We start from the raw sequence: 57671 nt of genomic DNA on the forward strand, positions 1-57671 counted from the left end.
ATTTGCGCCATGCGAGCGAGATGGTCGTCACCGGTCGATGGTAGTTCCAGCGTCGAGCGATCTGTGCCGGACAGTACGAAGCGGATATGCGGGAAAGCAATCGCCATGCGCTTGACGATCTCGGTGATGGCCGCAGCTTCCGCCTTCTCGGTCTTGAGGAATTTCAAACGCGCGGGCGTAGCGAAGAAAAGTTCGCGCACCTCGACAATCGTGCCGCTATTGGCGGCGGCAGGACGCACCGGCGAGACCTTGCCGCCGGTAACGGAAATGATCGCCCCCTCAGTCGCGCCTTGCGCACGGCTGGTGATCGTCAACTTGGCAACAGAACCGATAGAGGGCAGAGCTTCGCCTCGAAATCCCAGCGTGCGAATATCGTCGAGCGTCGCGGAAATCTTCGAGGTGCAGTGCCTGCGGATGGCAAGCTCAAGATCGGGGGCGGACATGCCGCAACCATTGTCGGTAATGCGGACCAAGCCTTTGCCGCCGCCCGCAGTGGCGATCTCGATCCGCGTCGCTCCAGCATCGATTGCGTTTTCGATTAGTTCTTTGGCGGCGCTTGACGGGCGCTCGATCACTTCACCGGCGGCGATCTGGTTGATCAGGGTTTCTGAAAGCTGCTTGATGGACATGGTGCCATTCTCGCGGATTCTTGGCTTCTGCGAAAGAGAAATTGCATCTCTCCACCGAAAGCAGATTGCATGTCTCTCCAATCCAGGATTGTTGTTTTTTCAAATTTAAGAGGTCCTTAATCCGGAAAAGATATCACTGACGCTGCTTGAATGAGTGATCTATTTGCCTTTTCAGGGTGGTTGACATGGGCATGACGGAAGCGCTGGGGCCGTCTTGTTTGATCCTGAAGGGCTTTCGAGCATCTTGCCCGCATGTTCCCGTTATATCCAAAGCCTATTTCTATTGCAGGTTTTCAAGATGAATTGAGCGCGTTCCCGAAACGCGCATAGGGAATTGTCATGAATGATTTAGCGCCAGATGGCGTGGCCATTCAAGCAACGATGCTAGACGCTATCAGCGATGCAATGTCTGCTGCGATTCTCATTTATGATCGTGATGATAACCTTGTGTTCGCCAGTCAGCGGGTTTTCACGCTTCTGCCGCTTGAGAAGACGGATTTGGCACCCGGCGCTAGACTAAAGGATGTTCTAGGCGCCATTTACGATCGGGCCGGATTTGGCGAGACATCTGTGCGTGCCAGCCGCGTCGATCGCGAGGAGTGGATCGCAAAGAGCCTGGCGGCCCATTGGGCAGAGCGCTCCGAAACGGTGGAACAGCGCCCGGGCGACAGATGGCTGCGTTTTACCAAGCGTCGCGTCCCCTCCGGCTTCTGCATTTGTGCAATCGTCGATATCACCGAACAGAAGAGACGTGAGGATCACTGGCGCGCCGATATTGAACGTGTTCAGATCACCGAAGAGATTCTCGACAACCTGCCGCTCTCGATCTTCGTCAAGGATCGCAACCGCATCTATTCGGCCGTCAACAAGGCAGGTTGCTCTCTCATCGAGACGTCGCCGGACCTGATCCTGGGCCGCAACGTCTTTGATATCCACTCGCATGCTTTGGCAAGCTCCATCGATGCGATGGACAGGCAGGTACTTGAGACCGGTGTCCCGGCCATCCTGCCGGAAATGGTGACGCTTCTGACGGGCGACGAGATCCTGGTCATCACCAGGAAGCACAGGGTAGGCAAGCCCGGCCATTACTTCATCGTGACGACGATGGATGATGTCACGGCCTTTGCCGTAACCAAACCAGATGGCAGGCGCATCATCCCTGGGCTGGAGCATCTGGCCTTCCTGCGCAGTTCCTACATGGATGACGAGAACCATCAGGCATCACTGGTCATGAAGGGCCGCCGCGTCCTTCTTGTCATGCCGGATGCCGAGGCAGGAAAGGCCGCTTGCAAGCGACTGTCGGCGATCGGCGTGGATTGCGCGGTGGCCGTCGGTCTCCTGGAGCAGGAGGCTTTCTTGCACGTGTCTGCATCCATGGGCGTCAAAATCGACCTCGTCGTCGTCGATGTTCAAATGCCGCTCGAATGCCTCGACTTGCCGACGACGTTCGGCATTGGCGCGATGACGGTGGATGAGTTCGAGATCGGCAGTTCGCTTGTGAATATGTTGACGCGTCACTTCCGCTCGCTCGAAAACCTGCAGCCAGGCAGGGGCAAGGACGATGACTGGGTCGTCATCAACAGCGATGACGAATCGCTCAACCGGCCAAGGCTCGATGTTCTCGTCGTCGAGGACAACAAGATCAATCAGATCGTCTTCTCGCAAATTCTGGAAGGTCTTCAGATCGAATACCGGCTGGCGCAGTCGGGCAATGAAGCGCTGGCGCTCTTCCAGTCGGAAAAACCTTCGGTCGTCCTTCTGGATACGACGCTGCCGGATATCAGCGGATTCGACGTGGCGCGGCAAATCCGAGGCCTAGAATCTCTCACTGGCGAACGAACACCTCTGATCGGCGTCGTTCCGCTGGCTTACGAAGGAGATCAGCGCGCATGCTTCGATGCTGGCATGGATGAAATGTTGCTCAAACCAATTAGTCCGGATATAATCGATATATTGCTGAAGCGTTTTCTGCCGCGTTACTCCCACAGCCTTCATGGATGACCGCACACATGTTCGTGGTGGTGGGAGTTCGTATTTGCGCCGATATCCTTTATTAACTGCGGGCCGCGAATAATGCCGATTACAACAGGCCCACAGGATATGTGAATGAACTCGTCCGCGCCGACTCTCCCGCTCATCAGCCAGCACGAATTGCAGGCGATGGCGTATAGCGATCCGCTGACGGGTCTCGGCAACAAGTATCGCCTGCGTGACAAGATAAAACTGCTGGCGGCTGAACGCGCTGAAGATCCTGCCCCTTTTGCGGTCGGCATCGTCAATATTGATGGCTTCAAGCCAATCAACGATCTGTTCGGCGCACACGCCGGAGACGAGATCCTCTGCCAGGTGGCGCATCGCTTAAAGGCCTGCATGATGGATGGCTCGATCGTTACGCGCCATGATGGCGATGAGTTCGCCTTCATCCTGCCACTGATTTTCGAGCGCAGCGGTGCTGAGCGCCTTGGCCAGATGATCAAGGATGTGCTGTCGGCACCTTATGATCTTGGCGATCGTAATGTCCGTCTGTCTTCTTCTTTCGGCTTTGCCATCTACCCCTTCGCAGGCGAAGAATTCGACGATTTGATGAAGAGTGCCGAGACGGCGCTTTATCGGTCGAAGCGTCGCGGACGCGGACAGATTACGGTTTATTCCCGCGAGATCGCTCAGGAGATGAAGCGCGCCACGCAACTGGAACAGGCGCTTCGAAACGCGATCATCAACGACACGATCGACGTGCATTTTCAGCCGATCGTTCGACTGGCCGATAGTTCCGCCGTTGGCTTCGAGGCCTTGGCACGCTGGCACGATGCGGATCTTGGCTTTGTGCCGCCGGATGTTTTCGTGCCGCTGGCGGAAGAGCGCGGGTTCATCGACGCTTTATCGGAGGCGCTTCTGCGAAAGGCAGCCGAGACCGCGCTATCATGGCCGCGGGAGCTTTTTCTCTCCTTCAACCTTTCATCCGCTCAGTTGATGGACCCATCGACTGCAGCCAACATTCTCTCCATCCTGCGCCGCGTTGGGCTGGATCCGCGGCGACTGGAGCTCGAAATTACCGAGACGGCGGTGATGAGTTCGGCCGATACCGCGCAACGCATCATCACCGAACTTCAGCACGCGGGCGTCCGTATCTCGCTCGATGACTTCGGGACCGGGCAGTCGAGCCTCGGTCGCCTGCGCGACTTTACCTTTGACAAGGTTAAAATCGACCGCGCCTTCGTTTCCCGCATCAGCACCGACCGTCCCTCGGAGCACATCATCAAGGCGATCGTTGCCATGTGCGATGGGCTTGATCTTGAAGTCGTTGCCGAGGGGATCGAGGATGGCAGCGAAGCCGACAAGTTGCGTGGTCTGGGCTGCGCGATGGGGCAGGGCTATTTTTATGGGCGCCCGGCAGATGCCGCCTCCACCCGCCGCTATCTGCACGAAAGCTATCGGATTTCAAGTTCCGATCTGAACTGAGGCTCAGCATAAGCTCGAAAATTAGATGCATTTTTCAGAAAGCAAGATGCGTAAAGTGAGGACGCTCTGAAGCTTCGCGCGGATTGCGTGAGAGAGCGCCTTCTAGGACTTGGCGCCCTCCCATGTTGGGGTCTTACAGCTTGTAGATTCCGTCCAGCCTACCCTTGACCGTAATGCCCAGATCGAAGGTTACACCGTGCATTGGGTTCGCCTTGATCTCGTCATCTTCCAGGCCTTCGCATGCCGAAGTAACCAGCAGGCGGTCTGCGTCGGTGGCGAAGAAGGCCGGGCATGTCGTGCGAGATGCGGGAAGCTCGTAGTGGTCGGTGTGCCGGCCGGTTGGATCGTAGCGATCTACCGCACCTTCGCCCCAACGCGCATTCCAGATGTTGCCGTCGGCATCGCAGACCGCACCATCGATACCGCCTTCGTCCTCGGATCGATCAAGGAAAATACTCGCAGTGCCGTTCGGAAGTCCCGTTGCGGGATCGAGCGTCACCTTCATCAATTGGTTCACATTGGTGTCGACGAAGTAGGCCGCTTCGCCATCGGGTGAGAAGCAGATGGCGTTCGGAATGCTGATCGCGTCGATAATCTTCGTCACGGCACCTTTAGCGACGTGATAAATCGCTCCAGCGCCCTCTTCCGCCTTCTTACCCATGGTGCCGATCCAGAGCGCGCCGCTTTGATGCACCCTGCCATCATTCGATCGGTTGCCGGGCTTGTTCGGCTCGAAATCGACATGCAGCGACAGTTCGCCGGTGGAGCGATTACGGATGAAAAGACCCTCTTCCGTTCCCAACAATTGCCGCTCTGCATCGATGGCAGCAACCACGCTTGCCATGAACGGCAAGGCGGTCACCGTCTTCTGACCGGATGTCGGGTCGAGTTCATGCAACTCTTTGCCTATGATGTTCAGCCATCCGACTCGCTTGGAGATCGGATCGAAGCTTGGGCCTTCACCCAGCATCAATTGTGTGCCGTCGAGAACCCTTCCCTGAAAAGGGTGATTGGTTGCCATCTATCTTATCCTCCCACTGCCGCGTCGTATGCCTGGATGGTGATTTCAGCCCGCTCACGAGCCTCGCCAGCACTCATACCCGGCTTGTAGAGACTTGTTCCCAGTCCGAACGCTTTGATGCCGATACTTGTGTAATCAGAAAAGTTTTTGTCCGAGACGCCGCCGACCGCAGCGACCAGCGCATCCTTTGGCAAGATGGAGCGGATGGCATTGATGCCTGACGGGCCAAGTACACTGGCCGGAAAGAACTTAAGGCCGGTCGCACCGGCCTTCAGTGCGAGTAGAGCTTCGGTTGGGGTAAGGACGCCGGGCATGGTCACCATGCCTTTTTCGCGCGCCGCGGTAATGACGTCCGTATCGACATTCGGACTGACCATCAGTTTGCCGCCGACGCCATCGAGCCGTGCAACGTCATCGACGGTCAGAACGGTGCCAGCGCCGATCAGCGCATCTGCAGGCGCAAGCTTGGCTGCTATTTCGATGGAGCGGAACGGCTCCGGTGAATTGAGCGGGATCTCGATAGCGCCAAATCCACTCTCCAGCAGCGCTTCAACGACGCCCTGTGTCTCCTCAGGGCGGATGCCGCGCAAAATCGCAACCAGCGGGTATTTCATGTCGGGGAAGGGAACGTACACGGGTTTGAACTCCTCAGTGCCAGATGGATGTCGCAGCGGCAATCAGCCCCCGGCGAACCGCATCATCGGCGTCTATGGTGATAAAGTCGATGGAGAGAGCGTTGAACGCTGCCTTGTAAAGCTCGCCCAGACCGCCCGAAGCGATCAGGATGACGGAAGAATCGCGCGGAGCACTGGCATGCGCGCCGGCAATTTCCAGACCGATCAGCGTTCCGGAGAGTTTGGCTTTCGCGTCCGTGGCAGAAAGGCCATGCAGCAATTGTCCGGAGCGCAGGGTGAAGAAGCGGTTCGTCGCCATCTGCGGATGGTTGTAGACGTCGATCACCGCATTGCCGAACGCCGGAAGATCGCCGGTAAAGGTTTCGGCTTCGGCAATCGCGTGGGACAGGATCGTGCGTTTCGATACGACGTCGAAAATCTCGCCGGTCATGAAGGTCGAAAATTGCGTGACGTTCAAATCTTTGACGCGGACCCATTTGGAATGGGTGCCAGGCATACAGACAAGTTGCGAGCCGGTGCGATAATTACTTGAGAGAGCGCCCAGAAGCTGCGTTTCCTCGCCGCGCATCACGTCCGGCATGTCTTGAGCTCTTTGCGCGAGACCAGGAAGAATACGGATATCGCTCTTCTGCTCCGGAACACGTGTCGCGCGATCCATGACTTCCGAGAGGTTGGCAGGAACGTTTACATAGCCTGCCTCGATCCACCCTTGCCTTGCTCCTGCCATGCCGCAGACGATGACGGGCAGGCCGTCTGGCGCGGAGATCGCTGCAAGATGGGATGCCAGAACGTCGGCAAAGCCCGTCCGCATTGCGGTGGTCATCCCCTCAGAACTGCGGCGCTCCGCAAGAACGTCACCCGAACGGCTCATCAGCCACAGGCGAAAGCTGGTCGTGCCCCAGTCTACGGCAACGAATGCAGCATCTGACATTATAGAAGACCTCCATCGATAATCATTGTTTGCGCAGTCATGGCGGACGAGGCATCCGAGGCCAGGAAAAGGCAAGGACCCACAAGGTCTTGACCGGTCAAGGTCCGTTTGAGGCACTGGCTGTTGACGGTGTGGGTGATCGACTCGTCGGTCAGCCAGAGGTCCTTCTGCCGCTCGGTCACGATCATACCGGGCAGGATTGCGTTGACGCGGATGTTTTCAGGCCCAAGCCGCCCCGCCAGGCTCTTCGTCAGGCCGATGATGCCGGCCTTAGCCGCCGTGTAGGCCGGCAGATCGCCCATGTTGAGCAGGTACGAAATCGAAGAGAAATTGATGATCGATCCGCCCTGTTCTTTTCTGAGATAGGGGAGGGCCGCCTGCGTGACGAAGAACACCTGCTTCAGATTGACAGCCTGGTTTGCGTCCCAATAGTCGCTGGTTACGGTGTCGATGTCGTGCCTGTCATCCCAGGCGGCGTTATTGATGAGAGCCTTGATCCCGCCAAGCGCTTCTCCTGCCGCTTTCACCGCCTCTGCGAGCTCGGTCTGGTTTCTTAAATCCGCCCGAAAAAAGCGTGGAGCAATGCCATCTTCCGAAGAGAGCTTCTCGACAAGGGCTTCGCTTGTACGCGCATCGATGTCGATAAAGGCGACCCTTGCTCCCATCCGGACAAAGGCTTCCACCAGCGACGCACCGATCCCAGAACCGCCTCCCGTAATGAGGACGCCTCTATTGGAAAATTCTTCTGATCTGCTGAAATGGTTGCTCATGACAAAAACAACTTGACGGTTGATAGTTCCAATATTTGGAACTAAGTTTTATTAAATGGAATAATCGCCTCGTGTAGCTCATTATGTCAAGCGCGGTCATGCAACCTTCGGAGATAATCACGATGCCAGCGTCTCGTGACAATGGAAGCAAAGACAACTCGACTGGTACCCTCGGCAAAGCCATCTCCTTGCTTGAAATGGTGGTGATGGCGCCTCAACCGCCGCGCTTCACCGAAATCCTCAAAAAAACGGGGCGGCCACGCGGCACCTTGCACAGGCAATTGTTCCACCTGGTTGAAGAAGGGCTCCTCGAGCAGAACAGCGATCAGTCGTATAGCGCCGGGATAAGGCTGCTCAAATTCGCGGCCAAAGCCTGGAGCGGAAGCGATCTGCGCTCGGTGGCAGCACCTCACCTGCGTGATCTGCATGATCAGACAGGCGAATCCGTGCATCTTGGCGTGGTCCGCGGCTCGGAGATCATCTATCTCGATAAAATCGACGGCAAACATGCCGTGCGGATGTATTCGCAGATCGGGCGCACCTCGCCGCTCTATTGCACCGGCGTCGGCAAGGCGGCTCTTTCGCTGTTTGCGCAGGATGAATTGCTCGAAATTGTCGAGAGCCTGTCGCTGAAGTCCTTCACGCCAAACACGATCACGAGCGTGTCGGCGCTGCTGGAGAACATCCACGCAATACGTGAGCGTGGCTATGGCTTCGATCTTGAAGAGCATGAGCAAGGCATCCAGTGCATCGCGGTGCCAATTGAAACGAACAGGTCGGGGCTCTATGCCGCGATCTCTGTGACCGGTCCTGCGTACAGATTGACGCGGGAGACACTGGAAGCCTGGGCTCCACTGATTATCGCGATTGCCAGGCGTATTTCGGACGATGCAGCACTTCGGCTTGCGCCGAGGTAAAAATTTGCGCATTTCTGTGGCGTCTTACAACCTAGTTCAAGTCATGTATGAACCTGTACCAACTTTCATTTGCGTTGGACTTGTATTTTGCTAATTATAGCAATCATCTTCCCATTCTTGGCTTCCTATTAATTTAGTTCTTTATAAAGATCTTGCGAATGCCGGTCGCCGAACCAGAAAAAAATTCTCCTATGGGGGCGGATAGTGTCTCTGAATTGGTGAGCCTGGAAAGTCAGTACGACGTCTTCCGTTTCATGAAGCGCGTGACGGAAAGCTGGGGCATGAAGGCGTTCATGGTGATGAACCTGCCAATGCAGATGTCGCTGACGCTGTCGCAATGTACCGTCATCACCAGTTGGCCGGCAGATCTTCTTCAGCAATATGACAACGACGGACTTCTCGTCGACAGCAACGTCTACAGCGCCTTGAAGAAGGCGAGCGCACCGTTCGTGGTCAATCAGGACTTCATCGGCCATGGTTTGCGTCCAGCCGTCGCGGACAAGTTCAAGGACCTGTTTGCCCGCTTCAACATGGTGAATTCCGTCTGGTGTCCCGTCCAGGATATGACGGGCATGCGCGGCGCGGTATCGCTCTCCGGGAGCAGGTCATCCTTCGCCCCCTCGGAGATCGCGGAGATTTTTTACCTGGCTGCCCACATTTACGGTCATCTCGCCCATGTGCGCAGTCTGGATTCACGAATCAGCGAAGCATTGACCGATCGCGAGATCGACTGCCTCAACTGGACCGCCGCCGGAAAGACCAGTGCCGAAATCGCCGAAATTCTCACGCTTTCCGAGCATACCGTCAATCATTACCTCAATCGCGCGACAAAAAAGCTCGACACTGTCAACCGAACTCAAGCCGTGGCCAAGGCGCTGCGCGTGGGCCTGATAAAATAGAGGTATTCTCTTTTTCCTGTTGTTATCCGCCGCGGCGTGGGTGATCCTACATCTCTCGGCAAAGAGGAGAGTGATTTGGCAGGAACACGGCGCTTCAGGGCAGCGTTTTCTCCTACCGTAGACTGCGCTGTTCTCGTCGCAGCGTTTGAAAAAGGTTTTGCCGCCGACGAAGGCGTCTTCCTTGAATTGATCAAACTGAATGGGCCAAGCGATATTTTAAACGCATGGTCGACTCATGATCTTGATGGCGCACACCTATCTGCATCGTTGCCCGTTGCTCTCTCTCTGCCCACAGCTGAGACAGAAGTCGATCTTATCGTTCCCTTCATTGTCGCCACTGGCGGTTCCACGCTCGTGGTCAGCTCTCTCCTGTATGATGATCTGGTCGAGCAGGGTATGAAGATCCCGGATCCGGGCTCGGTTGCCCGGGCGCTCTCGCGTGTTGCCATGGCGCGTCAAAAAGCGGATCTGCCGCAACTGAACTTCGCCACGGAACACTCGTCTTCGACCTCTACTTACGAACTTCTTTATCTCATCGCCAGCACCCGTCTGATTGGCAAAGATGATGTGACGATCCTGGAAGCGTCACCCGCAGATATGCCCGCTCTGCTGCAAGATGGCAGCATTGACGGTTTCTATGTGGGGGAGCCCTATGGAAGTTCTGTGGCGATGAAAGGGGAAGGTCGGATCGTCACGACGAAATCCCACATCTGGCAAAACGGGCCTGAAAAGGGGCTTGCCGTTTCGACGGCGTGGGCGGAAACAAATGAGCAGACGCTGCACGCGATCCTGCGGGCCTTTTACAGGGCAGGGGAATGGTGCGCCTCTGCTGCAAACCGCGAAGAGCTGGCCGACCTCTTGGCCTCCCCAACCTACCTTGCTTGTGAGATTGAGCACGTTCTGGCTTCGCTGTCAGGCTTCATACCGCACTCACCAGCCCGATTGCTGGAGTGCCAGGACTTCCTTTGCGTAAGTGCAAATGCCGCAAACTTTCCATGGCAAAGTCAGGCTCTCTGGTTCTTCAACCAGATGATCCGCTGGAACGAATGCCCGCCTCAGGTCGCTGCCGTTGAAAGCGTTCGAGAGGCTGCGGCTGAAGTCTTTCGGCCAGACATTTTTCGCAAGGCTGTGCGGCCGATCTTCGCGCCAGTTCCGGCGGCGAACATGAAGCTTGAAGGAACGCTCAACAAACGTGTCTATGTCGGGGCCGATCGCGCGCCTATTCTTCTTGGCCCGGATACGTTTTTCGATGGAGAGGTCTTCGATCCGGAGAGCTTCGCTCCCAGTCACGACAGCTGACAGCAACCAGGCTCTTTCCCATGCCTGTCAATTTGCACGGCGCAACGTTTCTCTGTTAAACCCGACGCTCTGATATTGGCGAATGGCGCGGGCTCTCCTATCTAACCCTTGCTGAAGCGGATGGGGTTGGGCATGTCACAGGCAGATAAAAGACAGATCGAACAGGTTCTCGAGCGGGTGATCTATCCAGGCAGCGACAAGAGCATTGTCGCGCTCGGCATGGTCTCGGAGATTTTGCTAAGCGATTCAAAAGCCTACTTCTCCCTCACAGTGCCTGCGGAACGTGCCAACGAGTTGGAGCCTCTGCGGCTTGCGGCCGAGAAGGCAACGCTTGGCGTTCCCGGCGTCACGGCAGCCGTGGTCGCTCTGACGGCCAATAGCAGGCCGGGCGGCAGTTCCCATGCCGCGGCGTCCAAGGCTCCGCCAGCAGCGCCACGACCTGCGCCACAGCAGCAGACAAAGGCGGGCGTTCCAGGCATCGGCTCAATCATTGCCGTCGCATCCGGTAAGGGTGGAGTCGGGAAATCCACCACAGCCGTCAACCTCGCCTTGGGTTTGCAGTCGCTGGGCCTACGTGTCGGTGTTCTCGACGCCGATATTTATGGCCCCTCCGTTCCACGGCTCCTCGGCATTTCGGGCCGACCCAAACAGGGCGAAGGCCGCACCATCATGCCAATGGAAAATTATGGCCTGAAGGTCATGTCCATGGGTTTCCTGGTGGATGAGGAAGCGGCCATGATCTGGCGTGGTCCCATGGTGCAATCGGCACTGATGCAGATGCTGCGCGAAGTCGTCTGGGGCGAGCTGGACGTCCTTGTTCTTGACATGCCGCCCGGAACCGGCGACGTGCAGTTGACCATAGCCCAACAGGTTCCGCTCGCAGGCGCAGTGATCGTTTCCACGCCGCAGGATCTGGCGCTGATCGATGCGCGCAAAGGCATCACCATGTTCCGCAAGGTCGAGGTGCCGCTTCTCGGCATCATCGAAAATATGAGCTACTTCATCGCACCGGATACCGGCACGCGCTATGATATTTTTGGACATGGTGGCGCACAGGCCGAGGCTGCTCGTATTGGCGTACCTTTCCTGGGAGCTGTACCGTTGACCATGTCGATCCGTGAAACGTCTGATGCCGGGACGCCGATCGTCGTCGCTGAGCCGAATGGACCACAGGCGCAATCCTATCAGGAGATTGCACAAAAGGTGCGGACGGCGATTGGAAGGGGTAACAGCCGCACGGCACCTAAGATCGTATTTGAATAGAAGACTTTGAAAAACTTACGGAAAATCTGCCAAGATCGATGCGTTGACTGCATATCTATCGAGCATTCGAAGCAGACCGGCAAGATTTCAAACGGGCAAGAAAGCTCGCAGTCGCTTGTATTTCATACCTTTTTCTTAGGTGTCATCAGTTTAGGGGCTGCGTGGCCTAAACCCTTAGACGAAAATACCGCTTGATTCTTTACTTTGTTGGGAGCATAGCCCGGCGCCGTTTGAACCGCAGTCTTGCTCGTGCGTTTGCGAACGCTACGCATGATGTGTTAGATCGACCAGCCGATGACAGTCGGCGCCGCGGACCGGAGAAACTGATTGATAAAAGCCTATCGCTCGAATTGCGAGGCGATCAGCCTGTCTGCTGACGGGGAGCTCACGCATTTATCGGACGACATCGTCTGGATCGATCTCATCAATCCCCACCGCGACGAGGAAAAACGTATCGAGGCCCTTCTCGGCACTGAGCTTCCCACGCGTGAGGATCTGAAAGACATCGAGCCCTCGAGTCGTCTCTATACGGAAGACAATAATGTCTTCATGACGGCATCGCTTGTCTGGAAGGCAGATTCGTCCGATCCGCAATTGACCGACGTCGCTTTCATCCTTGTCGGCAGTCGGCTGGTAACGATCCGCTATGCGGAGCCTAAATCGTTCAATCTCTTCATCGCAGCTATCACGCGCACGCCGCATGAAATCCGTAGTGGCGCCGCGCTTCTTTTGAAGCTGCTCGAGACCATCGTCGACCGCACGGCCGAAATCATCGAAAACACCGTGGTCGGGATCGACCATGTAGCGAAAGGTATCTTCGGCGGCGAGGCGCGTAGCAAGCGCAAGGCGCCGCGTTATCTCGAAGACAAGATTGCCGAGATTGCCTCCTTTCACCGTCTTGTTTCCAAGGTGCGTGACAGCCTGACGTCGCTCGCGCGCGTTCAATCCTTCCTGCAGGCCACGGCGCTTGTCCAGGAAGACAAGGATGCAAAGGAAATGGGAGCCTCGATTGCGCGAGACATCCATTCTTTGTCCGAGCACGTGTCCTACATTTCCGGCAACCTGACCTTTTTGCTGGATGCCTCGCTTGGCATCATCAATGTCGAGCAGAACGCGATCATCAAGATTTTCTCCATCGCATCTGTGGTCTTTCTGCCGCCGACATTGGTGGCCTCCATCTACGGAATGAACTTTGCGCACATGCCGGAATTGCAGTGGTCCTATGGCTATCCACTTGCAATCTTCGTCATGCTGATATCGGCGATCATCCCGTTTATCGTTTTTCGCTGGAAGGGCTGGCTCTAAAGGGTCAGGATTCATATGCCTAATGCGTTTGAAAAAGACATGCTCGACAAGCCTGAAGTGGAAGAACGCCACCACCAGGGGCTGTTTGCAGCCATGCTTGGCTCGATCGGCGTCGTCTACGGCGATATCGGCACGAGCCCACTCTATGCGTTTAGAGAAGCGCTGAAGCCCATCTCGCAGGATGGGCTTACAGAAGCCGAAGTCATCGGCCTTATCTCGTTGATGATCTGGTCCCTGACGATCATCGTCACGATCAAATACATCTGTTTCCTGCTGCGCGCCGACAATGATGGCGAAGGCGGCACACTCTCTCTTCTCGCACTGCTGATGAAGAGGGCTGGCGCACGCCGCAATTTTCTCATCATGCTCGGCCTGATTGGTGCGGCTCTCTTCCTGGGCGACGCGATGATTACGCCGGCGCTTTCGGTTCTGTCCGCCGTGGAAGGCTTGAAACTCGTGACGCCGGAAATGGATGAATTCATCATTCCGATCTCGCTTGTCATCCTGGTCGGTCTCTTTGCCATCCAGTCGCATGGCACGGAGATCGTCGCCAAGTTTTTTGGTCCAATCACCGCCGTCTGGTTCATCGTGATGGGCCTTGTCGGGCTCCTGCACATCTCAGACGACTTCAGGATCCTCTACTCCTTCAATCCGATCCATGCCGTCGAGTTTTTGATGAATGAGGGCTTTTACGGCCTCGTCGTGCTGGGTGCAGTGTTCCTGACGATCACTGGTGCCGAAGCGCTTTATGCAGATCTGGGTCATTTTGGACGCAAGCCCATTCAATGGGCTTGGTTCGCGCTGGTGTTTCCCGCACTTACCCTCAATTATCTCGGCCAAGGCGCACTGGTTCTGAAGGACCAGTCGACCATGTCCAACCCCTTCTATCTGATGTTCCCGCAATGGGCGTTGCTGCCGGCGGTTATCCTTGCGACGGCTGCCACGATCATCGCCAGCCAGGCGGTGATCACGGGCGCCTTCTCGATGGTGCGCCAGGCGATCAACCTCGGCTATCTGCCGCGTATGGAAATTCTCTTCACGTCTGAAACCAACACCGGACAAATTTATCTACCGTCGGTCAACACGGTGCTGCTCTTCGGTGTTGTGGCGCTGGTTCTCACCTTCAAGAGCTCCGATGCGCTGGCCACCGCCTATGGTATCTCCGTGACCGGCGCGATGGTCGTCACCAGCCTGTTGTTCTTCCAGTTCGCGCGCAGCCAATGGAAGTGGTCGTTGCCGCTGACACTGATGGTCGTTCTTCCCTTCATCACGCTTGAGCTGATCTTCCTCGGCGCCAACTTGCTGAAGATCCATGACGGCGGATATGTGCCGGTCCTGCTGGCGATTGCCTTCACCGTCATCATGATGACTTGGCAGCGCGGCTCCAAAATCCTTTTTGCCAAGACCCGCAGAACCGACGTGCCGCTAAAGGCTTTTGTTGCATCCGTGGAGAAAGAAAGTGCCCATGCGCCCGTTCGCATTCCCGGCACGGCGATCTTTCTGACCGGCGATCCCGAGACGGCACCGGCCGCGTTGCTGCACAATCTTAAGCATAACCACGTTCTGCACGATAAGAATGTCATCCTGACGATCCGCACCGAAGATACGCCGCGTGTGCATCCTGACAAGCGCTACACCATGACCAAGGTCAGCGAGCGTTTCGTCGTTGTGGAACTACATTTCGGTTTCATGGAAACCCAAAACGTGACCCAGGCGCTCGGCTATCTGCGGCGTACGGGTTACAAGTTCGACATCATGTCGACGTCCTTCTATCTAGGACGTCGGAAACTGGTCCCGGATTCGAAGTCGGCCATGCCCGGCTGGCAGAACCGGTTGTTCATCGCCCTGGCGGAAAACGCCGCTGATCCATCCGACTACTTCCGCTTGCCGACAAACCGCGTCGTCGAACTCGGCTCGCACGTGGTCATCTGAGCCATCGGTCCAAAAGCTGCTGAGCGCGTCGCTATCCCGTTGGAGAGCGGCGCGTTTTAGTATCTGGTCACACATTAATGTGAGCGGCCTTTCAGGGACGCTTCGTTAACCAAGCATCAAGGTTAATGAGAGATTATCCGGCTGTGTAGCAAGTTTGCGTGTGTCCGGAGTCATGGTTTTGCGTTCAAGAAGAGTATCGCGTCGCGGTCCCCTCATCGCCTATGAGAAGTGGACCTCACCTTTTGTTTTTGGCCTCGTGGCCTGGCTTGCCTTTCCCTCCCTTGCAGCGCGTGCCGATCTCGCTTCGCTTCTTGCCGGTCTCGATGCCGGCGGTGAACAATGGCGCATGGTGCTGACCAATTCTCCGGCAGGCTCCGTCCACAGCGCGTCGCTGGCTTTTAACGATGCAAGCGATACTGCAGCGATAACCGGCGCCGGGATGACGCTTCCCAATGGCCGCAAGGTTGCCTTCGTCACCAAAAAGGGTGGCCATGAGACGACCCCCGACAGCGAGCGCGTCAATCGCGCCGCCAAGAAGGGCAGGGTGATGGCGACCGAAGTGATGCAACCGCCGAAAGCCTTTACCGCAGGCTCGGTCCTCCAGCGCACCAGCATGATCGATATCGAACCGCTGAAGCGTAAAGATCGCACCGCCTTCGTCAAGCCGAAGAAAAGCAAGGAGATCGAACTGGCCTCCTTCTATTTCCGCCGCGACGAGCAGAAAGCCGACAAAACACTACCGCCGATGCTGGCAGATCTCGTTACCAACCGCACTCCGGATATTTTGGCCACCGCCTACGCGCCGCCTGAGCCCGACTTTGCCCGTGAGTCACCCTTCGACGCCATCCTGAAGAAGCCCGATACGGGTCGCTTCATCCCGCCGATCTCTCCGGATGATCACGCCTGGGCTGCAACACCGTTGCCTGCGGAAGCCTTTTCGGCGGCCGAGCAGCAGTGCCTGGCATCCGGCATATATTTCGAAGCACGCGGAGAGTCGATCAAAGGCCAGGCGGCTGTCGCACAAGTCATTCTCAACCGCGTTCGCAACCCCGCCTATCCAAAAACGATCTGTGGCGTGGTCTATCAGAACAAGGATTGGCGTAACCGCTGCCAGTTCTCGTTTGCCTGCGACAACATCAAGGACCGTGTCAATTCAGAGCGGCACTGGAAGATGGCCCGCGAAGTCGCGATGGCAACGACGGCCGGTAAGATCTGGCTAAGCGAAGTCGGCTCTGCAACCCATTATCACGCCGTCTATGTTCGTCCCGCTTGGGGTAAATCCATGAAGAAGGTCGGCAGGATCGGGTTGCACGTCTTCTACCGTACCTACGGCGGCGGCTGGAGTTAAAGCGTTACCGTTTAACAAGGACGCGCTCCCGCGATCACGCGGAATTTCCTGCAAAACCCGTGTCAAAAATGCCGATTCCATCGCCAAACGCCGCCAAGATTCCACGGTTACCGGTTAAGCATATGATTTAGCTCGGTAAATTTGTGCGGAAACAAGCGCCGACGGTGCCTTGACTAGAGAAGTCCCTAAAACTATGTTGCGCGCGACTTCAGAGCGGGCTGGAACAGGCTAAAAGCCCTGCCGTTTACAACTCCAAAGGGTTCTGGCATCGCTGGAACGGAGATAAAGGGCAGGATTTGAAAATGACCGGCAACCGTAACGATAGTCTGGATGAGCGCCGCAAGCGCCTTGCCGAGGGATTGGCCAAGGTTCATGCGGAGGACGAGGCGGAGAGGCGGACGGAGCAGAACGCGCAGGAGAGCCGGAAGGGCTTTGCACTCGCGATCAAGCTTTCTTCTGAATTCATCTCAGCGGTAATCGTCGGGGCGATGCTGGGTTATCTTCTGGACCATTTTGCTGGCACGTCGCCGTGGGGGATGATCGTTCTTCTTCTTCTCGGTTTCTGCGCGGGCGTATTGAATGTTCTGCGGTCCGCAGGGGTAGTGGCCAAGCCGCCGCTTCTTGAGGACGGGCTGGGGAAAGATCAGGGTGGGGAGAAAAACGGCTGAACGCCGTTCTTTCCATGAAATGTAGATGCGAGGTGCCGCGTTTTGCGGCAACAGGTAAAGAGGGCAGCCGGTGGCAAACGATCCGACCCATCAGTTCTTGGTGCAGCCGATCATCCCGATCAACATCGGTGGCGTCGATTTTTCGTTCACCAATGCGTCGCTTTTCATGGTTGCTACCGTCGCTGCGGCGTCCGGCTTCCTCTATTTTGCAACGTCGAACCGCGGTCTTATCCCAGGTCGCATGCAGTCCGTTGCAGAAATGTCCTACGAATTCATCGCATCGATGCTGCGTGAAGGTGCGGGCAAGAAGGGAATGGTCTTCTTCCCCTTCGTTTTCTCTCTCTTCATGTTCGTTCTGACGGCTAACCTTCTCGGCATGTTCCCGTACTTCTTTACGGTCACGAGCCAGATCATCGTCACGTTCGCTCTGTCGTGCCTCGTCATCGGAACGGTCGTCGTCTACGGTTTCTACAAGCATGGTCTCCACTTCCTCGGCATTTTTGCGCCGACGGGTGTTCCTGCTGTCCTCCTGCCTCTGGTTTCGGCCATTGAGGTGATCTCCTTCCTTTCGCGTCCGATCAGCCTCTCCGTTCGTCTCTTCGCGAACATGCTGGCCGGTCACATCACGCTGAAGGTTTTCGCAGGGTTCGTCGCTTCCATGAGCGCGCTTGGCGCGATCGGTGTCGGCGGAGCGATCCTGCCTCTTCTCATGACGGTCGCCATGACCGCTCTCGAATTTCTCGTAGCCTTCCTGCAGGCATATGTCTTCGCGGTACTGACGTGCATGTACCTGAACGACGCCGTGCATGGTGGCCACTGAGAAGTAAAGTCGCTGGCCCCGGAACCGGGTGTCAAAAAACAGCCGCAACAACCATTTCAAGGAGCTTAATATGGAAGCGGAAGCAGCAAAGTACATCGGCGCAGGTCTCGCATGCCTCGGCATGGCTGGTACGTCCCTCGCTCTCGGTCGCATTTTCGGCGACTTCCTCTCCGGCGCACTGCGCAACCCGTCTGCCGCTGACAGCCAGTTCGGCCGTCTGGTATTCGGCTTCGCCGTTACGGAAGCTCTGGGCATCTTCTCGCTGCTCGTTGCTCTCCTTCTCCTGTTCGCTGTCTAATAGCGGCATCAGGTTTGGATCACGGCTCGCAAACGGCGTGCCGTGATCCTTCGCATTTGCAGTACCCCTGGAGGTGAGCATGTTCGTGACCGAGGCTCTTGCCCAGTCAGCAGCGCCGTCAACCGGAACGACGACGGAAACACCCGCTGTCGGCCAGACGGCCCCGGAAGCAACGCATACGGAAACCGGAGTGGCGCATGACGCTGGTCACGGATCCGGCGTATTTCCGCCATTCGATTCGTCTACCTACGCATCGCAGCTTCTGTGGCTGGCGATCTCGTTCGGCCTTTTCTACGTGCTCATGAAGAAAGTCATCGTGCCCCGCGTTGGCGGCATCCTTGAGGATCGTCATGGCCGTATCGCTCAGGATCTCGATGAAGCCTCACGGCTGAAGTCCGAGGCTGACGCCGCGATTGAAACCTATGAAAAAGAACTTGCCGCAGCACGCGCCAAGGCTGGATCCATCGCATCCGCCGCTCGCGACGCTGCAAAGGCGAAGGCTGATGCGGATCGCGCCGCAGTCGAAGCGGAACTGGCTGAAAAGCTAGCGGCTGCTGAAGCGCGTATTGCGTCGATCAAACAGCAGGCTCTGGCCGATGTCGGCACGATTGCCGAAGAAACCGCGACTGCCGTCGTCGATCAGCTGATTGGCACGAAGGTCAAGGACACTGATGCCAAGGCAGCAGTCGCCGCAGTATCTGACGTGAAGGGGGCTTGAGATGGCGTTTGATGCAACATTCTACGCACTAGTCGGTCTCATCCTTTTCTTCGTGTTAATTGCTTATCTCAAGGTTCCTGGCATGTTGGCTGGCTCGCTCGACGAGCGCGCCAAGAACATCACCGAGGAACTGGCGGAAGCCAAGCGCCTGCGCGAAGAGGCTCAGCATCTGCTGGCTGAATATCAGCGTAAGCGCAAGGAAGCGGAAGCGGATGCAGCCAACATCGTTGCAGCGGCTGAACGCGAAGCTGCAGCGCTTACCGCAGAAGCGAAGGCGAAGACGGAAGAGTTTGTCGCTCGCCGTACAGCGCTTTCCGAGCAGAAGATCAAGCAGGCTGAAACAGACGCCATCGGTGCCGTTCGCTCCGCCGCAGTCGACATTGCCATTGCAGCGTCGGAAAAGCTGATTGCCGAAAAGACGACGGCTGCTGCCAAGGGCAAGCTGTTCCAGTCTGCTGTGGGTGAAGTCAAGTCGCGGCTGAACTAAGCCCGCCTAAAGCTTGGTCCAAGCAAAAGTGTGCAGCGGTTTTGCGATAGCGACATGCGGCGGAAGAAAGAGCTAAAGCGTAAGGAGCGAATCTGAAAGATCGCAACACGCTGCAGTATCTGGTCCCATCGAAAATTTGAAACCCTTCCGGTCAACCACCGGGAGGGTTTTTGCCGTTATGCGCTCGATTGCCGCGGCCAAGCCGCCGCCTCTCACCTCCGGATGCCGCCGTTACGTAAAATGCTTGGCTCAAGACGAGGTAAGGCAACTATTCGCGAGTGCGCGGGCCAAGGCGTATCGAGAACCTCGCGCAGACGTTCGTTAGTTTCCAATGCATAGGCCCGACTGGACCCATGCGAGTGGTAATGCATTGATGTAGAAGTATCCAGCCAATGCTCACCTTATTTAGGGGCTTTCTCATAGGGAACTTACGGCTAAGTGAACGATCTTGTGAGGAAGGTACAAGAGATCAAGTTGATCTGCCGCGTAATAGCTATGATGGCACACCATCATAAGATGTAGCTTAATTAAATCTAAACCTTATTTGATAATCTTTGGTCTAAAGTGTTCTAGCGGTCCTAGCGACTGAAGCGGCCGACTCCGCTGAAATGAATTGTGGCGAGCTTCGAACAAAGAAGAATACGTCCATGACTATATCCGGATAGTTATTTGAGGAAGATGCTATGAAACTATCGATTGGCAAAGTACTGGCTGCGCTGTCCGGGGTTATGATCCTTGTTGCGGGCGTACAAGGCATCTCCTCGATTATATCCATGGCTCAAATCGAAGATGGAATAGACGTCATCGTTCGCGAGCGCGTTCCTGGTTTCATCGTGATTGGCGCGATCAATGCTGACATCGGCACCATCAGAAACGCCCAGGCCGCTATTGTCATAGCGGATCCAGACGCACGTGCCGATTTCAAGGCAGAACTTTCCAAGGCTGACACTGCACTCACCGAGAAGCTGAAGGAATATCGCGAATACCTCGTAGACGATGCGGACAAGCAGCACTTCGAGAGCTTCAACGCGCGCTGGGCAGCTGCCCAAAGCAAGTGGGACCAAGTGCAGGCGCTCGTCGATTCAAACAAGATGGACGAGGCGAGGTGGTTGTTCGCCGGTGGCGCGCTGAACGCCTACAACCAGGCAAAGGTGACACTTCAGGAAGCAGTTGACGACATCGAGATGGATGTGCGCAATGAAGGCGATGTCACTGTCGCGACGGCCGGTGGCGCCATAACGCTTAACTATATCGCGCTGGGCGTTGCGCTGACGATTGGTCTTGGCGCCGCAGTCTTCGGCAATCGTTATATTGCAAGACCGCTGGTGCAGATGACGGCGGTGATGCGTCGATTGTCTTCGGGCGATACGCAAATCGATATCCCTGGCCGTCGCCGCAAGGATGAGATCGGCTCGATGGCGGATGCTGTTGAGATCTTCCGTCAGAGCGCGATCGAAAACCGGCGGCTTGAGGGCGAAGCGGACGAGAACCGCAAACGCGCCGAAGCAGAACGGCTCGAAGCGCAGCGAAAGGCCGAAGCTGACGCCGAGGAACGGTTGCGTGTGGCAACATCCGGCCTTGCAGCGGGGCTTCGTCGGCTTGCCTCTGGTGACTTGGCGTTCCGTCTAAACGAGAGCTTTGCCCCAGACTTCGAACCACTCAGAACTGATTTCAACCACTCCATTCACCAGCTCGGCAACACGCTCATGGAAATTTCGAGAGCGATCGAAACGATGAACAGCGGGACGCGGGAAATTGCCGAAGGTTCGGCGGACCTGTCTCGCCGTACCGAGCAGCAAGCGGCAACCCTGGAAGAGACAGCCGCGGCGCTTGATGAAATCACCGTTAACGTGGCCAACTCCACCAAGCGCGCTCAGGAGGCGACGGGCGCTGCCAGCGAAGCCAATCAGGCGGCCAAGGTCTCAGGCAACGTCGTTGCAGCAGCCGTCGACGCCATGCAGCGTATTGAACAGTCCTCGGGCCAGATCTCCAATATTATCGTCGTTATCGATGAGATCGCCTTCCAGACCAATCTGTTGGCCCTGAATGCCGGTGTTGAAGCAGCGCGCGCTGGCGAAGCGGGCAAGGGTTTTGCTGTCGTCGCCCAGGAGGTGCGGGAACTCGCACAGCGCTCCGCTCAGGCTGCCAAGGAGATCAAGGAGCTGATTGGCAAATCGTCGCACGAAGTAGAGAACGGTGTGAAGCTGGTTCAGCAGACCGGCGAGGCGCTCAAGACGATCAGCCATCATGTCGAAGCCGTCAATGTTCACATGGGCGCCATTGCCACCTCGTCTCAGGAACAGGCAACCGGCCTTTCGGAAGTCAATACGGCTGTCAACCAGATGGACCAGACGACCCAGCAGAACGCGGCACTGGTGGAGGAGACAACCACCGCTACCTCTGCGCTGGCGTCGGAAAGCGACCGGCTGCGTGCGCTGCTGGAGCAATTCAAGCTAGCCGAGCAGGGGCAGCGTGGCGCAGGTCGCGACGACCATATGCGTATGGCAGGGTGAAGTATGGGCGCCCTACATCTGTCCCGAAGGACGCTCCAACGCTAAGCCACATCCGCTTCGGCAACGTCCTGCCGGAGCGGGCGAAAACTCATTCGATGAAGCGAGCAAGCGCCATGCGCTTCGATGGCGCGAAGATGTACGGGCGTCCCGTAACCGGCATGGTGCTCGAAGCCATAAGCACTGTGGACGGTTCCGGCGCGCTCCATCATTCGATCTCTCGTGACCTTGGCGATGATCGAGGCAGCTGCAATCGACACCGATCGCGCATCCCCCTTGATCACAGCCCTGGCCTCACAAGACATGCCGGGCGGCTGGTCGCGCCCATCGGCCAGCACCAGTCGAGGTGCGAGTTCAAGTCCGAGTACGGCGCGGCGCATGGCATCGAGACTGGCGCGCAGGATATTGATTCGGTCGATCAGTACAGGACCGGATGACGCCACGGACACGATCGATGTCTCCACGATCTTCGTGAACAGTGCTTCCCGTTTGGCCTTGGTCAGCTTCTTGGAGTCATCGAGACCGTCGGGGATATTGTCGGGATCGAGAATGACGGCGGCGGCGACGACCGGACCAGCCAAAGGTCCGCGGCCAGCCTCGTCCGTGCCGGCAACAGGCCATAGCCCGCGCTGGCGTGCCTCAAGCTCCATGCTGAAGTCCGGGCTTGCCGGAGCAAGATCGAACAGGGCAGGAGAATCGGATGCTGTGCGTCGCTTCATGCGGCGGAAACTTGCACAGACACCCGATCTCCCGCAAGCCCCCGGTGCGGCGATAGACAACCCGTAGGGCGTGGTTGTCGTCCGTGGCGCAAGAGGCCAAGGTTGTTTCCCTATAGGGCGGCGGGAAACGATAATCGCACGCAAGGCGGCGGAACCGGGGGCAATGCCGGTACGTCAGGGACGCGCACCGAACATTTCTTCAAAAATTGGCTTCGGCGCGGCTACATGCAGACACGTCGAAAACCGGTTTGGTGGAGCAAGTTTGGCATGGGCGCGATGCTCCACCCTCAAAGCAAGGAGAGTTGCACGCCAGCACCGCCGGGTGGCGCAAAGAGATCATCGCGCAGCTGAATGCCTCTTCGAATGAGACCGAGCCTTTTGGTGGCCATCTCAAAGCGGCGGCTGATCTGCCAGGCATAAGGTCCAGCACCCTTCATGCGCTTGCCAAACTCCGCATCGTAATCCTTGCCGTCGCGCATCGAGCGCACCAGCGACATCACATGGCGGTAGCGATCGGGGTAATTGCGGAGCAACCAGTCGCGAAAGAGCGGACTAACCTCAAGAGGTAGCCGAAGCAGCACATAGGAGGCTTCAGTGGCCCCAGCGGCTTTGCCAGCCTCCAACACGCGCTCGATCTCGTGATCGTTCAATGCTGGGATGACGGGAGCCATCATCACAGCCACAGGTATGCCCGCCTCCGTCAGCGTCTTGATTGCTTCCAGGCGCCTGGACGGTGTCGAAGCGCGTGGCTCCATGCTGCGGGCCAGTTTGCGATCAAGCGTCGTCACCGAGATGCCGACCTTGACGAGACCCTTCTTTGCCATGGGCGCTAGAATATCGATATCCCGCGTGATCAGCGAGGACTTGGTAACGATCGCGACCGGGTGTTCCGCCTGGGCCAGCACCTCGAGGACCTGGCGCATGATGCGCCATTCCTTTTCGATCGGCTGGTAAGGATCGGTGTTGGTCCCAATGGCAATGACGCGCGCTTTATAGCCGGGCTTTGAAAGCTCCCGCTCCAGAAGTTTGGCTGCGTCCGGTTTGGCGAAGAGCTTGGCTTCAAAATCAAGGCCTGCCGACAGTCCCATATAGCTGTGCGTGGGCCGGGCAAAGCAATAGATGCAGCCATGCTCGCAACCGCGATAGGGGTTGATCGAGCGGTCGAAGGGAATATCGGGGGATTCGTTGCGGGTGATGATGCTGCGCGGCTTTTCCACCTGCACATCCGTTTTGAACTCGGGCAGGTCCTCGATGATATCCCAGCCATCGTTAAACGCTTCATGTTGCAGGGTTTCAAAACGACCACCAGGATTGATGCCCGCACCTCTGCCGCGACGACGATCGATCTCGATCCGCAGACCAGACTCATCTGCCAGAGCATTGGCAATATCCGGCGTATGGCCCGGCTGATAGGCAGCCTGCCCCGAAAGCACTTGGTGTCTCATCTGATGCTCCTGGCCGGCCATCGCCGGCAAATTGGATAAGAGATATCTAATCCAAACAGGAGAACAATACAAGAACAAAAATGGAGACGCGCTGCCGCGATGTGTGGTTCCCGAAAGCGGGCTTTGCTGACCAAGCATGCCGCGCGACGTCTACGGCGGTTTTGCAACAACGACATGCGTTAGAAGAAAGAGGTAGAGCGTAAGGAGCAGGTCTGAAAGATCGCGCCACGCCTTGAGGAAAATCGATTTGGGTTTGTCCGAGCGATGCTATAGGGATTTCATCGATCGGAACGCACTGCAAGTGACAGAGACATGCTGACAGTCATCATGGAATGCCGCAACAACGAAGCCCAACTTGCGCATACGCTTTCGGCGCTGGTGACGGGCGCGGTGAAGGGTCTGATCAGTGATGTCGTCATTCTCGACCACGCCTCACAGGATGGCTCTGCTCGCGTCGCGGAGGCAGCCGGTTGCCGCTTCCATCAGACTTGGGATATTGGCGACGTCATTCAGTCGATCCGCGGCGAGTGGATCTTGCTGATCGAGCCGGGCAGTCGTCCGCAAGGTGGCTGGATCGAGGATATTCTCGAATATATGGCGTTGAGCGAGCGACCGGCGCAGTTCTCTCCATCGCGCTATTATAGAAAGCCGTTTTGGGCGCGATTGCTGAGACGCGGTCCGCCTCTTGAATGTGGTCTCTTGCTCCGCAAACAGGACGCCACGCACCTGGCGAAGTCCGGACTTTCACTGAGCGAGTTTTCGAAATCCCAGAAGCCGCGCCGACTGACGGCGGAACTAGTCCCGGCCTGGGCGCTCAGTCCTACTCGATAATGATTAGCCCTTCGAGCGGCGCAGGTGTTCGTCTAGCCGGGGCATGATTTCCACGAAGTTGCAGGGCATGTGTCGGTAATCCAGCTGCGCTTTCAAGATGCCGTCCCACGCGTCCTTGCAGGCACCGGGTGAGCCCGGCAGAACGAAGATGAAAGTGGTATTGGCAAGCCCAGCGGTGGCACGCGACTGGATGGTGGAGGTGCCGATCTTATCGTAGGAGATGCGGTGAAACACTTCGGAGAAGCCATCCATGCGCTTGTCGAAAAGCGGTTCCAGCGCTTCCGGGGTCACGTCGCGCCCGGTAAAGCCCGTGCCGCCAGTGGTGATGACGACATCGATCTCGTCCGATAGCGTCCAGCCGCGGACCTTCTCGCGAATGGCGGCGACGTCGTCCGCCACAATCGCGCGATCTACCAGACGGTGGCCGGCTTCCTCAATGCGGGATGCCAGTGTATTGCCGGATTTGTCGTCCACCAATGTCCGGGTATCTGAAACAGTCAAAACGGCGATGCCGACTGGAATGAACTGCCGCTCTCCGCCCGCCTTCGTCTGGTTCATCACCTTCTCCCTGTAATCGTTTTCGTCTCTTGAACATACCACCCGGGTTTCCGTTCCCGAAGCGATACCGCCGCCGCTGCGGCCTTTTGCCAGGACGAAAAAATGCCGAAGCATGTGGCGCCCGAACCGGACATCCGCGCAGCATCTGCGCCCACTGAGCCCAGCATTGCCAGTACATCACCAATCTCCGGCAGAAGGGCGATAGCTGGCGGTTGCAGATCGTTCCTCAGCCCGGCCATCATCGATAGCCAAGACTCAACGTGGTCATCGCGGGGAACAGGAAGAGGCCCGTTCTGCTTGCTCTTCAGTAACCGGAAGATCTGCGGCGTAGAAACACCCTTGAGCGGATTGACCAACACCATCGCCAATTGTGGAAACTGCGGTAGAAGGATGATCTCCTCTCCGATCCCCCGCGCAATCAGCGATTTGCTGACAAGACACATCGGCACATCGGCGCCGAGCGTCAGTGCCATGTCGCTCAAGGTCTTGTCGTCGATATCGAGTTGCCAATGGCGGATCAATCCGCGCAAGGCTGCGGCAGCATCAGCCGAACCGCCGCCGATGCCTGAGGCGACCGGTAGGTTCTTTTCAAGGTGAATGGCGACCGGTTTTGTCGCGATATTGAGCTGCTTCGCGTAACCGCGCAGACTATCGCGCGCCTTCAGTACGAGATTGCTGGCCGCATCGGTCTGAAGAAGCTCCGACGCGAATCGTCCGGAAATCGAAAATCGGTCTTCGTCAGCATGGCGAATGCGTACGACGTCGCCTGCTTCGGTGAAGGTCACCAACATGTCCAGGAGGTGGTAGCCATCCTCCCTTTGCCCCGTCACATGCAGGGCAAGGTTGATCTTTGCCGGCGCGGCCTCAACAATGTCGACCGCTCCATTCCCATCGGTCGGGCCCATCCGACGTCAGGATTTTTTGTCCGGGGCAGGGGCAGGCGGCGCAGGTGGCGGTGGGGCCTGATCCTTCTTCGCGGTGTTCTCCGCATCTTTCTCCAGCGGCGGAAGACCGTTGGCGATCTTTTCCTTCACCTTCGCCTTGTCCACATCGTCGCTATCGCCGATCAGCGCGCGGTTCCACTGGTAGACGGCCTCCAGCTTGCGCCCGACACGCCAATAGGCGTCACCAAGGTGGTCATTGATCGTGGGATCACCAGCGCGCAGTTCGATCGCACGCTCCAGTTCGGTCACGGCTTCATCGAAGGCGCCAAGACGATAATGCGCCCAGCCAAGCGAATCGACGATGTAGCCGTCATTGGGGCGAAGCTCCACCGCGCGGCGGATCATGTCGATGCCCTGGTCGAGGTTCATGTTCTTGTCGACCCAGGAATAGCCGAGATAGTTGAGAACCTGCGGCTGTTCCGGGTTGAGTTCCAGCGCCCGCTTGAAGTTCGGCTCTGCCTTGTCCCACTGCTTCAGGCGCTCGTAGGCGATGCCGCGCTGAAAGAAGATCGTCCAGTCGGACTTCTTCGGAACGGCACCGATCACCTCGACGGCCTTGTCGTAATTGGCGGCCATCGCGGCATAATCCTTGGCGTCGGAAAGGACTGCGCCATAGGCGAGGTACGAACGGATATCCTCGGGATCGGATTCCAGCAGCGATTTCAGATGCTGACGCGCCTCATCAACCTTGCCGGTCTGCGCCAGCGTCAGGCCAAGCTGCAATTCGGAAATGCGGTGCATCGGCGAATCGGCCGGCACGTCGCGATAGAACTCGATGGCGCGCTCCGGCTGCTTCTGCGCCTCTGCCAAGCCGCCGAGGAGAATGAGCGTGTCGGCGCTCTTCGGGTCGAGTGCGCGCGACGCCTGGAGATAGAGCGTCACGATCTCTTCGGCACCTTCGCGGTTCAGCGCACCCGCAATTGAGAACATCACGGACGCAGCGCCATCTACGGCGGTTAGAACCTGCTGATCGGGCTTGTCACCCTTTTCGATGCTTTGGCGCAGTGCCTTCAAGGGCGCATAATTCGGAGCAAAACCGTCGCCGACAGCCATCGTGTCCAGCGCCTTCTGCTTGTTGCCGGCTTTTGCTTCCAGCCGCGCCAGTGCCATGACCGCGCGCATATAGGTATCGGTGGCAGTCGCACCGCCCTCACGGTCGGCCACCGCTTCGCTCAGGCTCTTGCGAGCCGCGTCCGTGTTGCCGGTCACCAGGGCAATAGCGCCCGCATTGTATTTCTGGAAGATCGAGAACCAGCCCGGGCCCTTCATGCCATTGACCATGGCAAGAGCTTCCTTGCTTTTGCCGGCACCGGCACGCGCCCATGCTGCAAGCAGTGTGTTGACCATACGGTCCAGATCGTTCGGGCCGCTATATTTCAGGATTTTCTCTGCGGAGGAAAAATCCTTGTGCTTGATGGCGGCGAGTGCGCGAACGATCGTCGTCACGCGCTCAACGGAGCTATCGTCCTTCAGGCTGTCGGCAATTTTTGCGCCCGCCTCGAAATCGCCGCTCAACAGTTGGGCGATCATCAGACGCTGGCGAATTTCGGTGTTGGCGGGATCGAAATCCAATGCCTTCTGGTAGAGGGTGATTGCAGTCGCGTAATCCTGGTCAACATCCGCGGTTCGGGCAGCCAGAAATGCGCCGGAGAAGGTTGTGACCCGGCCGGGATCGAACTTGACGGCCTCTTCGGCCTGGTCGGCAGGCTTCGTCTCCGCCAGCGCGGCAGAGCCCGCGCCAAGCGTGAGTGCGGCAATGAAGGCCGCGCTGCAGAAAAGACGAAATGCTGGATTGCGCCGCATGAAGGAACCCTTGATTGTGTGCTTCCGCACTGAAAAATCAGCTTCGAACTCGACAGAGCTGGGCGCCACATCCGCCCTTGGTGACTGCTGAGGTTGAGATAGACACGCCATCGAAAACCGGAATCGGTTCAGAAAGCCATGCATCACGTCATGATAGAATGGCTTTTTTGAAGCGGGGCTGCAACAAAATCTGCTGCCACTCTCCATTTCCCCGACGCTTCCCCTTAGAGGAAAACTCTGCTGCAGCCCTCAGTTGACGCGCTCGATGCAGAAGTCGATCACTTCCATCAACGCATCCTTCCACGGGCTTTTCGGCAGCGGTGCCAGGGCATCGCGGGCAATCGTGCCGTAGTGGTTGGCGCGGGAGATCGTGTCCGTCAGACCATTATATTTCTTGATGAGACCCAGAGCGACCTCGAGATTTTCATCCGTGCTTTCGCCATTCTCGATGGCGCGCTTCCAGAACGCCCGCTCGTCGGTCGTGCCACGACGATACGACAGGATGACCGGGAGGGTGATCTTCCCCTCGCGGAAATCGTCGCCCGTGTTCTTGCCGAGATCGGCGGCCTTGCCGCCATAGTCCAGCACGTCGTCGACCAGCTGGAAGGCAAGGCCGAGATTCATACCGTAGGATTTCAGCGCACCGCGCGTCGCCTTGTCGGTTTTGGCAACGATTGGTCCAACTTCAGCAGCGGCCGCAAATAGCGCCGCCGTCTTGGCGCGGATAACCTGCAGATAGTCGTCTTCCGTCGTTTCCATGTTCTTGGCGACGGAAAGCTGCAGGACTTCGCCTTCGGCAATCACCGAAGCGGCGGTGGACAATACGTCGAGCGCATCAAGAGAGCCGACATCAACCATCACGCGAAAGGCTTGGCCAAGCAGGAAGTCGCCGACCAGGACGCTCGCCTGGTTGCCCCAGATGGTACGCGCCGTGGATTTGCCCCGGCGCAGATCGCTCTCATCCACCACGTCGTCATGCAGCAACGTTGCGGTGTGCATGAATTCGACGCTGGTCGCGAGCTTGATATGGTGGTCGCCGTCGTAACCAAACATCGATGCAGAGGCGAGCGTCAGCATGGGGCGCAAGCGCTTGCCACCGGAAGAGATCAGGTGGTTTGCCACTTCCGGGATCATCTGCACATCCGATCCGGCTTTGGAGAGGATCAGTTGGTTGACGCGTTCCATATCCGGACGGGTCAGGTCGACAAGCGGCTTGACGGATGCGAGTTTGTTTTTGCTTTCTTCAAGCGGTATGACGACGCCCAACGGAACGGACTCCTATTCGATTTCGGTTCTGACAATAGAAAGCGACGATGGTGGCGGCAAGTGTGGAATCGCCTCATGACCTTCAAAAATATGGGAATGTGGAAACTCTTTGATGCGTGAATTGATCCGAACAAACGACGCCGTCCTGCTTTCTTTTGCAGAAAGCCTGATGAAGGATGCTGGCATTCATTGCCTGATTGCTGACCAGGGGATGAGCATCCTAGAAGGTTCGCTCGGTCTTCTGCCCCGCCGCTTCCTCGTCGAGGATGACAGGTCCGAGCAGGCGCGTCGGATCCTGATCGATGCGGGCCTTGCCGACGAACTGCGGGACGAGGCCTGATCTAGGATGACGTCGGAGACGATCGACGCATTCCACCGCGGCCAATTTCATCTGGTCCAGCCAAAGGGCAGGGGACACAGGGCAGGCATGGATGCCATGCTCCTCGCCTCGCTCGTAGCCGATGACATACCTTGCCGCGTGGCCGACCTTGGTGCCGGCGCGGGTGCGGCGGGTTTCGCCGTCGCTGCTCGCCTGAAACAAGCGGATGTCACGCTCTTCGAATTTGCATCCGAGATGGTCGATTTTGCCAGGCGCAGCATCGCGCTTCCGGAAAATGCACACCTTGCCGACCGCCTGGAGGTCCGCCAGGCGGATGTGACGTTGCGGGCCAATGCCCGCACTGAAGCCGGTCTCATCGATGATCATTTCGATCACGTTATCATGAACCCGCCTTACAATGACCCCGGCGACCGCAAGACACCGGACGCGCTCAAAGCACAGGCGCACGCCATGACCGATGATCTCTTCGAGCATTGGATCAGAACGGCGGGCGCAATTCTTCTCCCAGGTGGGCAGCTTTCCCTCATCGCCCGACCGCAATCGGTGGCCGAGGTTATTGCCGCCTGCGGCCGTCGTTTCGGTGGCCTTGAGGTCACGCTCATTCACCCAAGGCCTGGCGAAGACGCCGTCAGAATGCTCGTGACGGCGATAAAAGGCTCGCGTGCCCGCCTGAACTTCCGTGCGCCGCTAATCATGCATGCGGAGGAGACCCACGCGTTTTCGCCTCTCGTCGATGATCTGAACAACGGTCGCGCCGCCTATCGCCGCAACGATAGAAGTCCTCGGGCTCTCGGCTAAAGTCGTCGTCCAAAACGCTATCCGGCAAAACGAATTTTATCCCCGCCATTGCGTTTGCGAGCGCGATACATACATCCCTCTTCAAGATAAACGACCAAGAGGATGAGATGGCCGGGTTTTTGAAGCGCATTGTGCCGAAGCGATTTCGCAAGCAGGAATTGGTGGTTCCAGTGGTGCGCATGCACGGCGCGATCATGGCCGGCGGCAGCCAGCTTCGACCGGCTCTCAATCTTGCAGGCTATGCGCCATTGCTTGATAAGGCCTTCGGCATGAAGGATGCGCCGGTCGTCGCCATCTCTTTGAATTCTCCCGGTGGCTCACCGGTTCAGTCACGGATGATCTACAACCGAATCCGTCAACTGGCTGAAGAGAAGGACAAGAAGGTCTTGATCTTCGTCGAGGATGTCGCAGCTTCCGGCGGTTACATGATCGCGCTCGCAGGTGACGAAATCATCGCCGATCCAACCTCCATCGTCGGCTCGATCGGCGTCGTCTCCGGGGGCTTCGGCTTTCCCGAAATGCTGCGCAAGATCGGTGTGGAGCGCCGTGTCTATACGTCCGGCGAGAACAAGGCGATCCTCGATCCCTTCCAGCCGGAGAAGGAAGGTGACATCGAGTATCTGAAGTCGCTTCAGTCTGAAATCCACAATGTCTTCATCGATATGGTCAAGCTTCGCCGTGGTGCGAAATTGAAGGACGATCCGGCGCTGTTCTCCGGCCTGTTCTGGACAGGCATGCGCGGCGTCGATCTCGGCCTCGTCGATGGTCTTGGTGACATGAAAGACGTGCTGCGTCGACGCTATGGCGAGAAGGTCAAACTGCAACTGATCAGCGGTGCAAGAAACCTGTTCGGCAAGAAAGTGCCGGGCGTCGATCTTTCCGCCCAGGCAATCGCCGCTTCCGCCGCTTCGGGACTTGCAGAGGTTGCGCAAGAAAAGGCATTGTGGGCACGATACGGTTTGTAACGGACGCGATTTAAATGGCCCAATTGATAACGCTCGCCCTGCTCGTGATCGGGGCGATCATCCTCTATCGCCGCTTTGTGACGGATGCCGAGAAGCTGTCCGCCAAGTCTAAGCGGCAGGAAAAGGAGCGCCAAACGGGCGCGACCGGCACTTTGGTCAAGGACCCGACGACGGGGGAATATCGCGTCAAGAGAGAAGACGAGGTTTAAGCGGAAGCGTCTTTTGCGCGCGGCAATGATCGCTACCCTTGCTGATCATCAGTGTACTCCCTGAGGAGCCTACAACTGTGAGGGCGCATCGCCGGCTACCAGCCGCCGCCACCACCGCCCCCTCCGCCAGAGCCGGAAAAGCCGCCTCCCGAGAAACTCGATGATGACGACTGTGGGATCGTTGCCGAAATGGTCGATGCCACGGAGGACGAGAACGCGCCGATCCAGTCGCTGGGGCCTTTCACGCGACCATAGTACCAGCCCGGCACATAGTTTGCCGAATCCTCTGTCGCTTTTGAAAACCACCTCTCGAATGCCTCGGTCCAAGGTTCCTCGACATTAAGCGCCACCGCATAGGGCAGCAGCGTCTCAAAATGCTGCGGCGACATTGTCGGCGCCCCTTGCATGTTCATCCGGTCTTTCTCCGCGACACGCAAATAGAGACGCAAGCCTTCAATCTCATCCATGACTTTACGACCGAGCGGCGTCGGAGCACCCATCAATGAGAAGAAAAGCATGTTGGTCAGGACGATAAGGCCAGCAGCGCCAAGGCCAATCGAGTTCGGATCGTGAGTGATCTCGAACCAGACGGCTCCTACGATGTACCCGCTAAATGCGACGATTCCGTATGCCAGCAGCGATAACAGCGCAATCCCGCCGAGCTTGTCCTTGAGCGACGCCTTAGGGTGCAGGAGGTCCCCGATCCAGATCGTGAACAGCGCGATGGTTACCGGCACAAATACGTAAGCGACGAGCATGAACTCCCACATGTCGTCTTTGTGTTGAGAGAAATACACCGTTCCAACCACGAGGGCCGCGCTGACAAGAAAGCCTACGACGCTGTAAATGGTGTTGCTCTTGAAGTACCTGCCTCGGTGTTCCTTCTCCACGGCAGCGAAAAAACGTGCTCCCATTTTCTCAACGGTCCTGCCGTTATCCTCGTTAATGGTGAAGCTATGACCGGGTGGCCCGATGGTCGTGAGCAGTGTTCTCTGGCCGACAGGCAGGCTGTCTTCCATTTGCTTGTGCGTGCGATGCATAATGATGGCGTCGTCCAGATTCTCGATCTCGACATAGCCTTTTACGGCAAGATCGAGCGCGCTGGCAGAAACGGCCGTCCAGCCGTCTTCTTCAAAACCCTGATGGTCGATATAGTTCATCAGCCCAGGTGAGACACCCTCAGGCGGGTCCCAGCGCGGCACGACGATGCCCGCGGCAGGATCTCGGCCAACCGCGTGCCACGCCTTGAAGTAATAGGCGAGTACGATCAGTAGACCGACGCATCCGATGATCATCGTCTTATGATCGCGCATCCACCATTCACGTTGGAGCACAGTGGACAGTGTATCAAGCACACCCTTCGGCAGCTTCACCGCCACTGTCATACCTTCGCCCTTGCTGAAGGGGCGGGTCGCTACGAACGAGATCCTGTTGTCTTTGGTGAAGACGTGCGCATCCTTGCCCACTGCGCCAGGCGGCCCGGTGAAAAATGCGGTCTCGCTCGGGCTTGCTCCCTCCGGCAACAAGATGGTGGCGGAAACATCCCGCATCGGAAAGTCCCAGCCGGTCCCTGTCACGTTCCAGGTCAACTCGTCATAGGTGTCGAAGTGGCGGATCTGTCTGTCGGTCGTGTAGGTGATTTGAAAGACATGATCGCCCTTCGTCAGCACACGATCGGCGTCACCAACATAAATGCGAATACCGCCATCAATCCATTTCGTATCCCAGTATTCCATCGCACCGTCACGCTTCACCGAAACGACATTGAATCCGACTTTGGTGAGCTTGCCGTCGCCGTCCAAGGTGTAGAGCGGGAAATCCCGATAGATACCGTGCTTGATCCGATCCCCTTCCGCCCGGGCCTTGATGGTTTCGGTCACGGTCAAATCGCCATTTTTGGCGATGTTGACTGTCGAAACGTAGGAGAGAATGAATTCTTCAGCAGAGGCCGGCAGTGCCGTGGTCAAAAAGAAAAACAGCGCAAGAAATCTGGCAAAAATGGTCGTCACGTAAAGTCGTCTCCAGATGTCCGGCTGTCGTCAAGTCGTATAGAATAGTTGGATGGCGCCAGGCTTTCTCAGCCGCGGGAGCGTTGGTGCTCGTCGGAACACTGCTGACATGACGTCCGCCCTTCGGGCCAAAATACGAAATGTCGAAGCTTGAGCGTTTTACCAACCGCCTCCACCGCCGCCGCCACCGCCAGAGCCGGAAAACCCGCCGCCGCCTGAAAAACTCGATGACGAGGAGCTGGGCGGTGCCGGAATGGTCGAGGCAATCGTGGAGGCCATGGAGGAAGAAAATCCCCCGATCCTGTCGCCAAAGCTGTTGTAGTTGCCGTTATACCAGGTCGGCGCATAGGCCGCAGCACCGGCGGATGCAGCGGCAAGCCACATCTCGAAAGCTTTGCTCCAGGGCTTCTCCACACCAAGCGCCACTGCATAAGGCAACAAAGTCTCGAAATGCTGGGGCGACATCTGCGGCGCGCCCTGCATGTTCATGCGGTCTTTCTCAGCCACGGTCAGGTAAAGCCGTAAGCCCTCGATCGCATCCATCAACTGCCGGCCAAGCGGAGTGGGTGCGCCCATCACGAGAACGAAGAGCACATTCAAAAGCACGATGAGCGCCAGCGCAACGACTGCCAGCGTGTTGGCATCATGGACGTGATCGAAAAAGATGCGGCCAACGACGCCGGCGATCAGCGAAAATGCCAGAAAGCCGGAGATGGCCATGAAGACGATGCCGCCCAGGCGCGAAAGAATGCCCCGTCCGCGCCGGCGCTGCTTGCCGTAGATCGTGGCGCTGACGGCAAAGAACACCGCGGCCATGGACAGCGAAATGATGGTGCCGATATCGCCTTCATCGAAACTGCCAAAGAGCAAGGCGGCGACGATGACGCCAAAGCTGAGGACAAGTCCGCCGACGATATAGCTGCTATTGCTCCTGTAATATTTCCCGCGATGCTCTTTCTCGATGGACGAGCGGAAATCCGACCCGACTTTCTGCACCGTCTCGCCATTCGCCTTGTCGATGGTCAGACTATTGCCGGGAGCACCGATGGAGGACAGCAATGTCCGTTGACCGACCGGCAAACTGTCCTCGATCTTCTTCTCCGTGCGGCGAATGATCAGGCCGTTCTTGAGATCTTCGATCGTGACGAAGCCTTTGACCGCAAGATCGAGTGCCGTCGCAGACAGCGCAGTCCAGCCGCCGTCCGAAAAGCCGCGTCCATCGACATAATTTACCAGCGCGGGTGACAGGCCCTCTGGCGGATGCCAGCGCGGTACGATCAATCCTTCCGCCGGGTCCCGTCCAACCGCTGACCAAGCCCTGTAGTAATAAGCAAGAACGACCAGGAGGCCGAGACCGGCGATGATGAGGGCGAGGCGATCGCGCAGCCACCATTCCCGCTGCTGCGAGGCGGAGGGCGCATCCAGCACACCCTTCGGCAGCTTCACCGCCACCGTCATGCCTTCGCCAGGATAGAGGGGGCGGGTCGAGGCAAAGAAAGCCTCATTGCCTTCGGTGAGGGTGCGCGCATCCTTGCCCGTGGCGCCGAGCTTGCCGGTGTAGACAGCCGTACCGCTCGGTCTCGCGCCCTGAGGCAGAGAGATAGTGGCCGAAATTTCTCGCATGGGAAATTGCCAGCCATTGCCGGTGACGTTCCAGGTCAACTCATCATAGCTATCGAAGTAACGAATCTGCCGGTCGGTGGTATAGGTGATCTGGAAGATATGCTCGCCTGTGGGAAGCAGGCGATCGGCGTTGCCGGTATAGATGCGAATACCGCCGTCGATATTCTCCGTATGCCAGTCTTCCGGCGCGCCATCGCGTTCCACGGAGATGACCTTGAAACCGACTTTCGTCCGGTTGCCATCCCTATCGAGCGCGTAGAGCGGAAAGTCGCGGAAAATGCCGCGCTTGATCCGGTCGCCTTCTGCCCTCGCAGTAATTGCCTCCGTCACCGTCAAGGTGCCGTCTTTGGCGACATCGACGATGGAATGATAGGAACTGATGAACTCCTCTGCGGAGGCCGGTAGCGCTGCCGCGAGAAGGAAGAAAAGCCCGAGAAGTCTGACGAACATGGTCTTCACGTGCTGTATCCCCTGATGGTGCGTTCTTCTCGAACCGTTCAGCCTCGAGATGCCTGCTTTAAACCGGCTTGTCCACTTCCTGATAGGTGACGCCGAGGGAGGCGAGCGCCTTCCAATATCCCGGATAGGTCTTGCCCACGCAGGCGGGGTTCTGGATGGCGATGCCGCTCGTCTTCAAGCCCGCCAGTGCAAAGCTCATGGCGATGCGATGGTCGTGAAACGTGTCGATAGACGCGTGAACCGACTGTCCCGCGAGTGCCGGATCGGCGTGCACGATCAAGTCGTCACCCTCTTCATGCGCAAGGCCGTCTCTGATCTGATTAAGACCAAGAGAGAGCGCCCGAATGCGATCGCATTCCTTGACGCGCAGATTGGCAATGCCGACGAAGCGCACCGGCGTGTTGTTATAGGCGGCTAGCACGGCAATGGTGGGAATGGCGTCCTGCATCTGGCTGCCGTCGATTTCGGCGGGCAGGTTTGGGAATTGCGCCATTACCGCATGCGCCTTGGCATCCGGCTGGGTGAAAGCTTCGGCCGGCGTTCCGATATCGATCTCGCCGCCGGTCAGCAACTCCGCCCCCCAGAGATAGGTCGCTGCAGATGCGTCGGGCTCGATGTGAAAATCCGTCGCCTTGTAGCCGGTCGGGTGTACGCGCCATATGGCATTGCTGACGCGCTCAACCTTGGCGCCGAAGGCTTCCATGGCCGCAACCGTCAAATCGATATAGCCCTTGGCCCCGATATCCTCACCCGCCAGGATGATATCGAGCGGCTGCGCGCCGCAAGGGGCAGCCATCAGAAGCGCCGAGACATATTGGCTTGAAAGATTGCCGTCGATCGTCACGCTGTCCTTGGTGAAACCCTTACCGTTGCCCTTGACCGTCACAGGCGGGCAGCCGGTCTGCGCTTCCGCCTCGATCCCCAATTCTGTCAATGCGTCCACCAGTGGCTTGATCGGACGCTTGCGCATATGCTCGTCGCCATCGACGACGACCGTGCCGTTCACCGATGCGACCGCCGCTGTCAGGAAGCGCGTCGCCGTGCCGGCATTGCCCAAGAAGAGGCGCTTTTCGGGTGCGGTGAGAATGCCCGAGCTCTCAACGACGAAGCTCGTCGCGTCCGGCTCCGTCACCGTCACACCCATCGCCCGCAGGGCTTGCGCCATGTAGAGCGTGTCGTCGCTTTTCAGCGCGCCCGTCAGTCTGCTGGTACCTTTGGCGAGGCCCGCCAGAAGCAGCACACGATTGGTGATGGATTTGGAGCCGGGTGGCTCAACCTTGCCGGAAAGCGGTTGGCCGGGCGGGGTGATGGTCAGTTCGATCATGGCTTTATCGTCTTCTTGCCAGCGGACTGGCGATCGTTGTCAGAATTTCACGGAGGGAACGGCGCGGTCGGCCTCATTGGTGATCTCGAAGTAAGGCGCTTTAGAAAAGCCGAACTGCCCTGCGATCAGATTGGAGGGAAAGCTTTCCACCTTGACGTTAAGCTCGCGCGCAGCACCATTGTAATAACGGCGCGACATCTGGATTTCGCTCTCCAGCGTTTCGAGCGAGCGCTGCAATTCGACGAAATTCTGGTTGGCCTTCAGGTCTGGATAGGCTTCCGCCAGCGCGAACAGCTTGCCAAGAGCTTGGCCGAGCAGTCCTTCCGCCTGAGCACGTCCTTCTACGTCTCCGGCAGGCACAGCCTGCGCCCGGTTGCGAAGATTGACGACCTCTTCGAAGGTGGTTTTCTCGTGGGCTGCGTAGCCCTTCACCGTTTCGATGAGATTGGGGATAAGGTCGGCGCGGCGCTTCAACTGCACGTCGATGCCCGACCACGCCTCCTCCTTCATCTGCCGCGCTTTGACGAGGCCGTTATAGGTGAAGACGACATAGATCGCGATAAGCGCGACGATGGCCAATGCAGTGAACATGCAAGCTTCCCCCTCACGAAATCCGGCGAGCCGCAACCATCAGGTGCTCCCCGCTTCACCACCTGACTGTTCAGCGCAAGACGATGAAGACCGAGATCGATCTTCATAACGCGTCGCGCTTAAAGGCGTCAGGCCGCCTTGTTCCAGTTCAACCCACCGGCTTCCGTCATCAGGAAGGCTTCGCCGCAAGCCTTCGCCAGCGTGCGCACCCGCAGAATATAGCTTTGGCGCTCGGTCACAGAGATCACGCCGCGCGCATCCAAAAGGTTGAAGACGTGTGATGCTTTGATGCACTGATCATAGGCGGGAAACACACATTTGTGCAGCATCTGATTGGCATTGTCGCCCGGCGCACCGGCAGCCAACAGTGCCTGGCACTCCTTCTCGGCGTCGATGAAGTGGCGATGCAGCATGGCCGTGTCGGCATATTCGAAATTGTGACGTGAATATTCCTGCTCAGCTTGCAGGAAAACGTCGCCATAGGAAATCTTTTCCTCGCCCTCACGACCGTTGAAGTTCAGGTCGTAGACATTGTCGACACCTTGGACATACATGGCGAGGCGCTCGAGACCATAGGTCAATTCGCCGGCAACAGGCGAGCATTCGATGCCGCATACCTGCTGAAAGTAAGTGAACTGCGAGACTTCCATGCCGTCGCACCAGCATTCCCAGCCAAGGCCCCAGGCGCCAAGCGTTGGGCTTTCCCAGTCGTCTTCCACAAAGCGCACATCATGCAGCAGCGGGTCGAGGCCAATCGCCTTCAGCGAGCCGAGATAGAGCTCTTGGAGGTTCGATGGGTTCGGCTTCAAAATGACCTGGTACTGGTAGTAATGCTGCAAGCGGTTGGGGTTCTCGCCATAGCGACCGTCCGATGGGCGCCGCGATGGCTGCACATAGGCAGCCTTCCATGGCTTGGGACCGAGCGCACGCAACGTCGTTGCTGGATGAAACGTACCCGCGCCCACTTCCATATCGTAAGGCTGCAACACCGCGCAGCCCTTGTCCGCCCAGTAATTATGCAGCGTCAGGATCAGCGCCTGAAAGGAACGCTTCGGGTTCATATGGTCTGGAACGTCGGTCATTGCGATCATCTTGGGTCAACAGAGGATAAGTAAGGACTTACTTCGATTGCGGACAGGTGCCATGGCAAGGGTTGCGGGTCAAGAACTTCCGTCACGCTGTAGCAGTAGAGCAGAGTACCGTCTCGCCACGCTCGTTCCGATATTTACATTGTGCATCCGTCGCAAATTTTGCTAGCAGAGGCCAACCGAAAATCCGAACCCGAATATCTCTGACACCGGAAAACCGATATGCCCGATCTTCTGCTTGAACTCCGCTCCGAGGAAATCCCTGCCCGTATGCAGCGGAAAGCGGCTGGCGATCTGAAGAAACTCGTTACCGATGCGCTGGTGGAGGCGGGCCTGACCTATGAGGGTGCGCGCGAATACTGGACGCCGCGCCGCCTGACGCTGGACATTCGTGGCCTGACCGCCCGCTCCGCCGATGTGCGCGAGGAGAAGAAGGGGCCGCGCACCGACGCCAATGAAAAGGCGATCGAAGGCTTTTTGCGCGGCGCGGGCTTGAGCGATATCTCGCAGGCGCAGGTCGTTTCCGACCCGAAGAAGGGCGATTTCTATGTCGCCATCATCAACAAGCCGGGTCGTGCCGCCGAAGAGATCATTGCCGATGTGATGCCGGGCATCATCCGCACCTTCCCCTGGCCGAAATCCATGCGCTCCGGCGCTGCCTCCATGCCGAAGGGTTCGCGCTATGCCGGTATCGACGGCAAGGGCTCGGAAAGCCTGCGCTGGGTGCGCCCGCTGCAATCCATCGTCTGCCTGTTCGGACCCGAGCATGACGAAACGCAGGTCATTCCCTTCGAGATCGATGGCATCGTCGCCGGTAACGTCACCTATGGTCATCGCTTTCATGCGCCGGACGCCATCACCGTGCGCCGCTTCGACGATTATGTAGCGAGCCTGGAAAAGGCGAAGGTCATTCTCGATGCAGAGCGCCGCAAGGACATCATCCTGCATGATGCCAAGGATCTCGCCTTCGCCAATGGTCTCGACCTCGTGGAAGACGAAGGCCTGCTGGAAGAGGTCTCCGGCCTGGTCGAATGGCCGCAGGTACTGATTGGCACATTCGAAGAAGACTACTTGCAGATCCCGGCGGAGATCATCCGTCTGACGATCAAGACCAACCAGAAATGCTTCGTCACCCGTCCGCAGGGCGCGGAAGAAGGCTTGTCGAACCGCTTCATTCTGGTGTCCAACATCCAGGCCAGTGATGGTGGCAAGGAGATCGTTCACGGCAACGGCAAGGTGGTGCGTGCACGCCTGTCGGACGCCAAGCACTTCTGGACGCGCGACCAAGGCGATCTGCCGGACCTCGAAACCTTGACGGATTCCGCGAAGAAATTCGACCTTGATCTCAACAAGCCGCTCGACCAGCGCATGGCAAAGCTTGACGCGCTAAACGTCACCTTCCACGCCAAGATTGGCACGCAGGGCGAGCGCGTCACGCGTATTCGCGAACTGGCAAAGCAACTCGCGCCCGTCATAGGCGCCGATGCTGCTCTCGTTTACCGGGCCGTGGTTCTGGCGAAGGCCGATCTGCGCACCGAAGCCGTCGGCGAATTCCCGGAACTGCAGGGTCTGATGGGCCGCAAATACGCCCTCCTGCAGGGCGAAAACGAAAGCGTCGCTGCGGCGATTGAGGACCATTACAAGCCGCAAGGCCCGTCCGATCGCGTGCCGTCCGATAAGGTCGCGATCACCGTGGCGCTCGCAGACAAGCTGGATACGCTTGCTGGCTTCTGGGCGATCGATGAAAAGCCAACCGGCTCCAAGGATCCGTTTGCACTACGCCGCGCAGCTCTCGGTGTCGTGCGCATTCTGCTGGAGCGCAACGTCCGCTTGCCGCTGCTGACTGTGGTCAAGGACGCCGATCTTCTTTCCTTCTTCCATGATCGTCTGAAGGTCTATCTTCGTGATCTCGGCGCCCGCTACGATCTGATCGAGGCGGTGCTGACACCGGAGTCCGATGACCTGCTGATGGTGGCCCGCCGTGTGGAAGCTCTGACCGCGTTCATCACCGGTGAGGATGGCAAGAACCTGCTGGCCGGCACCAAGCGGGCGACGCAACTGCTGGCCGCCGAAGAAAAGAAGGGCACCGTTGTCGCCGATGGCGTAGCGGACGACCTCCTCAAGCTCGATGCCGAGAAGGCGCTCCATGCGGCGATCAAGACGGCTTCTGCCGATGCGGCCAAGGCTGTCGCGGCGGAAGACTTCCGCTCTGCCATGCAGGCACTGTCGACGCTGCGTGCGCCCGTCGATACCTTCTTCAACGACGTTCTCGTCAATGACGAAGACGCTGCCATCCGCGCCAACCGTCTGGCACTGCTGAAAGCGATCCGTGAAGCCACGGGTACAGTCGCGGATTTCTCCAAAATCACCGGATAGAAGGTGCAGCGCTGATGACCTCCAAGATACTCATCAGCGCCTGTCTTCTTGGTCATGCCGTGCGCTATGACGGCAAGGGCAAACCGCTCCATCATCCGGCCATTGAGCGATGGCAGGGTGAGGGCCGTCTCGTGACGATCTGCCCGGAGATGGCAGGCGGCATGCCCGTTCCACGCCCCCCTTGCGGAAATCGAAAAAGGCGGGTCCGGCATTGATGTGCTGGAGGGCCGGGCGCGCGTGCTGGAAATCACCGCGCCGATGTCACAGACGCGTTTATTGCCGGGGCAAACAAGGCTGTCGCCTTCGCGAAACAGCACGGCTGCGCCTATGCCCTGCTGATCGATGGAAGCCCGTCCTGCGGCTCGATCGCTATCTATGATGGGACGTTTTCAGGCGTCAAACATGCGGGACATGGCGTGACCGCGGCCCTGCTATCACATGCGGGGATCAAGGTATTCTCGCATACGGACATCGACCGTCTCGACAGCATCACCCAATAAAAAACGCCGGAGAAGTCTCCCCGGCGTCCTTCAAATCAACTGTATTTATCGCGATCAGCTTGCCATGCGCATCTGGTGCGCCATGCCGTGTAACGAACCGGACTGATGCTGTGACACGCGGAAAGTACGGATCAGCGTCAGCAATTCCTCGGTATCATGCGCCAGTGCCTCGGCAGACCCTGTCGTCTCTTCGGCCATTGCGGCGTTGTGCTGCGTGGCAGCGTCCAGCTGGTTGAGCGAAGAGGAGATGGACCGTAGCGTCGTATCCTGTTCGGCAGCCGAATGAGCGATCTTGCTGACGATGTCGCTCGCCGACTTGATCTGATCAGAGATACGCTTCAACGCATTACCGGCCTCGCCGACCAGATGAACGCCGTTCTGGACCTGGTTTGAGGAGCGGGCGATCTGATCTTTGATTTCCTTGGCTGCGGCGGCGGATTTCTGTGCCAGCTCGCGCACTTCCTGCGCAACCACGGCGAAACCCTTGCCTGCCTCACCAGCACGCGCCGCTTCGACACCTGCGTTAAGGGCCAGGAGGTTCGTCTGGAAGGCGATATCGTCGATGACGCCGATGATCTTGGAAATCTCACCTGCCGATTGTTCGATGCCGCTCATCGCGCCAATCGCCTGCTCGACGATCGTGTCGCTGTGGCTCGCATCGCTGCTGATGGAGGTCACACGTTTTGCCGCCTCGCTGGCACCATCAGCGGTCTGACGAACGGCAACAGTCAGTTCATCGAGAGCAGCGGATGTTTCCTCAAGATTTGCAGCCTGTCGCTCCGTACGTTGAGACAGTTCATTCGATGCCTTGCGGATTTCCTCTTTTGAACCACCGATATCGATGCTCTTGGCATTGACCTTCGCCATGGCCGCATCCAGATGCGAAATCGCTTCGTTGAAGTTGGCGCGCAGATCTGCATAGCGCGATCCCAGATCGCCGCAGCGAACCGTCAGATCACCCGCCGCCAGTTTCTCAAGAGCCTCGCCAATGGTGGAAACCACGCGAGCCTGAAGCGCCGCTTCGTCACGCTGCATATCGATATTGGTCTGACGTTCGGCGTCAAGCTGCGACTGCTGCTCTTCCTGGCGCTTTTGCATCGCGTGGCGCTCACGAACCTTTTGTTGAAGCGACTCGATCGCCTTCGCCATCATGCCAACTTCGTTTTTCATTTCGGTGTGGGGAATAGCCATGGAGACGTTTTCGTTTGCCACTTCACCCAGCGCGCGATGGATTTTTGCCAGCGGACCGGTAATGCCCTTGATGACGTAGACTGCGAGAGCAATACCCAGAAGAAACACAATAAGGCCAACCGAAACGGCGCCGATCACGGTTGCACGAACCTGTGCCTGAAGATCATCGACGTAGACACCCGTGACGACAACGACCTGCCAAGGTTCGAAAGCCATGGCATAGGAGCTTTTCAGGAAAGTATCGCCTTCCTGTCCGGGCTTCGGACCATAAAAGCTTGTCTCACCACCGCCAGCGCGACCAAGACGCACCAGTTCGTCACGATAGTTGAAGCCTTGTGAGTCCGGCTTGCCCTTGAAGCTCTGTCCGACCCGCTTTGGATCCGGATGGAAGAGCATCTTCACGTCGTAGTCGTAACCGAACATGTAGCCATCCGGCACGAACTTCATCGATGTGACGATAGCGAAAGCCTGACGCTGTGCTTCCTCCCGGCTCAGCGTCCCCGCCTTCTCTTTGTCGTAGAAGGACTGAAGGATCGAAATCGAGGACTGAACCTGCGTCCTCAGCATGTTGTAACGCTCTTCATAGATAGCGTTGACCGACGATTTGATCTGGAAATAAGTCGCCAGCGTAAATGCCGCCATCAGGGCAATAACCAGCAGAATCAACTGGCGTGAGATAGGGAGGTTCTTCATCGACGCTCTCGAAAAGAAGGGCAAATCCTACAAGGCGCCCTGAGACTGAATCTATGTCATATGAAAGGCACGCATCCGCGCCTTCGCATATCAAACAAGTCTCACAAACAGCTTTAAAATTGATAAATGTTTAAATATATGCACCTGGAAGTGGTTTTCAGGGTGCATAAGCGTCAACTATATATTTTGATGCGATTGCTTAGGCGGATGTCGTCAACGCCGCACGCCGCGGTTAATGAGACGGTCGTATCGACATCAAAGTGATACTGTCGAGCCCGTCCGCACCCGCCAAGACTGCCTGATCTGGGTCTTCGGGCAGGGGATTGCCCTCAAGCGCGAGCTGAGTTTTAACCTCTGCAGGTGCCTGCTCGACGACGGCTGGCGTTTGATGCTCTTGCGGCAACCACAGCGGATTGCTGCTGACGAAGGTGACGGGCGATCCGCCGAGCCAGGCTTCGGTGCGAACTGTTTCCTTGCGACCGCCAACCTCACGAGTCGTTACGTTCTGCACACCCCTCTCCAAAACCGGATTTGCGCGGGCCTTGCTCGCCAAGGTGGCGGAGGAACATGTGCTGCAGTTGACGATGAGAACGCTACCATTCGACGTCTTTGCACCGTGCAAAACCTCAATCGAGGAAGCCATCGCCGTACCGTTGATGAACAGCATGCTTGTCGCCAAAATAAATCTGAACATCCTCAACCCCGTAGCTTGCGGTCTGATCGCCGCTTCAAACAGCATCCATCCTACGGAGTCTTCCTTTCCATCCAGTCAGGATATTTGGTAAAAATTGAACGAAAAGGGAGGTCTCACCTCTTCTCACGCGCCACAGCCTGCCAGCCGATATCGCGGAGGAAAATCCGATCTCGCGTTAAGGTGCGTACGCCCAGCTCACCGTAACTGGATCACGTTGTTCTAGTCACCACGGTAACTTTCATTTTGCCACGGGTCGCAGTCTTTCTCGCGCTTGAAGATAAACGCACTTCAATTTCTTCCTGCTTAATTCCAGCGCAACGGAATAGAACAAGATCTTTAAAGGCGTTAGCAAACGATCTTTTTCCGGCGATATGTAGAAGCGGTAGAAGTAGTTCATGAATGCCCGGCTGCGTCCCTTGAAATGATAAACATGAACGCTAGGCCTGAGGAATAGATAGCTATGCTCGCGCTTGGGAGAAAAATTGTAGTCGTTGCCGTCCAGTACAAGTATTCTGAGGCCATCAATTTCGTACACATCATTGGCGACAGGGGTCGCTAGATCATTCATGATTTTGGTTAGGACCAACTGGTCGCCATACCAGCCAGCGTCAGTCATGAAGTAACGCTCTATCGTTTGAACCTGTAACGACCAGAACTGATGTGCTGCAAAAGGGTTACGATTGTTTACAAAGAAGATACCACTGTTGAACGGCATCTTTTTGTTTTCCGATCGTCTTGTAAGCGCGATGTCGAAATCCCGGTCGAATAAGTGCGAAACGCTTTTGAAAAATAGGAGGTCGGTGTCGCAGACGATGAACGGGTTATGAACCGGGTGCTGTTGAAAAAAATCGCGTTGTCTCCGCAAAATCTCTAACGTGAGTTGACCATTAAGAGGATTTTCCGTCATTACGTGATCAATATCAGAGTGATCTTCCATGGCGTCCGTGATCAAGTATTGGCGCTCTAGGCGATCGTTCTGAGCGAAAGAAAGTCCCATAAGCCGCGCTTGTTCTGGCCCAGGTAAAATAGCGTCAATGCTGGCAGCGCAACTTCCCGCAAGAGGTGCGAAATATGTAGAAAGAAGTGAGATGCCTTTTACTTCTGAACCCACTTCGATCCTCCCCGGGCATCTACCTTTTCGATTCCTCTTGCGACACGCCATTCCCGACCGATATCGGTAATTAACGGAGCCCCATCCTCCGCATAGATGAGCCGACAACGCCATGGTTGGTGGGCCTTGGAGAGGGGCTTGTTCTTATTCTTGTAAACTTGCTTTTCAGGATCGAGATGCGGTTTCAGCAGTTGCCCATAGGAGTTGCACAATTCTCTTCGTATGAACCTTGGGCTCGTGCCATAGGCATTGACTTTCCTACTCCAAAGCTCATGGCCGAAGATGCGCTTGCGCTGCGTGATGTATAGGTAATCCCCGCCATAATAAGCTTCGTTTTGAATGGCGAACTGCACCATGCCCACGTCATCGCCGAACAGAGGGAGTACATCGTCTGCCTTCACCTGAGCATTCAGTTCCCAATCATCTTCCATGTGAAGCACATGCGCGTCAGACGTCATCTGCCACAATCGCTTCACGGCAGCTCCGAATGAGCCCTTCGCAGGGGTGACAATTTCGGCGCGCGGAAACTTGGCCAGAATTAAATCTGCGCATGCGCTTTGGGCGCTGCTATCACCGAAGACGGGATCAACATTCGCAAATACATGCCGTATCTCGAAAAAAGGAAAGAGGTTGTCCTGAAACGAATCAAGAGTGACACCCAGTAGATCCGGCCGAGCGCCAGAAATCAGTGTAATATCGATTCTCTGCATTCCGTCCACCCGAGATTTAGTTCTAATAGCTCGGCATTTTATTTTGATATCGTCGAGTTATTGGGGAGGGCATGAATTATCTCGCCCTCTATCAGAATAGTATTGGACTGAATTAGAGCATTTTCACGCCGAACGATATAGTCTTGATCTGCACCTGCAGCCGATTATTTTTGGGCATCAAGAATTAGTAATGTCTAATTATAAATAGCGATGAGCGGTCTTATTCTTGCTATGCTTGTTTAGGCTGCCGATGAGCGTGTTCAGGTGTTTCTTACTTTTCACGCGCCACAGCCTGCCAGCCGATATCGCGGCGGCAAAAGCCGTTTTCCCACTTCACCTGATCGACGAGTTCGTAGGCGCGGCCTTGCGCTTCGCTTACCGTGTTGCCAAAGGCCGTGACGTTGAGCACGCGTCCGCCGATAGCCACAAGTTGCCCGTCCTTGATGGCGGTGCCGGCGTGGAACACCTTGGCGTCTTCGCTCTCCGGTGGAATGAAGGCGATGGGGGTGTTCTTGGCGTAGGAGGAGGGGTAGCTTTTTGAGGCGAGAACCACCGTCAGTGCGGGGTCGTCGCGCCATTCCGCGGTGACTTGGTCGAGAGTGCCGGTGGCGGTGGCATGGAGGATCGGGAGGAGGTCGCTCTTGAGGCGCATCATCAGCACTTGGCATTCCGGGTCACCAAAGCGCACATTGTATTCGATGAGTTCCGGGCCCTTCTTGGTGATCATCAGGCCTGCAAAAAAAACGCCGGAGAACGGATTGCCGTCCTTTGCCATGCCCTGGATCGTCGGTTCGATGATCTCACGCATGGTGCGCTGAACCATCTCGTCGGTCATGACCGGGGCAGGGGAGTAGGCGCCCATGCCGCCGGTATTAGGGCCGGTATCGCCGTCGCCGACGCGCTTGTGGTCCTGAGCCGTGGCGAGCGGAAGCGCGGTCTTGCCGTCGGACAGACAGAAGAAGCTTGCTTCCTCGCCATCCAGAAAGGCTTCGACCACAACTTCGGCACCAGCAGCACCGAAGGCGCCGTCGAAGCAGTCGTCCACGGCGGCGAGCGCTTCCGCCTCCGTCATGGCAACGGTGACGCCCTTGCCTGCGGCAAGCCCATCAGCCTTGATGACGATCGGCGCGCCCTGCTCGCGGATATAGGCCTTTGCCGGCTCAGCGGATTTGAAGCGCTGATACGCACCGGTGGGGATGTCGTAGCGCGCGCAGAGATCCTTGGTGAAGCCCTTGGAGCCTTCCAGTTGCGCAGCACCTTTTGACGGACCGAACGTGGCAAAGCCCGCGGCGCGAAGGTCGTCGGCAAGACCCGCAACCAAAGGCGCCTCTGGGCCCACCACCACAAAGTCGATAGAATGTTCGCGGCAGAACGCCACCACCGCAGCGTGGTCTTCAACAGTCAGCGACACCAGTTCCGCATGGTCGGCGATGCCCGGATTGCCAGGGGCGGCATAGAGCTTGGTCAGCTTGGGCGACTGGGCGATTTTCCATGCCAGCGCATGCTCGCGTCCACCGGAACCGATCAACAGAACTTTCATCCTCGACACCCCTGTTTTCAATGTCTTGCGGCGATAAGGGCAGGGGGGGGAAAGGTCAAGGCAAAAGGCAGACGATGCCCACCGCTTTTCTGTGGAATCGCCAAGTCTTCGTGTTGTCATGCCACAATCAGCCTCTATGTTCGGGCAGATTTTAAGAACAGTCCAGAGATCCTTATGTCCGCAGAAAATGCTCGCCTTTCGTCACTTATCGCCTCCGAAATCAACGCCCGCGCCGAGCAGGTGAAGGCGGCGATCCAGTTGCTGGATGAGGGTGCGACGGTCCCCTTCATCGCGCGCTACCGTAAGGAAGTGACCGGCGGTCTCGACGATACGCAGCTCCGTACGCTTGCCGAGCGCCTGTCCTATCTGCGGGAACTGAACGCGCGCCGCGCATCGATCGTCGAGTCCATCACTGGTCAGGGCAAAATGACTGACGAGTTGATGCTGAAGATCATGCAGTCGGTGACGAAAGCGGAACTGGAAGATCTCTATCTCCCATATAAGCCAAAGCGCCGGACGCGAGCGGAGATCGCTCGTGAGCGAGGCCTTGGTCCGCTCGCCGAAGCTTTATGGGACAACCGTGCCGCTGACCCCGTGAAGTTGGCCGCGGCCTATGTTCAGGGCGAGGTCGCCGATGTTAAGGCAGCGCTCGAAGGCGTGCGCGATATTGTCGCCGAAACCATGACGGAAAATGCCGATCTCTTGAAGCGGTTGCGCGACTATATGCGTCAGAACGCCGTACTTCGCGCCAAGGTGGTGGATGGTAAGCAGTCGGCGGGTGAAAAGTTTTCAGACTATTTCGACCACCACGAAAAATGGGCGACCGTGCCCGGTCACCGGGCGCTCGCCATGTTGCGCGGTTGGAACGAGGAAATTCTGACGCTCACCATCGATGTGGATGCCGACGATCCGTCGTCCGTCAAGCCGGCGCACCGCACCATCGCAGCGGCCTTTGATATCCGCAACGCCGGACCAGCAGATCAATGGTTGATGGAGGTGGCAGGCTGGACCTGGCGCGTCAAGCTCTCTATGTCGCTGTCGCTCGACCTGATGCGCGAATTGCGCGAGCGGGCAGAAGAGGAGGCGATCCAGGTCTTTGCCCGCAATCTGAAAGACTTGCTGCTCGCAGCACCCGCTGGCTCGCGCCCGACCATGGGTCTCGATCCCGGCATTCGCACAGGTGTGAAAGTTGCTGTGGTGGACGGCACCGGCAAGCTGCTGGAAACCACGACGGTCTATCCATTCCCACCCAAGAACGACGTTCGCGGCACGCAGGCCGAACTTGCTTCGCTTATCCGAAAGCATGGCGTCGAACTGATCGCCATCGGCAACGGCACGGGCAGCCGCGAAACGGAAAAGCTGGTAACCGATATGCTGACGCAGATTTCCGGGCCGAAGCCTACGAAGGTGATCGTCTCGGAGGCGGGCGCCTCGGTCTATTCTGCGTCCGAGCGTGCGGCAGCCGAATTTCCCAATCTCGATGTGTCGCTGCGCGGTGCCGTTTCGATTGCCCGTCGTCTGCAGGATCCACTCGCCGAACTCGTCAAGATCGAGCCGAAGTCGATCGGCGTCGGGCAATATCAGCACGATGTCGATCAGGGTAAACTGTCGCGTTCTCTGGATGCGGTCGTGGAAGATGCGGTAAACGCCGTCGGGGTCGATCTCAATACGGCCTCCGCGCCGCTGCTTGCCCGTGTTTCGGGTCTCGGCACATCAATCGCCGATGCCATCGTGCTGCATCGTGATCAGGTCGGGCCGTTCGCCAGTCGCAAGGAACTGCTGAAAGTGCCGCGTCTTGGTCAGCGCACCTTCGAGCAGTGTGCGGGCTTCTTACGCATTCCAAACGGGAAAGAGCCGCTCGACGCTTCCTCTGTTCACCCGGAAGCCTATGATGTCGCAAAGAAGATTGTTGCCGCCTGCGGGCGCGATCTGAGAACCTTGATGGGCGATAGCGCGACCTTGAAGTCGCTCGACCCCAAGACGTTTATTGACGACCGTTTTGGTCTCCCGACCGTCAAGGATATCATCGCCGAATTGGAAAAGCCTGGTCGCGATCCGCGTCCGAGCTTCAAGACCGCGACCTTTGCTGACGGTGTCGATGAGATTACCGACCTGAAGCCTGGCATGCTGCTCGAGGGTACCGTAACCAATGTTGCCGCGTTTGGCGCCTTCGTCGATATCGGCGTTCACCAGGATGGCCTAGTGCATGTCAGCCAGTTGGCGGACCGTTTCATCAAGGATCCGCATGAAGTGGTGAAGGCCGGAGACGTCGTCAAAGTTCGCGTGGTTGAAGTCGATGTGAAGCGCAAGCGCATCGGGCTGACCATGCGCAAGGATGGCGGCGAGGCAGCGCCTCAGTCGATGCGCGAAAAAGGCAATGCCAATGCCATGCGCCACGCCAACGCAAAGCCGAAGGACAGCGCGGAGCCTGCGCAATCTGGAGGCGCGTTGGCAGCGGCTTTGGCAGAGGCCATGAAGCGCCGCTAATTTGCATAAAACGGCTCTTACCCACTGAGTAAGGGCCGTATTGTTCCTGAATTCCATCAGTATTTTTGAAACTTCACCTGCTTGCAACTTTAGCGGAAAGAGATACGGTAACGGAGACTTGATAAGTGAGACTTAGCTTATTGGGGGTGATATGGCCTCGTCTCTGCATACCTTGCTTGAGAAAATCGTCCAAACCGGCAACCTGATTGTCACAGGTCCGACAGGTCTTCAGTCATTCGGAGATGGACGCGGCAAGCGCGTCGCACTGAGCTTCTCCGATGAAGTGGCGATGGAAGAAATCGCCGCCGACCCGGCACTGAAGCTTGCCGAAATATATATGGAAGGCCGGATGTCAGTCGTCGAAGGCGACATCTACGACTTCCTGGCCTTGGTCAAAAGCAATACGCTGTCTGAAGCCTTGACTTTCGGCATGGTCTGGCGCGGCATGGCGCGCATCATCGCCTCACGCATCAAGATGCATCTGCCCGTCAATCACAACAGGCAGAACGTCGCCCACCATTATGATCTGAGCGCCAAGCTCTTCGATCTTTTTCTCGATCAGGACTGGCAATATTCCTGCGCCTATTTCAACCCGCCAGGTATCACCCTCGATGAGGCCCAGGTTGCGAAGAAGCGCCACATCGTTGCCAAGCTTATGCCGGAGCCTGGTCATCGTGTGCTGGAAATCGGTTCAGGTTGGGGCGGTATGGCCATGTATCTGGCCGAGAGTTCCGGTGTGGACGTTACCGGGATTACGCTTAGCGAGGAGCAGTTGCGCGTGTCGCGCGATCGGGCTGCCAAACGCGGTTTGACGGACATCGTCCGCTTCGAGCTACAGGACTACCGCTACCTCCCGCCGCACACAAAGTACGATCGCATCGTCTCTGTCGGCATGTTCGAGCATGTCGGGCCGACGCACTACAGAGAATACTTCCAGAAGGCTGCGGAGGTGTTGGAGGATGACGGCGTCATGCTGCTGCACTCCATCGGCCAGCCCTATCCGGCACTTGCAACAAACCCATTCATCGAAAAATATATTTTCCCAGGGGGTTACATCCCGTCTTTGGCAGAAGTTCTGCCCGCGATCGAAAAGACGGGACTACTGGTAAAAGACATCGAAATTCTGCCGATGCATTACGCCCACACGCTACGCCAATGGCGCGAGCGCTTCGTCGCTAAAAAGGCCGAGGCGGTTGCGCTTTACGATGAGCGTTTTTTCCGCATGTGGGAGTTCTATCTGGCAGGCTCGGAGATGGCCTTTACCCACGAGAACTTCCACATCTTTCAGATCCAACTCGCCAAGCGCGGCGGCGTGGTGCCGGATAATCGGGACTATATCGCCCGCAACGAGGCAAGGTTGATGGCGTTCGAGAAAACCCGGCCACCCCTGGAGGAGGTCGTTTTTTAACGGCGCATTCTTGTTTCATGAAGGCGCTGACAGAGCCTAACAAAAGCTTACATCCTAGCTACCACCGCGTCGACCGATGCGGTAGAAGTCCGGCATGGTTCACAATAGCGATCTTTCCGGCCGCGTTTCGGACGCGCCATCCAACAATTGGGTCTATCGGATCTTGCCGAGAGGCCTTTGGCCTTATGCGCAGCTCGCCCGTTGGGATCGACCCATCGGCTGGCGGCTTTTGATGTGGCCGTGCTTCTGGTCGGCGGCTGTCGCCGCCAATGCCGCACAGCAGCTCGGCACGTTTTCCTGGTTCACATTGCTGTTCCACCTCTTTCTGTTCTTTGCAGGTTCTGTCGCCATGCGCGGCGCCGGCTGCACCTATAACGATCTGGTCGACCACAAGATCGATATGGTGGTGGCACGTACACGCTCGAGGCCGCTGCCGTCGGGTCGCGTCACGCGGACACAAGCCAAAATCTTTATTGTGGTGCAGGCGCTCGCAGGCCTGGTCGTGCTGCTCTGCTTCAACAGCTTTGCGGTCCTGCTTGGCCTATCGTCGCTGATTTTCGTGGCGATCTATCCCTTTGCCAAGCGCTTCACCAACTGGCCGCAGTTCTTTTTAGGCCTTGCCTTCTCTTGGGGCGCACTGATGGGCTGGGCTGCTCAGTTCGGGTCGCTGAGCGTCGTGCCGGTGTTGATTTATGCGGCATCGATCGCATGGACGATCGGATATGACACGATCTATGCACACATGGACAAGAACGACGACTTGGCCGTCGGCATCGGCTCCACAGCCCTTCTGTTCGGAGATAGAACACATGCGGCGTTGGTGGCCCTTTATGGCACAGCGCTCGTGCTTCTATTCCTTGCATTCGCGTTCGCGAATATTAATCCGCTCGGATATGCGGGTCTCATCGTCGCCACCGCGATGCTCTTCTATCAGGTCAAGTCCTTGGACATCGCCAATGTGGAGAAGTGCCTCGCACTCTTCAAATCCAACAACCGCGTCGGCCTGCTGATCTTCGCAGGTTTGATGCTGCCGCTCTTCATCGGATAATGAAAAGCCCGGACGCGGGGCGCGCGTGCCGGGCTCACTTTCGTCCGCATTCGAAACGCCGGCTGAACGACGGCGTCGCGTGGATCAGTTGCGGGCGATGATTTCCTTGCCTTCGATCCGCATCGTCATTCCAAGCGAACCGGTGCTGCGACGCACGAGGAAGCGCGGGCGGCGATCGGCGAAGTAGGAGTGGCGGCGGCGCGGACGTGTAGACTTTGTCCGGACATGGCCGAGATGATCCTCAAGAGGGCGCGCGACACCGTCGGCTTCCACCATCAGCATGGGAATATTGTACTTTTCCGACCAGCTGCGCCAATCGGCAGCGATGTCGCAAAGGTCATGCGCCACCAAAAGCGGGATGCAGAGATCTGGATCGTCGTGATGGAGTTCAAGCGTTACCGTCACGCCGCCGTCGCCATGATCGATGGCGCGGGCTGCAACACCCTTGAAGGCTCGTGCAGGCAAAGCAAAGGACAGCGGCAGACCGCTGGAATGAAGAACCTTGCGCAGAACCGCACCGCGCTCATCGAGCGTGATAGCGACATCTGCTGAACCATTGCTGTTGCCATAGGTGAGCTGCTGCGGGAACCGCGTCGGATCGAGCCGGAGAGTTGCGCCTGCCCATTCGGGCTTCAGAACGGTGTTGTTCATATCATGCTATCCTTGTTTTACCTGAGAGCCGTTTCATGGCCTCGTCCGGGACTTTTCGTCCTCTGATAGGTGGAAGATAGCCAGCGCATCTTCGAAACAGCTTAAAAATCGAGGTTAAGAAAACTTTGCATTCCCAAATGGTTAGCAAAACCCAGCCGCTTAAGGTTTCAGATTCCTGAATTGGGACGATAGCGCGTCGTCCGGCCAACAGACGGCGCGGCTCGACGAAGTCTCCGGGTAAACGCCAGGGATCGGCCTGCGTGTTTGCCCTGAACACCACTTCAACAGCTGTGAGAGGAAGCGGCAATAGTGGTTGCAGCGAGATCCAAAAATGAGCGTGGAGAAGCGCACGGCAGCATCGAAAGCACGTGGCTCATGTTGAAGCCGTTAAAGCTGCTTGCGCGCCTCGGAGCGGTCTACAGCATGGCGCAAAAATCGGTGTCGATTTTCAGGGAAGCATCATGCGTACATTCAAAGAGATAGTCGTGCGTCCATTATGACGCGCAACGCTTAGGAAACCACGACTTTACCGGGGTTCATGATGCCGGCGGGATCGAAGGCGGTCTTGATGCGGCGCATCAACTCCATTTCGATCGCCGGACGAATGGCTGCCAATTCATCCCGCTTCAGTTGCCCGATACCGTGCTCAGCGGAAATGGAGCCGCCGAGAGAAAGCACGATGGTGTGGACGATCTCGTTGATCTCTCTCCATCGGGCGAGGAAAGCGCTCTTATCGGCGCCCACCGGCTGGGAAATGTTGTAGTGGATATTGCCGTCGCCCATGTGCCCGAAGGCACAGATGCGCGCGCCGGGAATGGCGATCATGACGGCTTTTTCTGCCATATCCATAAACTCAGGAACGTGAGAGACCGGAACGGAGACATCGTGCTTGATGGAGCCGCCCTCTGGCTTCTGCGCGTCCGACATGCTCTCGCGCATATGCCACAGTGCCTGACGCTGGGCTTCCGAGGAGGCGATCACGGCATCCTGAACGATCCCCGCTTCAAATCCTTGCTCCAGCAGTGTTTCCACCATGGTCTGGGCGGTTTCGGCCGAGTCCGAACTGGCGATATCGATAAGCACATACCAAGGATGGGGCGTTTCGAGTGGGTCGCGCACGCCCGGAATATGTTTGGCGGTAAATTCGACGCCGATCCGCGGCATCAGTTCGAAGCCGGTGAGCGCCGATCCGCACAGCGTAGATGCGCGCTCGAACAGCTTGAGCGCATCCGCTGGAGAGTTGAGACCGGCAAAGGCGACCTGATGGCCGAGAGGCTTTGGGAAGAGCTTCAGCACCGCGCCCGTGATAATGCCGAGCGTGCCTTCGGAGCCAATGAAGAGATCGCGCAGATCATAACCGGTGTTGTCCTTCTTCAACCGGCGAAGGCCATCCCAGATTTCGCCAGTAGGAAGAACAACTTCCAGTCCAAGGCAAAGCTGGCGCATATTGCCATACGCCAGCACGGCCGTGCCTCCAGCATTGGTGGCGAGGTTGCCGCCGATGCGGCATGAGCCTTGCGACCCGAGCGAAAGCGGGAACATCCGCTCCACCTTTTCTGCAGCCTTATGAACATCGTCCAAGATGCAGCCGCCATCGACGACAATCACATTGGCGACGGGATCGATATCGCGAACCTTGTTCATGCGCTCCAGCGACAGGATGACGTCACTTGCGCCACTGCGCGGTGTTTGTCCGCCGACCAGGCCGGTATTGCCGGTCTGTGGCACGATAGCCGTGCCGGTTTCGCTCGCAAGCTTCATGATGGCCGCAACCTGCTCTGTGGTCGAAGGACGCAACAGAAGCGGCGAGGTGCCGTGATAGAGCCCGCGGTTTTCGATAAGATGCGGCGCCAGATCGGAAGCCTCACGCAGCGCGTTCGTCTCGCCAACGATAGCGGCAAAGCGCGAGAGCAACTCTTCAGAAGGGGCGTTCGATGTCACAGGATTTCCTCCGGATACGGTTCAGGCGAAGTCAGGGTCGCGGCGCAGCCGCGCGCTCCAACCTGTCATTGATAGCTTCGCCCAGCCCCGTATGAGGAATGGGTGTCACCGCAATGGTGGCGGCACCGCTGGCATCGGCAAGTTTGAGATGGTCAAACAGATTGGCTGCGGCCTCGGGAAGGTTGCCGGTGGGGCTGAGATCGAGTACGGCAATCGCATCTTCTTGTCCTGCCACCGGCTCCCCGCCGAAGCGAATCAGAGCCTCGCCACTCTGAACAGACGTCGCATTCAGGCGGACTGAAGCACCCGGCGCATAATGCGAGGCCAGCATGCCGGGCGCCTCGATCGCCGCAGATGCGGTGGCCGGTCTGATCAGCCTGATACCCGCGACCCGTTCGATATCTTCCGCCACCAGTCCGCCGGGGCGCAGGAGGCGCACAGAGCCGTCGCTTTCTACCTTGATGATGGTGGATTCGACGCCCACCGGAGCAGCGCCGCCATCGAGGATGAGGTCGACTTTCTGACCCAGATCCGCCTCCACATGAGCGGCACTTGTCGAGCTGATCTTGCCGGAGCTGTTCGCGCTGGGAGCCGCAAGCGGCTTGCCGAGCTTCTCGATCAATGCGCTGGCAAAGCCTTTCGGGATGCGGATGCCGACCGTGTCGAGACCAGCTGTCGCCAGCGAATGGATGGGGCTCTCTTTTCTCAACGGCAAAATCAGCGTGATAGGTCCGGGCCAAAAGGCCTCCGCCAGCTTGCGTGAGATCGGATCGAAGACCGCATGCTGCTCCGCCATCGCGATGCTGGCCATGTGGCAGATCAGCGGATTGAACTGTGGACGGCCTTTCGTCTCGTAAATGCGGGTGATGGCTTCTGGATTGGTCGCATCCGCTGCAAGGCCGTAGACGGTTTCAGTCGGTATGGCGACGGGTAAGCCTGCTTCGAGAACGTGGACGGCTTCATCCAGTGCTTCTTCCGGCTGCTGCTCGATATCGATATGTCGCGCCATTCCTAAAGGCCCTTTCCTTGAGAAAGGCTCTTAAAGCATGTCGCGCGGCACTGTGAAGCAGTTTTGCAAACGCGATCCGCAAAACCATAACGATTTGAAGCAGAAGAAACTGCGTGGAGACCCGTTTTTATAGAGCGCGGATGATTTTGCGCATCTCGTCGGAACGAGCGCCCAGCATCAACACGTTCTTCAAGGCTTCCTTTGGATCTTGTGTCTGGAACAGCAGACCGCCGCGGTGAACGGACTTGTCGATCGCGACAGACTTGCCGCCACTCTCCGGCTGCATGGCCACGGCGAAATACATGCGCGACCGGGTCTGGTCGATCTTGTCGAAAAACTGTTCGTCGCCGCACAGTTCCGCAAAGAAGTTGGCGAGGTAGAATGACCACAAGATCGGTTTGCGTTTGTCGAAACTGGTCGTGGATGCGGTCACATGACAATAGCCGAGATGCGGACTTTGCTCGATCAGTTTGTGAGACACCATATTCGGGAACCGGAGACTGGAATGGAAGCCGTTTAACCGTGAATGGGTCTTGGAGCCCGCATCCTGCAAGCGGCGCCCGGTGATTTCTGCGACCTGTTCGTGGGAAAGGTATCGCTTGCCGCCTGGCGGAAGTGTCTCTTCGAGGCGACCAATGCGCCCGGTCCGCAGAAAATCCGAATGCGCGGTTTTGGACCGTATCGGCGTGATCTTGCCGGACTTTGTGTCCACATAGCGGATACGAGTTTCCTTCTCCACAGCCATATCCTCTTTGAAAGATATAAGCTTTTTAGCCGACTAGAGTTAATATCGGGTTTCTGGTCTTCCGGCGGTGTCCGTCGCAGCGCATCGGAAGCCGAAGTCTTATTGCGACGGACGATTGCCTGAATTTTACTCTAAGCTACTGTTTTACATTCAAAAAAAATAAAGCAGTACTTTTGCGGACGATGTCGCAATTTGTCGCCAATGCGGGACAGAATGTCGCGCAATGTGGTGCTGGAAAAAGACGCGAATGATTAGATCAACCTACACGATGCGGCCAGGATTGTTGGGTGGCTGCAGTATTACTCGAGGACATGGCCATGGAACTGCGTGAAACCGTATTGCGCCAATTGAAGAATCGCCGCGAAGGCTTCAGCCTTGAGCAGCCATTTTACACCGATCAGGATTACTTCCAGCTCGACATGGAAACCATCTGGTATCGTGACTGGCTGTTTGTGGGTCATGACTGCGAAGTGCCGAAGTCCGGCATGTATTTCACTGTCCAGGTCGGCAACTATGCTGTGGTGATTGTCCGCGGCAAAGACGGCACCGTCCGCGCATTCCACAATTCTTGCCGCCACCGCGGCTCGCGCGTTTGCACCAGCGAGAAGGGCCAGTCCGCCCGTTTGGTCTGTCCTTACCATCAGTGGACTTATGATCTCGATGGTAAGCTTCTTTTTGCCCGCCAT

Annotated in this window: 50 protein-coding genes and 1 pseudogene (2 of these 51 running past the window's edge); 26 read left to right on the forward strand and 25 right to left on the reverse strand. The window is 57.4% G+C overall.

The window, feature by feature from the left end; all coding sequences use genetic code 11:
* Window positions 1–629: the 5' portion of a DNA mismatch repair endonuclease MutL gene (gene mutL, locus WKI41_RS15565; RefSeq protein WP_340194397.1), read on the reverse strand. 1192 nt of this gene lie to the left of the window's left edge; only the first 629 of its 1821 coding nucleotides appear in the window; its start codon is at window positions 627–629; its stop codon lies beyond the left edge, outside the window.
* 339 nt (window positions 630–968) lie between these two features.
* On the opposite strand from mutL, the gene WKI41_RS15570 reads away from it, so the two are divergent.
* A complete protein-coding gene (locus WKI41_RS15570; protein WP_340194398.1) occupies window positions 969–2630 on the forward strand; it encodes a response regulator in 1662 nt (553 codons plus the stop codon).
* 105 nt (window positions 2631–2735) lie between these two features.
* Window positions 2736–4088: a putative bifunctional diguanylate cyclase/phosphodiesterase gene (locus tag WKI41_RS15575; protein WP_340194399.1), complete on the forward strand. Its 1353-nt coding sequence runs from the start codon at window positions 2736–2738 to the stop codon at window positions 4086–4088.
* A gap of 133 nt (window positions 4089–4221) precedes the next feature.
* Here the strand turns inward: WKI41_RS15575 and WKI41_RS15580 are convergent, their stop codons facing one another.
* From WKI41_RS15580 to WKI41_RS15595, 4 genes are read right to left on the reverse strand one after another with little or no spacing between them, the layout of a single operon-like run.
* Window positions 4222–5109 carry an SMP-30/gluconolactonase/LRE family protein gene (locus WKI41_RS15580; protein WP_340194400.1) on the reverse strand — a complete coding sequence of 296 codons (888 nt, stop codon included), beginning with the start codon at window positions 5107–5109 and terminating at the stop codon, window positions 4222–4224.
* A 5-nt stretch (window positions 5110–5114) separates the two neighbouring features.
* Entirely contained in the window at window positions 5115–5723 is a 609-nt protein-coding gene (locus WKI41_RS15585) for a 2-dehydro-3-deoxy-6-phosphogalactonate aldolase (protein WP_340194462.1), read from the reverse strand.
* A gap of 34 nt (window positions 5724–5757) precedes the next feature.
* Entirely contained in the window at window positions 5758–6675 is a 918-nt protein-coding gene (locus tag WKI41_RS15590) for a 2-dehydro-3-deoxygalactonokinase (protein WP_340194401.1), read from the reverse strand.
* A complete protein-coding gene (locus tag WKI41_RS15595) occupies window positions 6675–7445 on the reverse strand; it encodes an SDR family NAD(P)-dependent oxidoreductase (protein ID WP_340194402.1) in 771 nt (256 codons plus the stop codon). Before WKI41_RS15595 ends, WKI41_RS15590 begins: the two co-directional genes overlap by 1 nt.
* A 122-nt stretch (window positions 7446–7567) precedes the next feature.
* Between WKI41_RS15595 and WKI41_RS15600 the strand changes: the two genes are divergently transcribed.
* The 13 genes from WKI41_RS15600 to WKI41_RS15660 all read left to right on the forward strand — a co-directional run bounded on the left by WKI41_RS15600 (window position 7568) and on the right by WKI41_RS15660 (window position 21912).
* Window positions 7568–8362: an IclR family transcriptional regulator gene (locus WKI41_RS15600; protein WP_340194403.1), complete on the forward strand. Its 795-nt coding sequence runs from the start codon at window positions 7568–7570 to the stop codon at window positions 8360–8362.
* Window positions 8363–8520: 158 nt separating this feature from the next.
* Entirely contained in the window at window positions 8521–9261 is a 741-nt protein-coding gene (locus WKI41_RS15605) for a helix-turn-helix transcriptional regulator (RefSeq protein ID WP_340194404.1), read from the forward strand.
* A gap of 75 nt (window positions 9262–9336) precedes the next feature.
* Complete coding sequence (locus WKI41_RS15610; protein ID WP_340194405.1) at window positions 9337–10560, forward strand: CmpA/NrtA family ABC transporter substrate-binding protein; 1224 nt, start codon at window positions 9337–9339, stop codon at window positions 10558–10560.
* A 132-nt stretch (window positions 10561–10692) separates the two neighbouring features.
* Window positions 10693–11823, forward strand: a complete 1131-nt coding sequence (locus WKI41_RS15615; RefSeq protein WP_340194406.1) for an Mrp/NBP35 family ATP-binding protein — start codon at window positions 10693–10695, stop codon at window positions 11821–11823.
* A 327-nt stretch (window positions 11824–12150) separates the two neighbouring features.
* On the forward strand, window positions 12151–13128 hold the full coding sequence (gene corA / locus WKI41_RS15620; protein ID WP_340194407.1) for a magnesium/cobalt transporter CorA: 978 nt from the start codon (window positions 12151–12153) through the stop codon (window positions 13126–13128).
* A gap of 39 nt (window positions 13129–13167) precedes the next feature.
* The gene (locus WKI41_RS15625; RefSeq protein ID WP_425341049.1) at window positions 13168–15060 is read left to right on the forward strand and encodes a potassium transporter Kup; all 1893 of its coding nucleotides are present in this window, start codon (window positions 13168–13170) and stop codon (window positions 15058–15060) included.
* 172 nt (window positions 15061–15232) lie between these two features.
* A complete protein-coding gene (locus WKI41_RS15630; protein WP_340194408.1) occupies window positions 15233–16408 on the forward strand; it encodes a cell wall hydrolase in 1176 nt (391 codons plus the stop codon).
* A gap of 302 nt (window positions 16409–16710) precedes the next feature.
* Window positions 16711–17076, forward strand: coding sequence for an AtpZ/AtpI family protein (locus tag WKI41_RS15635; RefSeq protein ID WP_340194463.1), 366 nt, complete (start codon window positions 16711–16713; stop codon window positions 17074–17076).
* Window positions 17077–17146: 70 nt separating this feature from the next.
* A complete protein-coding gene (locus WKI41_RS15640; RefSeq protein WP_340194409.1) occupies window positions 17147–17896 on the forward strand; it encodes a F0F1 ATP synthase subunit A in 750 nt (249 codons plus the stop codon).
* A gap of 70 nt (window positions 17897–17966) precedes the next feature.
* Window positions 17967–18194, forward strand: coding sequence for a F0F1 ATP synthase subunit C (locus tag WKI41_RS15645; RefSeq protein ID WP_027673924.1), 228 nt, complete (start codon window positions 17967–17969; stop codon window positions 18192–18194).
* 79 nt (window positions 18195–18273) lie between these two features.
* A complete protein-coding gene (locus tag WKI41_RS15650; RefSeq protein WP_340194410.1) occupies window positions 18274–18912 on the forward strand; it encodes a F0F1 ATP synthase subunit B in 639 nt (212 codons plus the stop codon).
* Between the two features lies 1 nt (window position 18913).
* On the forward strand, window positions 18914–19399 hold the full coding sequence (locus tag WKI41_RS15655; RefSeq protein WP_340194411.1) for a F0F1 ATP synthase subunit B: 486 nt from the start codon (window positions 18914–18916) through the stop codon (window positions 19397–19399).
* Window positions 19400–20082: 683 nt separating this feature from the next.
* The gene (locus WKI41_RS15660) at window positions 20083–21912 is read left to right on the forward strand and encodes a HAMP domain-containing methyl-accepting chemotaxis protein (RefSeq protein ID WP_340194412.1); all 1830 of its coding nucleotides are present in this window, start codon (window positions 20083–20085) and stop codon (window positions 21910–21912) included.
* Between the two features lie 41 nt (window positions 21913–21953).
* On the opposite strand, the gene WKI41_RS15665 is transcribed toward WKI41_RS15660, so the two are convergent.
* Both WKI41_RS15665 and WKI41_RS15670 read right to left on the reverse strand, forming a co-directional pair.
* Window positions 21954–22628 (reverse strand): ribonuclease HII, encoded by a 675-nt coding sequence (locus WKI41_RS15665; protein ID WP_340194413.1) that lies wholly within the window; start codon window positions 22626–22628, stop codon window positions 21954–21956.
* 287 nt (window positions 22629–22915) lie between these two features.
* Window positions 22916–24073: a PA0069 family radical SAM protein gene (locus WKI41_RS15670; RefSeq protein ID WP_340194414.1), complete on the reverse strand. Its 1158-nt coding sequence runs from the start codon at window positions 24071–24073 to the stop codon at window positions 22916–22918.
* A gap of 312 nt (window positions 24074–24385) precedes the next feature.
* On the opposite strand from WKI41_RS15670, the gene WKI41_RS15675 reads away from it, so the two are divergent.
* On the forward strand, window positions 24386–24904 hold the full coding sequence (locus tag WKI41_RS15675) for a glycosyl transferase (protein WP_340194415.1): 519 nt from the start codon (window positions 24386–24388) through the stop codon (window positions 24902–24904).
* Window positions 24905–24907: 3 nt separating this feature from the next.
* Here WKI41_RS15675 and moaB read toward each other — a convergent pair whose 3' ends face one another.
* From moaB to WKI41_RS15695, 4 genes are all read right to left on the reverse strand, one after another.
* A complete protein-coding gene (gene moaB, locus WKI41_RS15680) occupies window positions 24908–25462 on the reverse strand; it encodes a molybdenum cofactor biosynthesis protein B (protein WP_340194416.1) in 555 nt (184 codons plus the stop codon).
* A complete protein-coding gene (locus WKI41_RS15685) occupies window positions 25462–26367 on the reverse strand; it encodes a 4-(cytidine 5'-diphospho)-2-C-methyl-D-erythritol kinase (protein WP_340194417.1) in 906 nt (301 codons plus the stop codon). The genes moaB and WKI41_RS15685 overlap by 1 nt, the downstream gene beginning before the upstream one ends.
* A gap of 6 nt (window positions 26368–26373) precedes the next feature.
* Window positions 26374–28209: a tetratricopeptide repeat protein gene (locus WKI41_RS15690; protein ID WP_340194418.1), complete on the reverse strand. Its 1836-nt coding sequence runs from the start codon at window positions 28207–28209 to the stop codon at window positions 26374–26376.
* A gap of 249 nt (window positions 28210–28458) precedes the next feature.
* A complete protein-coding gene (locus WKI41_RS15695; protein WP_340194419.1) occupies window positions 28459–29475 on the reverse strand; it encodes a polyprenyl synthetase family protein in 1017 nt (338 codons plus the stop codon).
* Between the two features lie 112 nt (window positions 29476–29587).
* Here WKI41_RS15695 and WKI41_RS15700 point away from each other — a divergent pair, with 112 nt between their 5' ends.
* The 4 genes from WKI41_RS15700 to WKI41_RS15715 all read left to right on the forward strand — a co-directional run bounded on the left by WKI41_RS15700 (window position 29588) and on the right by WKI41_RS15715 (window position 31787).
* Window positions 29588–29815 (forward strand): DUF2007 domain-containing protein, encoded by a 228-nt coding sequence (locus WKI41_RS15700; RefSeq protein WP_112358867.1) that lies wholly within the window; start codon window positions 29588–29590, stop codon window positions 29813–29815.
* Between the two features lie 6 nt (window positions 29816–29821).
* On the forward strand, window positions 29822–30613 hold the full coding sequence (locus tag WKI41_RS15705; RefSeq protein WP_340194420.1) for a tRNA1(Val) (adenine(37)-N6)-methyltransferase: 792 nt from the start codon (window positions 29822–29824) through the stop codon (window positions 30611–30613).
* 107 nt (window positions 30614–30720) lie between these two features.
* Entirely contained in the window at window positions 30721–31578 is an 858-nt protein-coding gene (locus tag WKI41_RS15710; RefSeq protein ID WP_340194421.1) for a S49 family peptidase, read from the forward strand.
* A gap of 14 nt (window positions 31579–31592) precedes the next feature.
* On the forward strand, window positions 31593–31787 hold the full coding sequence (locus WKI41_RS15715) for an NfeD family protein (RefSeq protein WP_062425942.1): 195 nt from the start codon (window positions 31593–31595) through the stop codon (window positions 31785–31787).
* Window positions 31788–31882: 95 nt separating this feature from the next.
* Here WKI41_RS15715 and WKI41_RS15720 read toward each other — a convergent pair whose 3' ends face one another.
* The 5 genes from WKI41_RS15720 to WKI41_RS15740 form a co-directional block, all read right to left on the reverse strand.
* Window positions 31883–33796, reverse strand: a complete 1914-nt coding sequence (locus WKI41_RS15720; protein WP_340194422.1) for a DUF2207 domain-containing protein — start codon at window positions 33794–33796, stop codon at window positions 31883–31885.
* Between the two features lie 159 nt (window positions 33797–33955).
* Window positions 33956–35878, reverse strand: a complete 1923-nt coding sequence (locus WKI41_RS15725) for a DUF2207 domain-containing protein (protein ID WP_340194423.1) — start codon at window positions 35876–35878, stop codon at window positions 33956–33958.
* Between the two features lie 58 nt (window positions 35879–35936).
* Window positions 35937–37202: a 3-phosphoshikimate 1-carboxyvinyltransferase gene (locus tag WKI41_RS15730; RefSeq protein WP_340194424.1), complete on the reverse strand. Its 1266-nt coding sequence runs from the start codon at window positions 37200–37202 to the stop codon at window positions 35937–35939.
* A 39-nt stretch (window positions 37203–37241) separates the two neighbouring features.
* Complete coding sequence (locus WKI41_RS15735) at window positions 37242–37793, reverse strand: LemA family protein (protein WP_340194425.1); 552 nt, start codon at window positions 37791–37793, stop codon at window positions 37242–37244.
* Between the two features lie 128 nt (window positions 37794–37921).
* Window positions 37922–38884 (reverse strand): glycine--tRNA ligase subunit alpha, encoded by a 963-nt coding sequence (locus WKI41_RS15740; protein WP_340194426.1) that lies wholly within the window; start codon window positions 38882–38884, stop codon window positions 37922–37924.
* 219 nt (window positions 38885–39103) lie between these two features.
* Between WKI41_RS15740 and glyS the strand changes: the two genes are divergently transcribed.
* Complete coding sequence (gene glyS / locus WKI41_RS15745; protein WP_340194427.1) at window positions 39104–41257, forward strand: glycine--tRNA ligase subunit beta; 2154 nt, start codon at window positions 39104–39106, stop codon at window positions 41255–41257.
* Window positions 41258–41271: 14 nt separating this feature from the next.
* Window positions 41272–41757: pseudogene (locus WKI41_RS15750) on the forward strand (DUF523 domain-containing protein).
* A 54-nt stretch (window positions 41758–41811) separates the two neighbouring features.
* Here WKI41_RS15750 and WKI41_RS15755 read toward each other — a convergent pair.
* From WKI41_RS15755 to purD, 5 genes are all read right to left on the reverse strand, one after another.
* Window positions 41812–43641: a methyl-accepting chemotaxis protein gene (locus tag WKI41_RS15755; protein ID WP_340194428.1), complete on the reverse strand. Its 1830-nt coding sequence runs from the start codon at window positions 43639–43641 to the stop codon at window positions 41812–41814.
* A gap of 232 nt (window positions 43642–43873) precedes the next feature.
* The gene (locus tag WKI41_RS15760; RefSeq protein ID WP_340194429.1) at window positions 43874–44335 is read right to left on the reverse strand and encodes a plant virulence effector HPE1-like domain-containing protein; all 462 of its coding nucleotides are present in this window, start codon (window positions 44333–44335) and stop codon (window positions 43874–43876) included.
* Between the two features lie 238 nt (window positions 44336–44573).
* Window positions 44574–45446, reverse strand: coding sequence for a hypothetical protein (locus WKI41_RS15765; RefSeq protein WP_340194430.1), 873 nt, complete (start codon window positions 45444–45446; stop codon window positions 44574–44576).
* A complete protein-coding gene (locus tag WKI41_RS15770; RefSeq protein ID WP_340194431.1) occupies window positions 45431–46156 on the reverse strand; it encodes a hypothetical protein in 726 nt (241 codons plus the stop codon). Before WKI41_RS15770 ends, WKI41_RS15765 begins: the two co-directional genes overlap by 16 nt.
* 271 nt (window positions 46157–46427) lie before the next feature.
* Window positions 46428–47696, reverse strand: coding sequence for a phosphoribosylamine--glycine ligase (gene purD, locus WKI41_RS15775; RefSeq protein WP_340194432.1), 1269 nt, complete (start codon window positions 47694–47696; stop codon window positions 46428–46430).
* 174 nt (window positions 47697–47870) lie between these two features.
* Here purD and WKI41_RS15780 point away from each other — a divergent pair, with 174 nt between their 5' ends.
* The 3 genes from WKI41_RS15780 to ubiA all read left to right on the forward strand — a co-directional run bounded on the left by WKI41_RS15780 (window position 47871) and on the right by ubiA (window position 52639).
* Window positions 47871–50183 carry a Tex family protein gene (locus WKI41_RS15780; RefSeq protein WP_340194433.1) on the forward strand — a complete coding sequence of 771 codons (2313 nt, stop codon included), beginning with the start codon at window positions 47871–47873 and terminating at the stop codon, window positions 50181–50183.
* Between the two features lie 151 nt (window positions 50184–50334).
* A complete protein-coding gene (locus WKI41_RS15785; protein ID WP_340194435.1) occupies window positions 50335–51591 on the forward strand; it encodes a class I SAM-dependent methyltransferase in 1257 nt (418 codons plus the stop codon).
* Between the two features lie 94 nt (window positions 51592–51685).
* On the forward strand, window positions 51686–52639 hold the full coding sequence (gene ubiA, locus WKI41_RS15790; protein WP_340194436.1) for a 4-hydroxybenzoate octaprenyltransferase: 954 nt from the start codon (window positions 51686–51688) through the stop codon (window positions 52637–52639).
* A gap of 84 nt (window positions 52640–52723) precedes the next feature.
* Here ubiA and WKI41_RS15795 read toward each other — a convergent pair whose 3' ends face one another.
* From WKI41_RS15795 to WKI41_RS15810, 4 genes are all read right to left on the reverse strand, one after another.
* Window positions 52724–53290 (reverse strand): DUF6101 family protein, encoded by a 567-nt coding sequence (locus WKI41_RS15795; protein WP_340194437.1) that lies wholly within the window; start codon window positions 53288–53290, stop codon window positions 52724–52726.
* A gap of 510 nt (window positions 53291–53800) precedes the next feature.
* Window positions 53801–55231 carry an FAD-binding oxidoreductase gene (locus WKI41_RS15800; protein ID WP_340194438.1) on the reverse strand — a complete coding sequence of 477 codons (1431 nt, stop codon included), beginning with the start codon at window positions 55229–55231 and terminating at the stop codon, window positions 53801–53803.
* A gap of 31 nt (window positions 55232–55262) precedes the next feature.
* Complete coding sequence (locus tag WKI41_RS15805; RefSeq protein WP_340194439.1) at window positions 55263–56240, reverse strand: L-threonylcarbamoyladenylate synthase; 978 nt, start codon at window positions 56238–56240, stop codon at window positions 55263–55265.
* Between the two features lie 127 nt (window positions 56241–56367).
* Window positions 56368–56979 (reverse strand): DUF6656 family protein, encoded by a 612-nt coding sequence (locus WKI41_RS15810; protein WP_340194440.1) that lies wholly within the window; start codon window positions 56977–56979, stop codon window positions 56368–56370.
* 323 nt (window positions 56980–57302) lie between these two features.
* Between WKI41_RS15810 and WKI41_RS15815 the strand changes: the two genes are divergently transcribed.
* Window positions 57303–57671, forward strand: partial view of an aromatic ring-hydroxylating oxygenase subunit alpha gene (locus tag WKI41_RS15815; RefSeq protein ID WP_340194464.1) — the beginning only. It continues 876 nt past the right edge of the window; the window shows 369 of its 1245 coding nt (coding positions 1–369); its start codon is at window positions 57303–57305; its stop codon lies off the right edge, out of view.

Origin of the sequence: Agrobacterium larrymoorei (assembly GCF_037722385.1) — a bacterium.
GTDB lineage: Bacteria > Pseudomonadota > Alphaproteobacteria > Rhizobiales > Rhizobiaceae > Agrobacterium > Agrobacterium larrymoorei_C.

What these genes read in the sequence shown, in the direction of transcription:
- WKI41_RS15570 (WP_340194398.1), top strand. Translation starts at nt 969, where the DNA reads ATGAATGATTTAGCGCCAGATGGCGTGGCCATTCAAGCAACGATGCTA.
- WKI41_RS15575 (WP_340194399.1), top strand. Translation starts at nt 2,736, where the DNA reads ATGAACTCGTCCGCGCCGACTCTCCCGCTCATCAGCCAGCACGAATTG.
- WKI41_RS15580 (WP_340194400.1), bottom strand. Translation starts at nt 5,109, where the DNA reads ATGGCAACCAATCACCCTTTTCAGGGAAGGGTTCTCGACGGCACACAA.
- WKI41_RS15585 (WP_340194462.1), bottom strand. Translation starts at nt 5,723, where the DNA reads ATGAAATACCCGCTGGTTGCGATTTTGCGCGGCATCCGCCCTGAGGAG.
- WKI41_RS15590 (WP_340194401.1), bottom strand. Translation starts at nt 6,675, where the DNA reads ATGTCAGATGCTGCATTCGTTGCCGTAGACTGGGGCACGACCAGCTTT.
- WKI41_RS15595 (WP_340194402.1), bottom strand. Translation starts at nt 7,445, where the DNA reads ATGAGCAACCATTTCAGCAGATCAGAAGAATTTTCCAATAGAGGCGTC.
- WKI41_RS15600 (WP_340194403.1), top strand. Translation starts at nt 7,568, where the DNA reads ATGCCAGCGTCTCGTGACAATGGAAGCAAAGACAACTCGACTGGTACC.
- WKI41_RS15605 (WP_340194404.1), top strand. Translation starts at nt 8,521, where the DNA reads ATGCCGGTCGCCGAACCAGAAAAAAATTCTCCTATGGGGGCGGATAGT.
- WKI41_RS15615 (WP_340194406.1), top strand. Translation starts at nt 10,693, where the DNA reads ATGTCACAGGCAGATAAAAGACAGATCGAACAGGTTCTCGAGCGGGTG.
- WKI41_RS15625 (WP_425341049.1), top strand. Translation starts at nt 13,168, where the DNA reads ATGCTCGACAAGCCTGAAGTGGAAGAACGCCACCACCAGGGGCTGTTT.
- WKI41_RS15630 (WP_340194408.1), top strand. Translation starts at nt 15,233, where the DNA reads ATGGTTTTGCGTTCAAGAAGAGTATCGCGTCGCGGTCCCCTCATCGCC.
- WKI41_RS15635 (WP_340194463.1), top strand. Translation starts at nt 16,711, where the DNA reads ATGACCGGCAACCGTAACGATAGTCTGGATGAGCGCCGCAAGCGCCTT.
- WKI41_RS15645 (WP_027673924.1), top strand. Translation starts at nt 17,967, where the DNA reads ATGGAAGCGGAAGCAGCAAAGTACATCGGCGCAGGTCTCGCATGCCTC.
- WKI41_RS15650 (WP_340194410.1), top strand. Translation starts at nt 18,274, where the DNA reads ATGTTCGTGACCGAGGCTCTTGCCCAGTCAGCAGCGCCGTCAACCGGA.
- WKI41_RS15655 (WP_340194411.1), top strand. Translation starts at nt 18,914, where the DNA reads ATGGCGTTTGATGCAACATTCTACGCACTAGTCGGTCTCATCCTTTTC.
- WKI41_RS15660 (WP_340194412.1), top strand. Translation starts at nt 20,083, where the DNA reads ATGAAACTATCGATTGGCAAAGTACTGGCTGCGCTGTCCGGGGTTATG.
- WKI41_RS15665 (WP_340194413.1), bottom strand. Translation starts at nt 22,628, where the DNA reads ATGAAGCGACGCACAGCATCCGATTCTCCTGCCCTGTTCGATCTTGCT.
- WKI41_RS15670 (WP_340194414.1), bottom strand. Translation starts at nt 24,073, where the DNA reads ATGAGACACCAAGTGCTTTCGGGGCAGGCTGCCTATCAGCCGGGCCAT.
- WKI41_RS15675 (WP_340194415.1), top strand. Translation starts at nt 24,386, where the DNA reads ATGCTGACAGTCATCATGGAATGCCGCAACAACGAAGCCCAACTTGCG.
- moaB (WP_340194416.1), bottom strand. Translation starts at nt 25,462, where the DNA reads ATGAACCAGACGAAGGCGGGCGGAGAGCGGCAGTTCATTCCAGTCGGC.
- WKI41_RS15685 (WP_340194417.1), bottom strand. Translation starts at nt 26,367, where the DNA reads ATGGGCCCGACCGATGGGAATGGAGCGGTCGACATTGTTGAGGCCGCG.
- WKI41_RS15690 (WP_340194418.1), bottom strand. Translation starts at nt 28,209, where the DNA reads ATGCGGCGCAATCCAGCATTTCGTCTTTTCTGCAGCGCGGCCTTCATT.
- WKI41_RS15700 (WP_112358867.1), top strand. Translation starts at nt 29,588, where the DNA reads ATGCGTGAATTGATCCGAACAAACGACGCCGTCCTGCTTTCTTTTGCA.
- WKI41_RS15705 (WP_340194420.1), top strand. Translation starts at nt 29,822, where the DNA reads ATGACGTCGGAGACGATCGACGCATTCCACCGCGGCCAATTTCATCTG.
- WKI41_RS15710 (WP_340194421.1), top strand. Translation starts at nt 30,721, where the DNA reads ATGGCCGGGTTTTTGAAGCGCATTGTGCCGAAGCGATTTCGCAAGCAG.
- WKI41_RS15715 (WP_062425942.1), top strand. Translation starts at nt 31,593, where the DNA reads ATGGCCCAATTGATAACGCTCGCCCTGCTCGTGATCGGGGCGATCATC.
- WKI41_RS15730 (WP_340194424.1), bottom strand. Translation starts at nt 37,202, where the DNA reads ATGATCGAACTGACCATCACCCCGCCCGGCCAACCGCTTTCCGGCAAG.
- WKI41_RS15735 (WP_340194425.1), bottom strand. Translation starts at nt 37,793, where the DNA reads ATGTTCACTGCATTGGCCATCGTCGCGCTTATCGCGATCTATGTCGTC.
- WKI41_RS15740 (WP_340194426.1), bottom strand. Translation starts at nt 38,884, where the DNA reads ATGATCGCAATGACCGACGTTCCAGACCATATGAACCCGAAGCGTTCC.
- glyS (WP_340194427.1), top strand. Translation starts at nt 39,104, where the DNA reads ATGCCCGATCTTCTGCTTGAACTCCGCTCCGAGGAAATCCCTGCCCGT.
- WKI41_RS15755 (WP_340194428.1), bottom strand. Translation starts at nt 43,641, where the DNA reads ATGAAGAACCTCCCTATCTCACGCCAGTTGATTCTGCTGGTTATTGCC.
- WKI41_RS15760 (WP_340194429.1), bottom strand. Translation starts at nt 44,335, where the DNA reads ATGTTCAGATTTATTTTGGCGACAAGCATGCTGTTCATCAACGGTACG.
- WKI41_RS15770 (WP_340194431.1), bottom strand. Translation starts at nt 46,156, where the DNA reads ATGCAGAGAATCGATATTACACTGATTTCTGGCGCTCGGCCGGATCTA.
- purD (WP_340194432.1), bottom strand. Translation starts at nt 47,696, where the DNA reads ATGAAAGTTCTGTTGATCGGTTCCGGTGGACGCGAGCATGCGCTGGCA.
- WKI41_RS15780 (WP_340194433.1), top strand. Translation starts at nt 47,871, where the DNA reads ATGTCCGCAGAAAATGCTCGCCTTTCGTCACTTATCGCCTCCGAAATC.
- WKI41_RS15785 (WP_340194435.1), top strand. Translation starts at nt 50,335, where the DNA reads ATGGCCTCGTCTCTGCATACCTTGCTTGAGAAAATCGTCCAAACCGGC.
- ubiA (WP_340194436.1), top strand. Translation starts at nt 51,686, where the DNA reads ATGGTTCACAATAGCGATCTTTCCGGCCGCGTTTCGGACGCGCCATCC.
- WKI41_RS15795 (WP_340194437.1), bottom strand. Translation starts at nt 53,290, where the DNA reads ATGAACAACACCGTTCTGAAGCCCGAATGGGCAGGCGCAACTCTCCGG.
- WKI41_RS15805 (WP_340194439.1), bottom strand. Translation starts at nt 56,240, where the DNA reads ATGGCGCGACATATCGATATCGAGCAGCAGCCGGAAGAAGCACTGGAT.